The 54,707-nt window shown below is 69.9% G+C and carries 60 protein-coding genes, 1 rRNA gene and 1 pseudogene (1 of these 62 running past the window's edge); 32 read left to right on the top strand and 30 right to left on the bottom strand.

Annotated elements, in window-relative coordinates:
* The 8 genes from BV907_RS05465 to BV907_RS05430 all read left to right on the top strand — a co-directional run.
* On the top strand, positions 1 to 1,513 hold the 3' portion of the coding sequence (locus BV907_RS05465; protein ID WP_139346619.1) for an HNH endonuclease signature motif containing protein. It extends 77 nt beyond the left edge of the window; the window shows 1,513 of its 1,590 coding nt (coding positions 78-1,590); its start codon lies beyond the left edge, outside the window; the stop codon is at positions 1,511 to 1,513.
* Positions 1,514 to 1,681: 168 nt separating this feature from the next.
* Positions 1,682 to 2,686 carry a biotin synthase BioB gene (gene bioB / locus BV907_RS05460; protein WP_077488724.1) on the top strand — a complete coding sequence of 335 codons (1,005 nt, stop codon included), beginning with the start codon at positions 1,682 to 1,684 and terminating at the stop codon, positions 2,684 to 2,686.
* Entirely contained in the window at positions 2,686 to 2,943 is a 258-nt protein-coding gene (gene bsaP / locus BV907_RS05455) for a biotin synthase auxiliary protein BsaP (protein ID WP_077488723.1), read from the top strand. The genes bioB and bsaP overlap by 1 nt, the downstream gene beginning before the upstream one ends.
* The gene (locus BV907_RS05450; protein WP_077488722.1) at positions 2,940 to 4,277 is read left to right on the top strand and encodes an adenosylmethionine--8-amino-7-oxononanoate transaminase; all 1,338 of its coding nucleotides are present in this window, start codon (positions 2,940 to 2,942) and stop codon (positions 4,275 to 4,277) included. The genes bsaP and BV907_RS05450 overlap by 4 nt, the downstream gene beginning before the upstream one ends.
* Complete coding sequence (locus BV907_RS05445) at positions 4,274 to 5,473, top strand: 8-amino-7-oxononanoate synthase (RefSeq protein ID WP_342745516.1); 1,200 nt, start codon at positions 4,274 to 4,276, stop codon at positions 5,471 to 5,473. Before BV907_RS05450 ends, BV907_RS05445 begins: the two co-directional genes overlap by 4 nt.
* The gene (gene bioD / locus BV907_RS05440; protein ID WP_077488720.1) at positions 5,470 to 6,204 is read left to right on the top strand and encodes a dethiobiotin synthase; all 735 of its coding nucleotides are present in this window, start codon (positions 5,470 to 5,472) and stop codon (positions 6,202 to 6,204) included. The genes BV907_RS05445 and bioD overlap by 4 nt, the downstream gene beginning before the upstream one ends.
* Positions 6,201 to 7,292 (top strand): cytochrome P450 family protein, encoded by a 1,092-nt coding sequence (locus tag BV907_RS05435; protein ID WP_077488719.1) that lies wholly within the window; start codon positions 6,201 to 6,203, stop codon positions 7,290 to 7,292. Before bioD ends, BV907_RS05435 begins: the two co-directional genes overlap by 4 nt.
* Positions 7,293 to 7,355: 63 nt before the next feature.
* Positions 7,356 to 8,039 (top strand): GntR family transcriptional regulator, encoded by a 684-nt coding sequence (locus BV907_RS05430; protein ID WP_077488718.1) that lies wholly within the window; start codon positions 7,356 to 7,358, stop codon positions 8,037 to 8,039.
* Positions 8,040 to 8,047: 8 nt separating this feature from the next.
* Here BV907_RS05430 and BV907_RS05425 read toward each other — a convergent pair.
* From BV907_RS05425 to BV907_RS05360, 14 genes and pseudogenes are all read right to left on the bottom strand, one after another.
* Positions 8,048 to 9,077: pseudogene (locus BV907_RS05425) on the bottom strand (pyridoxal phosphate-dependent aminotransferase).
* Between the two features lie 8 nt (positions 9,078 to 9,085).
* The gene (locus BV907_RS19760) at positions 9,086 to 9,334 is read right to left on the bottom strand and encodes a hypothetical protein (RefSeq protein WP_425441607.1); all 249 of its coding nucleotides are present in this window, start codon (positions 9,332 to 9,334) and stop codon (positions 9,086 to 9,088) included.
* A 22-nt stretch (positions 9,335 to 9,356) separates the two neighbouring features.
* Positions 9,357 to 9,920, bottom strand: a complete 564-nt coding sequence (locus BV907_RS18215; RefSeq protein WP_425441610.1) for a beta-eliminating lyase-related protein — start codon at positions 9,918 to 9,920, stop codon at positions 9,357 to 9,359.
* Positions 9,921 to 9,998: 78 nt separating this feature from the next.
* Entirely contained in the window at positions 9,999 to 10,883 is an 885-nt protein-coding gene (locus BV907_RS05410; RefSeq protein WP_077488715.1) for an aldo/keto reductase, read from the bottom strand.
* Between the two features lie 88 nt (positions 10,884 to 10,971).
* Positions 10,972 to 11,328 carry a cupin domain-containing protein gene (locus BV907_RS05405; RefSeq protein ID WP_077488714.1) on the bottom strand — a complete coding sequence of 119 codons (357 nt, stop codon included), beginning with the start codon at positions 11,326 to 11,328 and terminating at the stop codon, positions 10,972 to 10,974.
* Between the two features lie 78 nt (positions 11,329 to 11,406).
* Positions 11,407 to 11,604 (bottom strand): hypothetical protein, encoded by a 198-nt coding sequence (locus BV907_RS05400; RefSeq protein WP_077488713.1) that lies wholly within the window; start codon positions 11,602 to 11,604, stop codon positions 11,407 to 11,409.
* A gap of 68 nt (positions 11,605 to 11,672) precedes the next feature.
* On the bottom strand, positions 11,673 to 13,160 hold the full coding sequence (aspA, locus tag BV907_RS05395; protein ID WP_077488712.1) for an aspartate ammonia-lyase: 1,488 nt from the start codon (positions 13,158 to 13,160) through the stop codon (positions 11,673 to 11,675).
* 18 nt (positions 13,161 to 13,178) lie between these two features.
* Positions 13,179 to 13,562 (bottom strand): hypothetical protein, encoded by a 384-nt coding sequence (locus tag BV907_RS05390; RefSeq protein ID WP_139346618.1) that lies wholly within the window; start codon positions 13,560 to 13,562, stop codon positions 13,179 to 13,181.
* Positions 13,563 to 13,711: 149 nt separating this feature from the next.
* On the bottom strand, positions 13,712 to 14,842 hold the full coding sequence (gene solA / locus BV907_RS05385; protein WP_077488710.1) for an N-methyl-L-tryptophan oxidase: 1,131 nt from the start codon (positions 14,840 to 14,842) through the stop codon (positions 13,712 to 13,714).
* A 7-nt stretch (positions 14,843 to 14,849) separates the two neighbouring features.
* Positions 14,850 to 15,623: an amino acid ABC transporter ATP-binding protein gene (locus tag BV907_RS05380; protein ID WP_077488709.1), complete on the bottom strand. Its 774-nt coding sequence runs from the start codon at positions 15,621 to 15,623 to the stop codon at positions 14,850 to 14,852.
* Entirely contained in the window at positions 15,620 to 16,507 is an 888-nt protein-coding gene (locus tag BV907_RS05375; RefSeq protein ID WP_077488708.1) for an amino acid ABC transporter permease, read from the bottom strand. Before BV907_RS05375 ends, BV907_RS05380 begins: the two co-directional genes overlap by 4 nt.
* A gap of 58 nt (positions 16,508 to 16,565) precedes the next feature.
* Positions 16,566 to 17,492, bottom strand: a complete 927-nt coding sequence (locus BV907_RS05370) for an ABC transporter substrate-binding protein (protein ID WP_077488707.1) — start codon at positions 17,490 to 17,492, stop codon at positions 16,566 to 16,568.
* A gap of 151 nt (positions 17,493 to 17,643) precedes the next feature.
* On the bottom strand, positions 17,644 to 18,831 hold the full coding sequence (gene solA, locus BV907_RS05365) for an N-methyl-L-tryptophan oxidase (RefSeq protein WP_077488706.1): 1,188 nt from the start codon (positions 18,829 to 18,831) through the stop codon (positions 17,644 to 17,646).
* On the bottom strand, positions 18,832 to 19,782 hold the full coding sequence (locus tag BV907_RS05360) for a succinylglutamate desuccinylase/aspartoacylase family protein (protein WP_077488705.1): 951 nt from the start codon (positions 19,780 to 19,782) through the stop codon (positions 18,832 to 18,834).
* 216 nt (positions 19,783 to 19,998) lie between these two features.
* On the opposite strand from BV907_RS05360, the gene BV907_RS05355 reads away from it, so the two are divergent.
* The 6 genes from BV907_RS05355 (at position 19,999) to BV907_RS05330 (ending at position 25,869) form a co-directional block, all read left to right on the top strand.
* Positions 19,999 to 20,595 carry a GntR family transcriptional regulator gene (locus tag BV907_RS05355; protein ID WP_175637377.1) on the top strand — a complete coding sequence of 199 codons (597 nt, stop codon included), beginning with the start codon at positions 19,999 to 20,001 and terminating at the stop codon, positions 20,593 to 20,595.
* A gap of 234 nt (positions 20,596 to 20,829) precedes the next feature.
* Complete coding sequence (locus tag BV907_RS05350) at positions 20,830 to 21,300, top strand: RidA family protein (RefSeq protein WP_077488703.1); 471 nt, start codon at positions 20,830 to 20,832, stop codon at positions 21,298 to 21,300.
* A gap of 96 nt (positions 21,301 to 21,396) precedes the next feature.
* A complete protein-coding gene (locus BV907_RS05345) occupies positions 21,397 to 22,425 on the top strand; it encodes an alanine racemase (protein WP_245827822.1) in 1,029 nt (342 codons plus the stop codon).
* A gap of 39 nt (positions 22,426 to 22,464) precedes the next feature.
* A complete protein-coding gene (locus BV907_RS05340) occupies positions 22,465 to 23,199 on the top strand; it encodes an SDR family NAD(P)-dependent oxidoreductase (protein ID WP_077488701.1) in 735 nt (244 codons plus the stop codon).
* A 203-nt stretch (positions 23,200 to 23,402) separates the two neighbouring features.
* Positions 23,403 to 24,449, top strand: a complete 1,047-nt coding sequence (locus BV907_RS05335) for a homoserine dehydrogenase (protein WP_077488700.1) — start codon at positions 23,403 to 23,405, stop codon at positions 24,447 to 24,449.
* On the top strand, positions 24,442 to 25,869 hold the full coding sequence (locus BV907_RS05330; protein WP_077488699.1) for an aldehyde dehydrogenase family protein: 1,428 nt from the start codon (positions 24,442 to 24,444) through the stop codon (positions 25,867 to 25,869). The genes BV907_RS05335 and BV907_RS05330 overlap by 8 nt, the downstream gene beginning before the upstream one ends.
* Positions 25,870 to 26,022: 153 nt before the next feature.
* On the opposite strand, the gene BV907_RS05325 is transcribed toward BV907_RS05330, so the two are convergent.
* The 3 genes from BV907_RS05325 to BV907_RS05315 are packed head-to-tail and all read right to left on the bottom strand — an operon-like array spanning position 26,023 to position 28,532.
* Positions 26,023 to 26,556 carry an Lrp/AsnC family transcriptional regulator gene (locus tag BV907_RS05325; protein ID WP_077488698.1) on the bottom strand — a complete coding sequence of 178 codons (534 nt, stop codon included), beginning with the start codon at positions 26,554 to 26,556 and terminating at the stop codon, positions 26,023 to 26,025.
* Between the two features lie 42 nt (positions 26,557 to 26,598).
* On the bottom strand, positions 26,599 to 27,363 hold the full coding sequence (locus BV907_RS05320) for an SDR family NAD(P)-dependent oxidoreductase (RefSeq protein WP_077488697.1): 765 nt from the start codon (positions 27,361 to 27,363) through the stop codon (positions 26,599 to 26,601).
* A complete protein-coding gene (locus BV907_RS05315) occupies positions 27,360 to 28,532 on the bottom strand; it encodes an aminotransferase-like domain-containing protein (protein WP_342745515.1) in 1,173 nt (390 codons plus the stop codon). Before BV907_RS05315 ends, BV907_RS05320 begins: the two co-directional genes overlap by 4 nt.
* A 199-nt stretch (positions 28,533 to 28,731) precedes the next feature.
* Between BV907_RS05315 and BV907_RS05310 the strand changes: the two genes are divergently transcribed.
* On the top strand, positions 28,732 to 29,631 hold the full coding sequence (locus BV907_RS05310) for a LysR family transcriptional regulator (RefSeq protein ID WP_077488695.1): 900 nt from the start codon (positions 28,732 to 28,734) through the stop codon (positions 29,629 to 29,631).
* 99 nt (positions 29,632 to 29,730) lie between these two features.
* Here BV907_RS05310 and BV907_RS05305 read toward each other — a convergent pair whose 3' ends face one another.
* Positions 29,731 to 30,705, bottom strand: coding sequence for an ABC transporter substrate-binding protein (locus tag BV907_RS05305; RefSeq protein ID WP_245827810.1), 975 nt, complete (start codon positions 30,703 to 30,705; stop codon positions 29,731 to 29,733).
* 370 nt (positions 30,706 to 31,075) lie between these two features.
* Between BV907_RS05305 and BV907_RS18210 the strand changes: the two genes are divergently transcribed.
* The 5 genes from BV907_RS18210 (at position 31,076) to BV907_RS18720 (ending at position 32,149) form a co-directional block, all read left to right on the top strand.
* Positions 31,076 to 31,270: a hypothetical protein gene (locus BV907_RS18210; protein ID WP_139346617.1), complete on the top strand. Its 195-nt coding sequence runs from the start codon at positions 31,076 to 31,078 to the stop codon at positions 31,268 to 31,270.
* Positions 31,267 to 31,425, top strand: a complete 159-nt coding sequence (locus BV907_RS18730; RefSeq protein ID WP_175637376.1) for a hypothetical protein — start codon at positions 31,267 to 31,269, stop codon at positions 31,423 to 31,425. Before BV907_RS18210 ends, BV907_RS18730 begins: the two co-directional genes overlap by 4 nt.
* 112 nt (positions 31,426 to 31,537) lie before the next feature.
* Positions 31,538 to 31,747: a hypothetical protein gene (locus BV907_RS18205; RefSeq protein ID WP_139346616.1), complete on the top strand. Its 210-nt coding sequence runs from the start codon at positions 31,538 to 31,540 to the stop codon at positions 31,745 to 31,747.
* 58 nt (positions 31,748 to 31,805) lie between these two features.
* Positions 31,806 to 31,949, top strand: a complete 144-nt coding sequence (locus BV907_RS18725; RefSeq protein WP_175637375.1) for a hypothetical protein — start codon at positions 31,806 to 31,808, stop codon at positions 31,947 to 31,949.
* A 53-nt stretch (positions 31,950 to 32,002) separates the two neighbouring features.
* Positions 32,003 to 32,149, top strand: coding sequence for a hypothetical protein (locus tag BV907_RS18720; protein WP_175637374.1), 147 nt, complete (start codon positions 32,003 to 32,005; stop codon positions 32,147 to 32,149).
* Positions 32,150 to 32,164: 15 nt separating this feature from the next.
* On the opposite strand, the gene BV907_RS05295 is transcribed toward BV907_RS18720, so the two are convergent.
* Positions 32,165 to 32,434: a hypothetical protein gene (locus BV907_RS05295; RefSeq protein WP_077488693.1), complete on the bottom strand. Its 270-nt coding sequence runs from the start codon at positions 32,432 to 32,434 to the stop codon at positions 32,165 to 32,167.
* A gap of 74 nt (positions 32,435 to 32,508) precedes the next feature.
* The gene (locus tag BV907_RS05290; protein WP_077488692.1) at positions 32,509 to 32,874 is read right to left on the bottom strand and encodes a hypothetical protein; all 366 of its coding nucleotides are present in this window, start codon (positions 32,872 to 32,874) and stop codon (positions 32,509 to 32,511) included.
* A gap of 108 nt (positions 32,875 to 32,982) precedes the next feature.
* On the opposite strand from BV907_RS05290, the gene BV907_RS05285 reads away from it, so the two are divergent.
* The 10 genes from BV907_RS05285 (at position 32,983) to BV907_RS05245 (ending at position 44,751) form a co-directional block, all read left to right on the top strand.
* Positions 32,983 to 33,222, top strand: coding sequence for a hypothetical protein (locus tag BV907_RS05285; protein ID WP_077488691.1), 240 nt, complete (start codon positions 32,983 to 32,985; stop codon positions 33,220 to 33,222).
* A gap of 4 nt (positions 33,223 to 33,226) precedes the next feature.
* Positions 33,227 to 33,373 (top strand): hypothetical protein, encoded by a 147-nt coding sequence (locus tag BV907_RS18715; RefSeq protein ID WP_175637373.1) that lies wholly within the window; start codon positions 33,227 to 33,229, stop codon positions 33,371 to 33,373.
* Positions 33,374 to 33,722: 349 nt separating this feature from the next.
* On the top strand, positions 33,723 to 37,295 hold the full coding sequence (locus BV907_RS05280) for a proline dehydrogenase family protein (RefSeq protein ID WP_077488690.1): 3,573 nt from the start codon (positions 33,723 to 33,725) through the stop codon (positions 37,293 to 37,295).
* 197 nt (positions 37,296 to 37,492) lie between these two features.
* Positions 37,493 to 38,131, top strand: coding sequence for a GntR family transcriptional regulator (locus BV907_RS05275; RefSeq protein ID WP_077488689.1), 639 nt, complete (start codon positions 37,493 to 37,495; stop codon positions 38,129 to 38,131).
* A 243-nt stretch (positions 38,132 to 38,374) separates the two neighbouring features.
* Positions 38,375 to 39,037 carry a GntR family transcriptional regulator gene (locus BV907_RS05270; protein WP_077488688.1) on the top strand — a complete coding sequence of 221 codons (663 nt, stop codon included), beginning with the start codon at positions 38,375 to 38,377 and terminating at the stop codon, positions 39,035 to 39,037.
* Between the two features lie 42 nt (positions 39,038 to 39,079).
* Positions 39,080 to 39,796 (top strand): haloacid dehalogenase type II, encoded by a 717-nt coding sequence (locus BV907_RS05265; RefSeq protein ID WP_077488687.1) that lies wholly within the window; start codon positions 39,080 to 39,082, stop codon positions 39,794 to 39,796.
* Between the two features lie 107 nt (positions 39,797 to 39,903).
* Positions 39,904 to 41,193 carry an aspartate aminotransferase family protein gene (locus tag BV907_RS05260; protein WP_077488686.1) on the top strand — a complete coding sequence of 430 codons (1,290 nt, stop codon included), beginning with the start codon at positions 39,904 to 39,906 and terminating at the stop codon, positions 41,191 to 41,193.
* A 4-nt stretch (positions 41,194 to 41,197) separates the two neighbouring features.
* On the top strand, positions 41,198 to 44,116 hold the full coding sequence (locus BV907_RS05255) for an FAD-binding and (Fe-S)-binding domain-containing protein (protein WP_077488890.1): 2,919 nt from the start codon (positions 41,198 to 41,200) through the stop codon (positions 44,114 to 44,116).
* A gap of 120 nt (positions 44,117 to 44,236) precedes the next feature.
* Positions 44,237 to 44,485, top strand: a complete 249-nt coding sequence (locus BV907_RS05250; protein ID WP_077488685.1) for a hypothetical protein — start codon at positions 44,237 to 44,239, stop codon at positions 44,483 to 44,485.
* Positions 44,486 to 44,547: 62 nt separating this feature from the next.
* A complete protein-coding gene (locus tag BV907_RS05245) occupies positions 44,548 to 44,751 on the top strand; it encodes a hypothetical protein (protein ID WP_139346614.1) in 204 nt (67 codons plus the stop codon).
* Positions 44,752 to 44,770: 19 nt separating this feature from the next.
* Here the strand turns inward: BV907_RS05245 and BV907_RS05240 are convergent, their stop codons facing one another.
* From BV907_RS05240 to BV907_RS05210, 7 genes are all read right to left on the bottom strand, one after another.
* Positions 44,771 to 46,153: an NAD(P)(+) transhydrogenase (Re/Si-specific) subunit beta gene (locus tag BV907_RS05240; protein ID WP_077488683.1), complete on the bottom strand. Its 1,383-nt coding sequence runs from the start codon at positions 46,151 to 46,153 to the stop codon at positions 44,771 to 44,773.
* Positions 46,150 to 46,485, bottom strand: coding sequence for an NAD(P) transhydrogenase subunit alpha part 2 (locus BV907_RS05235; RefSeq protein WP_077488682.1), 336 nt, complete (start codon positions 46,483 to 46,485; stop codon positions 46,150 to 46,152). The genes BV907_RS05240 and BV907_RS05235 overlap by 4 nt, the downstream gene beginning before the upstream one ends.
* The gene (locus tag BV907_RS05230; protein WP_077488681.1) at positions 46,485 to 47,723 is read right to left on the bottom strand and encodes a Re/Si-specific NAD(P)(+) transhydrogenase subunit alpha; all 1,239 of its coding nucleotides are present in this window, start codon (positions 47,721 to 47,723) and stop codon (positions 46,485 to 46,487) included. Before BV907_RS05230 ends, BV907_RS05235 begins: the two co-directional genes overlap by 1 nt.
* A 155-nt stretch (positions 47,724 to 47,878) precedes the next feature.
* Positions 47,879 to 48,814, bottom strand: coding sequence for an endonuclease/exonuclease/phosphatase family protein (locus tag BV907_RS05225; RefSeq protein ID WP_245827809.1), 936 nt, complete (start codon positions 48,812 to 48,814; stop codon positions 47,879 to 47,881).
* 161 nt (positions 48,815 to 48,975) lie between these two features.
* On the bottom strand, positions 48,976 to 49,410 hold the full coding sequence (locus tag BV907_RS05220) for a VOC family protein (RefSeq protein WP_077488680.1): 435 nt from the start codon (positions 49,408 to 49,410) through the stop codon (positions 48,976 to 48,978).
* Positions 49,411 to 49,479: 69 nt separating this feature from the next.
* Positions 49,480 to 50,715 (bottom strand): helix-turn-helix domain-containing protein, encoded by a 1,236-nt coding sequence (locus tag BV907_RS05215; protein WP_175637372.1) that lies wholly within the window; start codon positions 50,713 to 50,715, stop codon positions 49,480 to 49,482.
* A 170-nt stretch (positions 50,716 to 50,885) separates the two neighbouring features.
* A complete protein-coding gene (locus BV907_RS05210; RefSeq protein WP_077488678.1) occupies positions 50,886 to 51,080 on the bottom strand; it encodes a YegP family protein in 195 nt (64 codons plus the stop codon).
* Positions 51,081 to 51,363: 283 nt separating this feature from the next.
* Here BV907_RS05210 and BV907_RS05205 point away from each other — a divergent pair, with 283 nt between their 5' ends.
* Positions 51,364 to 51,588: a hypothetical protein gene (locus tag BV907_RS05205; RefSeq protein ID WP_077488677.1), complete on the top strand. Its 225-nt coding sequence runs from the start codon at positions 51,364 to 51,366 to the stop codon at positions 51,586 to 51,588.
* A 174-nt stretch (positions 51,589 to 51,762) separates the two neighbouring features.
* On the opposite strand, the gene BV907_RS05200 is transcribed toward BV907_RS05205, so the two are convergent.
* Both BV907_RS05200 and BV907_RS05195 read right to left on the bottom strand, forming a co-directional pair.
* Entirely contained in the window at positions 51,763 to 52,044 is a 282-nt protein-coding gene (locus BV907_RS05200; protein WP_077488676.1) for a MoaD/ThiS family protein, read from the bottom strand.
* A 2-nt stretch (positions 52,045 to 52,046) separates the two neighbouring features.
* Complete coding sequence (locus tag BV907_RS05195) at positions 52,047 to 53,177, bottom strand: beta propeller repeat protein (RefSeq protein ID WP_077488675.1); 1,131 nt, start codon at positions 53,175 to 53,177, stop codon at positions 52,047 to 52,049.
* Between the two features lie 280 nt (positions 53,178 to 53,457).
* On the opposite strand from BV907_RS05195, the gene BV907_RS05190 reads away from it, so the two are divergent.
* On the top strand, positions 53,458 to 54,372 hold the full coding sequence (locus tag BV907_RS05190; RefSeq protein ID WP_175637371.1) for an aminoglycoside phosphotransferase family protein: 915 nt from the start codon (positions 53,458 to 53,460) through the stop codon (positions 54,370 to 54,372).
* 55 nt (positions 54,373 to 54,427) lie between these two features.
* Here the strand turns inward: BV907_RS05190 and rrf are convergent.
* Positions 54,428 to 54,544 (bottom strand): 5S ribosomal RNA (gene rrf / locus BV907_RS05185).
* Positions 54,545 to 54,707: the final 163 nt, after the last annotated feature.

The raw sequence follows: 54,707 nt of genomic DNA, 5'->3' as shown, positions 1-54,707 counted from the left end.
CCCGGCGCCGTGGGACGAGGACCCCGACGACGCCCGGTACATCGATCCGGACTGGCTCGACCCGGAGTCGCCCGGATACGAGCGGCTCATGGAGGCCTGGGCCGAGGCGGAGCTGGCGGCCCTGGCCCGGGACGTCCCAGACTTCGACCCGGACGCGGCCCTGATGGAGTGCGGCCTGACCAGCCCGGCCCTTGGGGCCATCCCCCGGGCCAGGGTGCTGCACGCCGCGGGGCTGGTCGACTCGATCGCCGGTACCGACGCGACCATGGCGAGGCTGGACGCCGGGCGGGCGTTCGACATCGCCGGGCTCGTGCGCGCCTACGGCGGGGACTCCGAGGACCCCGGGGAGCGGCTCGAGGCCCCGGCCCTGGCCGCGTCCGAGATCGCCGCCCGGCTGCGGATCTCCCAGCGCAGCGCCCGGGCCATGGTCGAGGAATCCCTCGCCCTCACCGCACCCGCCTTCGCCCCGGTCTTCGAGGCCATGCAGGCCGGCCGGCTCACCCGACGCCGCGCCGCCGTCGTGCTGGACGCCGCGATCCCCATCCCGGCCTCCCGGCTGGCCGACTTCGTCGCCGCCGCCGCCCAGATCGCCGCCCCGCAGGACCCCGACCGGGTCCCCACCGTCCCAGCCCTGGGGCGGCGGCTGCGGCGCCTGGCCGAGGACTACGCCGACGAGCCCCTCGCCGCTCGCAAGGCCAAGGCCGCCGCCGACCGACGGGTCGACCTCGCCCCCGCCGGGGACGGCATGTGCCACCTCACCGCCTACCTGCCGCTGGAGACCGGCGCGCTCATCGACACCCGCCTCAACGCGATCACCCGCGGACTGCAAGCCCCGGAGGAGGCGCGCACGGTCAACCAGCTCCGCGCCGACGCCCTCGCCGACCTGCTCCTCGGCACGGGCTCGCCCGTGGCTCCGGCCGGGGGCGTACGGACCGAGCTCGTGGTCACCGTCCCGGCCGCGACGCTGGCCGGGACCTCGGATACGCCGGGGGAGATCCTCGGCTATGGCCCGATCGACCCCGAGGCCGCCCGCCGCCTCGCCGCGCAGACCCAGTTCTGGACCCGGCTCCTGGTTGCACCCGTCACCGGGGCGCCGCTGGCGATCGGCCGCGTCCGCTACGCCCCGACCGCCGCCATGCGCCGCTTCCTGGCCCTGCGCGATGCGACCTGCCGCTTCCCCGGCTGCGACAAGCCCGCCGCCATGACCGAGGCCGACCACACCCACGAGTGGTCCCAGGGCGGGGAGACCGACGTCGGAAACCTCGCCCTCCTCTGCCCGGAGCACCACCGCCTCAAGAGCCTCGGCCTCTGGACCGTCCGCCACATCGGTGATGAAGGCGCAGACAGCCCAAAGGCCGAGACCGGGGCAGCCTCGACCGGGTCGGACGAGACGAACGACCAAGCGGCCGGAGTTGATCCGCTAGGCGCCCCACCCGGAACCCTCGAATGGACCGGCCCCTCAGGCAAGCGCTACATCACCTACCCCCACGCCGACCCGCCACCACCGTTCTAAGGCATCCGCTAATTCGCCTCTGAGCGCGGCGGCTCCCCTGCGGCCAAAACCAAGCCGCTCCTGTTGTAGACCCCCCACAAAATCGCCCTCCCCCCGCGCGGCTACCTTCGCTTGTGACCGGCAGCACGATCGGCCGCCGGCGGACGCGACGGACCTGGAGGACCAACGATGACCAGCGGCTACGCCATTCTCGAGACGGCCCGGAAGCAGGTCCTGCACGAGGGCCGGGGGCTCAGAGAGGCGCAGATCCTCGAGGTTCTCAACCTCCCCGACGAGGCCATCCCCGCCGCCCTCCAGCTCGCCCACGAGGTGCGGATCCAGCATTGCGGCGAGGACGTCGAGGTCGAGGGCATCATCTCCATCAAGACCGGCGGCTGCCCCGAGGACTGCCACTTCTGCAGCCAGTCCGGCCTCTTCGACTCCCCCGTGCGCGGCGTCTGGCTCGACATCCCCGAGCTCGTCAAGGCCGCCAAGGAGACCGCCGCCACGGGCGCCACCGAGTTCTGCATCGTCGCCGCCGTCCGCGGCCCCGACATCAAGCTCATGAACCAGATCAAGTTCGCCATCGACCGGATCAACGCCGAGGTGGACATCAACATCGCCTGCTCGCTCGGCATGCTCACCCAGCGCCAGGTCGACCAGCTCGCGGAATGGGGCGTGCACCGCTACAACCACAACCTCGAGACGGCGCGCAGTTACTTCCCCGAGGTCGTCACGACGCACACCTACGAGGAGCGCCTCGAGACGTGCCGCATGGTCAAGGACGCGGGCATGGAGCTGTGCTGCGGCGCGCTCATCGGCATGGGTGAGACGGTCGAACAGCGCGCCGAACTCGCGGCCCAGCTCGCCGCCCTCGAGCCCCACGAGGTTCCACTCAACTTCCTCAACCCCCGCCCCGGTACCCCGCTCGAGGACCAGCCGATCATGGACGGCAAGGACGCCCTCCGCGCGATCGCCGCCTTCCGACTCGCCATGCCCCGCACCGTGCTCCGCTACGCCGGCGGCCGCGAGCTCACCCTCGGCGACCTCGGCACCCGCGAGGGCCTGCTCGGCGGCATCAACGCCGTGATCGTCGGCAACTACCTCACGACCCTGGGCCGCCCCGCCGACGCCGACCTCGACCTCCTCGTCGAGCTCAACATGCCCATCCGGGAACTCCAGAAGTCGCTCTGATGCAGGAGGTCTCCACCCAGCTGTATTGCGGGCACTGCGGCGAGCGCCTCGGGGAGCGCACGACGCCGGGCGCGCACCCGCCGTCGTCCGCCGACCCGCCGTCTCCTGGCCACGAGCGCTGCGAGCAGCGCCTCGCGATGGAGCCGCCGCGCTACTGCGCGTCCTGCCGGCGCCGGATGAAGGTCCAGGTCACGCCGATGGGCTGGGCGGCGGAGTGCTCGCGGCACGGGACGCTCGCGGCAGGAGCGGCCTCGTGAGCGGTGGGCTCAACAACCCAGGCCTCATCGCCCGCGACCGCGCCGCCCTCTGGCACCCCTACGCTCCGGCCTCGCCGACGCTCCCGCTGTGGGAGGTCGAGGACGCCGAGGGCGTGAGGCTGCGGCTGAGGGACGACGGCGGGGCGCGCCACGAGGCGGTCGACGCGATGTCCTCGTGGTGGTCGGTCATCCACGGCTACCGCAACCCACTCCTGGACGCGGCGGCCAAGCGCCAGCTCTCGCGCTTCAGCCACGTCATGTTCGGCGGCCTGACCCACGATCCGGCGGTCGAGCTCGCCGAGCGGCTCGTCGCGATGGCGCCCGCGGACCCGGGCCGGCCCGCGCTCGGGCGCGTGTTCCTCGCCGACTCGGGCTCGGTGTCCGTAGAGGTCGCGCTCAAGCTCGCCGTCCAGTACCAGGCCGCGGCGGGCCGCCCCAACAGGCAGAAGTTCCTCGCCCTGCGGGGCGGCTACCACGGCGACACGGTCGGCGCGATGTCCGTGTGCGATCCCGTCGACGGCATGCACGCGGCCTTCGGCGGCCTCGTGCCCGCGAACGTCTTCGCGCCCCGCCCGCCCGCCTCGGCCACTGCGACGCCGGAGGACCTCGCTGCCTGGCGCGACGCCGTCGAGCGCCTCGCCGCAGCCCACGCGGACGGGCTCGCGGCGATCGTCGCCGAGCCCGCGCTGCAGGGCGCCGGCGGCATGCACGCCTACCCGCCGGAGTGCGTGCGGATCCTGCGCGAGGTCGGGGACCGGCACGGCCTCCTGCTCATCCTCGACGAGATCGCGACGGGCTTCGGCCGCACGGGCGAGCTCTTCGCCGCGGGCCACGCTGGCGTCGTGCCGGACATCCTCTGCGTCGGCAAGGCGCTCACGGGCGGCTACCTCACGCTCGCCGCGATGCTCTGCACGGGCGAGGTCGCCGCCGCCGTCTCCTCGGCCGGCCGACTCCTCCACGGCCCCACATTCATGGCCAACCCGCTCGCGTGCGCCGTCGCGAACGCGAGCCTCGGCATCCTCGAGGGCGGCGCGTGGCGCGAGGACGTCCGCCGGATCGAATCCGGTCTCGCCCGCGGTTTAGCTCCCGCGGCGGCGCTCGACGCCGTCGCCGACGTCCGCACGATCGGCGCCGTGGGCGTCGTCGAGCTCGCGCACGACGTCGACGTCCCCGCCGTCACGCGCGCGGCCCTCCGCCGCGGCGTGTGGGTCCGCCCGTTCCGGAACCTCGTCTACACCATGCCGCCGTACGTCAGCTCCGCGGAGGACGTCGAGGCGATCACCGCCGGGATCGTCGGCGCCGTCGCCGAGGTTCATGCAGGGGTGCCCGCATGAGCCGCTCGATGACCCGCTGGCTGGAGCAGCAGGCCCACGTCCGCGAGCGCCGCGGGCTCGTCCGCGGCCCTGTGGCCCGGCGGGCCGGCGAGCGCGTGATCGACCTCGCGAGCAACGACTACCTCGGCCTCGCCCGGGACCCGCGCCTCGCGGAGGCCGCCGCCGAGGCCGCCCGCACGTGGGGCGCCGGCTCGACGGCCTCCCGGCTTGTCGCCGGCACCACCGAGCTGCACCTAGCGCTCGAGACCGGGCTCGCCGAGACCACGGGCATGGAGGCCGGGCTCGTCTACTCGTCGGGGTACCTGGCGAACATCGGCGTCGTGACGGCGCTCGGCGGCCCCGGGACTCTCATCCTCGCCGATGAGCACTGCCACGCCTCGCTCGTGGACGGCTGCCGGCTCAGCCGCTCGCGGGTGGTGACGTTCGCGCACCGCAGCGCGGACGACGTCAGTGCGGCAGACGTCGCGCGCCTCCTCGCCGAGCGCGGCGAACCGCGCGCTCTCATCGCCGTCGAGTCCATCTACAGCGTCGGCGGCGACGCGGCGCCCCTCGAGCGGCTGCTCGCGGTGGCCGAGGAGCACGACGCGATGCTTCTCGTCGACGAGGCGCACAGCCTCGGCGTGGCCGGCACGGGGACGTTCCGCGGCCGGGGCGCAGTGGCCGGGACGCGGCTGGCCGGCAGCCCGCACGTCATCGTGACCGCGACGCTCTCCAAGGCCCTCGGCAGCCAGGGCGGCGCCGTCCTCGGCCCCGCGCTCGTGCGCGAGCACCTCGTCAACCGCTCGCGCAGCTTCATCTTCGACACCGCGCTCGCCCCCGCCTCGGCCGCCGCCGCGCTGGCCGCCCTCGGGATCGTCCGCGACGAGCCGTGGCGGGCCGAGCGCGTCCGCGCGAACGCGGGCCTCATCGCCGCGGGCCTCATCGCCACCGGCCTCGCGGGGCTTGGGCCGCTGTCGGCGGGGGCCGGCGCCGTCCAGTCCCTCGCGATGCCCTCGGCAGAGGCCGCGGCCGCCGCGGCCCGCGCCGCCGCCGACGCCGGCGTCCGCGTGGGCTGCTTCCGCCCACCGTCGGTCCCGGACGGCGTCTCCCGGCTCCGCCTCACGGCGCACGCCGCACTGACCCCCGAAGACATCGATGAGGCCTGCTCGGTGCTGAAGGCTGCGGTCGACCGAGAGACAGAAGGGACACCGGCATGACCCTCCCCCGCATCCTGTTCGTCACCGGGACGGACACCGGCGTCGGCAAGACGATCACGACGGCGGCCCTCGCCGCCGCGCTCACGGCCCGCGGCCGCGCCGTGGCCGTCTACAAGCCGTGCCAGACCGGCGCGCGCCACGGCGACTCGGACGTCGCCGAGGTGCTCCGCCTCTCCGGGATCGCGACGGCGGAGGCCGGGGCCGTGCTCGGCGAGCCCCTCGCCCCGCGCCCCGCCGCGGTGCTCGACGCCGCGCGGCTGCCCACCGCCGTCGACCACGCCGCCCGCATCGCCGGGCTCGCCGCCACCCACGACCACGTCCTCGTCGAAGGCGCGGGCGGGCTCCTCGTCGAGCTCGACGACGACGGCGCGACGCTCGCGGACCTCCCCCTCGCGCTGGGGGACAACGTGGCCACCCAGGGCTTCGTCCTCGTCACCCGCGCGGCCCTCGGCACGCTCAACCACACGGCCCTCACGCTCGAGGCGCTCGACCGGCGAGGCCTCCCCGTCGTCGGGCTGGTCGTGGGTTCCCGGCCGGGCGAGCCCGGCTTGGCCGAGCGGGGGAACCTCGCGACGCTCTCCAGCGGAATCGTCCCCCTGCTCGGGGCGATCCCGGAGCGGGCCTCGGAGCTCGAGCCCGATCGCTTCCGGGCCGAGGCGTCCACGTGGCTCGGGGGGCTGGTGGATGAGCTGGCCGGGGGGCCGCTAATCGCTGAAGACGTGCCGGCATGAGCGCCACGGCGGGCTTCGTCGTCGTCCGCGAGCCGCTTCTGGTGCGCGAAGTCCTGCACCGACCCGAGGACTTCAGCCCGGCCAACGCCCTCGTCGCGGTCACGCCGCTCACGGGGCCGTCGCTGCGGGTCCTGCAGGGGGCGCGGTTCGCGCTGCCGCCGATCCTCGCGAGCAACGACTCGCCCACGCACGCGGGCATCCGGAAGGTCGTGGCGGGGTTCTTCACGCCCGCGACCGTCGCCGGGATCGAGCCGCGGATCCGCGAGCTCGCCCGGGAGTCAGCGAGCGCGGCCGCGGCGCGGCTCGCGGCGCAGGGACACGTGGACCTCGTTGAGGCCGTCGCGGCGCTCCCGCCCGCGCAGGTCATGCTTGAGCTGCTCGGGCTGCGGGTCCCCGACGACGAGCTCGCTGCGCTCAAGGCGTGGAGCCGGGACTCGCTCGAGCTGTTCTGGGGCTGGCCCGACGACGCGCGGCAGCTCGAGCTCGCCCGCGGCGCTGCGGACTTCTACCGCTGGCTCCGGGACCTCGTGAGGGCGTCCGTGGCCTCCCCGGAGCGGAACCTGTTCGCGGCGCTGGACCGGCACGGGCTCTCGACCCCCGAGATCTGCTCGCTCGGCTACTTCCTGCTCATCGCGGGGCAGGAGACGACGACGCAGCTCATCAGCACCGTGCTGTTCCGCCTGGCCGAGGGGTCGTGCCCGGTCACGTGGGCCGAGTCGGGAGAGCCCGACGGGGCGCGGCGGGCCGTCCGGCACGTCCTGGCCGGCGAGTCCTCGGTCCCGACATGGCGCCGCGTCGCCGCGCACGAGACCACGATCGGCGGCCAGACGGTTCCGGCCGGGGCCGAGATCCTCCTCGAGCTGACGGGGAACCATTCTGCCAGCGGCGCGCGGGCCACCGACTACGCCCTCGCGTTCGGCTCCGGCGTCCATCGCTGCCTCGGCGCGAAGCTCGCGGAACTCGAGGCCGCCGTCGTCGTCCAGGAGACCGCCGCGGCCCTGCCCGCCGTCCAGCTCGCGGATCCCGAGCCGGAGTGGGTGCGCCTGCTGTCCTTCCAGGCGCCGCGGACGGTGCTCGTAGCCCGATGAGCTGCCAGTGTCCCGTCTCCTATGATTGTTGACAAGGTTGTATCTCGTTGAGGTCAGGGGAACATGACAGCGCAGCAGGCCTTCCAGCCGATCAAACAAGAGTCCACGCCGACCCTCATCGCCAACCAGTTGAGGAAGTTCATCGCCAACGGGACGCTGGCTCCCGGATCTCAGCTCGTGGAGATGGACATTGCGGGTGAACTCGGCGTGAGCCGGGGGCCCGTCCGTGAGGCGATCCAGCGTCTTGCCCAAGAGGGCCTCGTCGAGAGCATCCGCAACAAGGGGGTCTTCGTCCGCGAATTCGGCCCCGACGATCTGCGGGACATCTATCAGGTTCGGACCTCCTTGGAGAAGGGCGCCTCGGAGATCCTCCTCGCCGGTGACCACGCGGCCGCGGGTGAAGAGCTCCTCGTCTGCGTCGAGCGCATGGACGAGGCCAGGAAAGCAGACGACCTCGAGGCCATCTCCGAGGCGGACCTCGCCTTCCATGAGCGGCTCGTGGCCCTGGCCGCTAGCCCGAGGCTCTCGAGGATGCACGCGACCCTGCTCACGGAGACACGCATCTGCCTCAATCGGCTCGAGGGCAGCTACGAGGACGAGTCGGCTCGCGTGGCCGAGCATCGAGGCATCGCCGAGGCCATCCGGGACGGCGAGCAGGCTCTCGCGATGAAGCGGCTGGACGCCCACAAGGACGACGCCCTCGTGAGGCTCGTCCCTGCGGAGCACCCGACCGGACAGGCCTTCTGAGCGCTCGCTCAGTTTCCCTCGTACCGGGACAGGAAGTCAGCCATTCGGCGGATGGCCTCCTCGATGTCCGCCACAGCGGGCAGCGTGACCATCCGGAAGTGATCCGGGGCGTGCCAGTTGAAGGCCCGCCCGTGGGAGACGAGGATCTTCTGCTCACGCAGCAGGTCCAGGACGAACTTCTCATCGTCCTGGATCGGATACACCTCCGGGTCGAGCCGCGGGAAGAGGTAGAGCGCGCCCTTGGCCTGGCGCGTCGAGACGCCGGGGATCGCGTTGAGCATGGTGTAGGCCTTGTTGCGCTGCTCGAGCAGCCGCCCGCCGGGCAGGATGAGGTCGTTGATGCTCTGGTACCCGCCGAGGGCGGTCTGGATCGCGTGCTGCGCAGGCACGTTCGCGCAGAGGCGCATGTTGGCCAGGAGGGTGATCCCCTCGAGGTAGTCGGCCGCGGCCTGCTTGGGTCCCGAGATGGCCATCCACCCGGCCCGGTAGCCGCAGACCCGGGAGGCCTTGGACAGGCCCGAGAAGGTCAGGCAGAGCACGTCCTCGCCCGTGAAGGCGGCCATGTTGGTGTGCGTGGCCCCGTCGTAGAGGATCTTCTCGTAGATCTCGTCGGCGAAGACGATGAGCCCGTGCCTCTCGGCGAGCTCGACGATCCGGCGCAGCGTCGAGTCGGAGTAGAGCGCCCCAGTCGGGTTGTTCGGGTTGATCACGACGATGCCCTTGGTCCGGGGCGTGATCTTCGACTCGAGGTCGTCCAGGTCCGGCTCCCAGTCGAGCTCTTCGTCGCACAGGTAGTGCACCGCGTGGCCGCCCGCGAGCGAGACCGACGCCGTCCACAGCGGGAAGTCCGGCATGGGGATGAGGATCTCGTCCCCCGGCTCGAGCAGCGCCATGAGGGACATCGAAGCCGAACGGCGCCGGGTTGCCGATGTTCAGCTTGAGGATCCGGTGGCCCTCGGCCTCCATCTGCTGGGCAGCCTCCAGGATCGGTCCGCGAATGTCGTAGAGGACGTTGTGGAGCTTGGAAGACTGCTTCATGCGTTCTCTCAATGCCGCCCGAGTTCCTCGCGCAGCCTGCACATCAAGCCTCGCGGCTTGCGCTCGAGTTCCTCTCGCAGCGCGGTGACAAGCGCGTCGACATCCTCCTCTGTCGTGTCGAACGAGCACATCCAGCGCACCTCGCGCTCCGCCGAGTGCCAGTCGTAGAAGCGGAAGCGCTCGCGCAGGCGGTCCGCCACGCCCTCGGGGAGGGTGGCGAAGACGCCGTTGGACTCGGTCGGCTGGGTGGGCTTCACGCCGTCCATCCCCTCGATGGCGTCACGCAGCCGGGTGGCCATCGCGTTGGCGTGGGCGGCGGAGCGCAGCCAGAGGCCGTCCTCCAAAAGGGCGAGGAACTGGGCCGAGACGAAACGCATCTTCGAGGCCAGCTGCATGTTCATCTTTCGCAGATTGGTCAGGCCGCGCGCGGCGTCGGGGTTGAGGACGACGACGCACTCGCCGAAGAGCATGCCGTTCTTCGTCCCGCCAAAGGTCACCACGTCGACGCCGGCGTCCCGGGTGAACTCGCGCACGGGCACGCTGGAGGGACAGGACGTTCGCCCCGGTTCCGTTGAAGACGGGGAAGGTCTCGACCCCGTCCCCGAAGAGTCCGCGCATAGCCTCCTGGAGCCGGGCGGTGTACTGGTCATGGCCATAGGACGCCTGGTAGCCGCCGTTCGCGGCCGCGAGGGCGGCGAGGACCTCGGGGTGGGCGCCTGAAATGTTGTCCGAGGCGAAGCCGCGCGCGGACACGTCGTGCAGCGGCCACCCCTCAGGAGCGTGAGTGCTAGTAGTAACCGTGTGCCTGGGCGCGTGGGTGGAGGAGTCAGAACGGGACACCATCACGGTCATGAAACTTTCTCCTTGGTCGTTGTGAGGCAGTGCAGACTACGTGCGGGAGGTCGAATCGTGTGCCGCCAGCTAGGCCTCGGCGATCACCCGAGCGAAGTTGGCCACCCGAGCCACGTCGGGGTCCGGTCCATGGCGGAGTCCCCGGTCGAGGGCGTCGATGCGGGCGAGCTCGTCCGCGGTGAGTTCGAAGTCGAAGACGTCGAAGTTCTCCGCGATGCGGCCCGGGGTGCTCGACTTCGGGATGGCCGAGCGGCCCTGCTGCAGGTGCCAGCGCAGCATGACCTGAGCGGGGCTCTTCCCGTGGGCCTCCGCCACGGCCACGATCGACGGGTCTTCCATCACGTTCCGCATGAGCTTCTCGCCGAAGCCGGGGTAGAAGGTGATGCCACCGATCGGCGACCACGCCTGGGTGAGGATGCGATTCTCCGCGTTCGCGGCCTGCACCTGCGGCTGCGCGAAGAACGGGTGCAGCTCGATCTGATTCACCGCCGGGACGACATCCACGTTCGCAAGCAGGTGCTCAAGGTGATGCGGCATGAAGTTGCTGACCCCGATCGCCCGCACCCGTCCGTCGCCGAGCAGGGTCTCGAGTGCCTTATAGGAAGCGATGGTCTTCTCGAAGCGGTCGGGCGCGGGCTGGTGCAGGATGAACAGGTCCAGATAGTCCACGCCGAGTTTGCGGGCTGACTTCTCCCAGGCGTGCAGGGTCTCGTCGTAGCCGTAGTCGCTGACCCACACCTTCGTCTCGATGAACACCTCGGATCGGTCGAGGCCAGACCTCCGCACCCCGTCCCCGACCTCCCGCTCATTGTCGTAGGCTGCCGCGGTGTCAATATGCCGGTAGCCGGCGGACAGCGCTGCCTCGACAGCCGCCGTCGTCTGCTCCGGAGGACTCTGGAAGACGCCCAGCCCGAGGGCCGGCATCGTCACGCCGTTGTTGAGAGTGATCTCCATTGCCTGACCTTTTCTGGTGATCTCGGTGGAGAAGGGAGGCGGGCCTCACGGGCCCGCCTCCCTTCGCCTTCAGGAAGCTAGGCTCGCGCTAGTCGGCCTTGATGTCCGCGACAACCCACATCTTCCGCAGCGTCTCGTGGACCGTCCACGTGCCCTCCCAGCCAGCAGGCGTCACAAAGAGGGACCCGGGGCCGATCTCGAAGGTGCTGCCGTCGGCCTCCGAGATCGTGGCCGTGCCGCTGATGATCTGGCAGATCTCGTCGTAGCCGTCTCGGGTGCTCGAGAAGGTCCCAGGAGTGACCTCCCAGATCCCCGTCCTGATCCCCTGACCTTCCCAAGCACGGAGGGAGACCTCCGTCTGGCCCGGCGTCACCGAGGTTGCCTTCGTGACATGCTCCCCCGGGTAAACGGTCGTCGCGTCGCTGATCACAGTTGCCTTGACCAAAGGTTCTCCATTCCGGGACTGTTCCCTGGTAGCGCGAGCGGCTTCTTCCCTACCGCCCGCATTGTTCTATTTGGTTCGTCACATGACGTTTCTGGTGCCGAGACCTGCGTGCCTGCGCCAGACCTGGCGCTCATGGGTCACTCCAAAAGGAACCTCGGGATGGAGCTCGACCGTAAAGTCCCGCGGCGAATGCCGGGTGACGAGGATTCCCATCTCGCGACGAAGCAGCGCATGCCCGACGAGCAGGTTGACGGTGCGGTCAAGCTCCTCGTCCATATGCGCACGGTCCTTCGCCGTGAAGGTGAGGCGGGATGTCTGCCCCGATAGGTGTTCTTTTCGTTCTCTCAACTCAGCGTCCTCCCGTCGCTGCGGACCGCCTGCACAACGCTGCCGTGGGGGTCTACCAGGCGCCCGGGGCTGAGGACCTCCTCGAGCTCGCTCGCGGTCAGGAGTCCACGTTCAAGCACCAGGGACGTCACGCTGCGGCCGGCGGCCAAGGCTTCTCGTGCGATTGCGGATGCACGGTCATAGCCGATCAGGGGATTGAGGATCGTGACGACGCCGATGCTCTCCTCCACGAGAGAACGAAGGCGATCCCTGTTGGCTGTGATCCCGCTGATGCAGTGCTCGGCCAAGGTCGTGCAGGCCGACGTCAGATGGGCCAGGCTGGCGAACAGCGAGTGCGCGATGATGGGCTCAAAGGCATTGAGCTGAAGCTGTCCGGCCTCCGCCGCCATCGTGATGGTCAGGTCGTTGCCGATGACCTCGAAGGCCACTTGGTTGACGGCTTCGGGAATGACGGGGTTGACCTTTCCAGGCATGATGCTCGATCCGGCCTGCCGGGGAGGAAGGTTGATCTCGGCCAGCCCTGCTCGGGGTCCGGAGGAAAGGAGACGAAGGTCGCTGCAGATTTTCGAGAGCTTGACTGCAGTTCGCTTGAGCACACCGGAGAAGAGCACGAAGGCACCGCAATCCTGGGTCGCCTCCACGAGATTGCTCGCAGTTTCGAGGGGCAGCCCGGTAATTCGCTGCAGGTGGGCGCGAACCAACGATGCGTATTCCGGATGCGTGTTGATGCCGGTGCCAATCGCGGTGCCGCCGAGATTGACCTCGTGGAGGTGGACGAGTCCCTCACGAAGACGGCGCTCGTCCTCATCGACCATCACCGCGTACGTACTGAACTCCTGGCCCAACGTCATGGGCACAGCATCCTGAAGCTGGGTCCGGCCGATCTTGACGACGTCCTTGAACTCCAGGGCCTTGTGCTCCAGATGTTCGCGGAGATACGTCATGGCCGACAGAAGCTCACCAGTGCTGTGGATCGCGGCGATCTTGATCGCGGTCGGGTAGACATCGTTGGTCGACTGGCCCATATTTACATCCCCATTGGGATGGATCACTGAATAGGAACCACGATCGTGGCCCAGGAGTTCGAGGGCGCGATTGGCAATCACCTCGTTGACGTTCATGTTCGTGGACGTCCCGGCGCCGCCCTGGATCACATCGACAACGAAGTGGTCAAGGAGTCCGCCCTGCTCGACCTCCAGGCATGCCTGCGCGATGGCGTCCTTCTTTTCCCCAGCGATCAGCCCGAGGTCGAAATTCGCCAGTACGGCTGCCCGCTTGATCTGGGCGAGCGCCCTCATCAGCGCTGGATACGAGGAGATGTGAATGCCGGTGACGGGGAAGTTCTCAAGTGCGCGCAGGGTGTGAATTCCCCAATACACATCTGCAGGGATCTCCCGAGCTCCGATGAAATCCTTCTCGATCCTGCTCCTGCCCGAGGCCTGAGCCCCAGCGATTCCCTTGAGCGATGAATTCTTAAGTGCCATATCCTTCTCAATTCATGGTCACGTGCTCGGCGGCCTCGGGGCGGCGATCTTCTCCCCAACGGGCTCGCCGTTGGCCGGGGGCTTGGAGAGGACGACCGTCGTTCGCGTCACGTCTAACGACACGACAGCCGATTGCCTGCACAACCCACTGGCGATCGCCTCGATGCGGGCAGGCTCTGTCGCCTGAATCCTCAGCAAGAGGGAGCCGTCCTCGTCAAGGACCTCGGCGGTGACGATTTCTGGGATGTAGTCCAGAGTGCGCAGGAGGTCGGCACCAGTGCGTGCTCGGTCTTGAACGACTCTGATCACCGCCGTTACCGGGCGGAGTGCGGCAATCTCCTCCGGAACGAGCCAGTGGCTACCCACGGATGATGGACGTTCGGCAGCAGCGGGTTGTGACATCTCGCTCCAGTGTTGGCCGCGCTCCGACGATTCTTCGTCAGAACTGGTTTCAGTTTCTGAGATCTGGCGTCAGCCCAGGCCGGGCTGCGAGGGGATCAAGCAGCGGCGGCCTCGAGGGGCCGCCGCTGCTCATGGGGGTGAGTAGGAGGCTAGGCGGTGAACCTCTGCGGGCGCAGGAAGTCGACGTCCTCGAACGTCTCCTTGCCCAGGGCCTCGAGGGCGGCGATCTCGCCGTAACCGGTGGCCGTCTTGAAGCCGCCGCCGGAGAACCCGGTCGCGGTGTAGATCCTGCTCCCGGCGCCCAGCCGGCCGAGCAGCGGGTTCCGGTCGGTCGTGAAGAGGTCCGGGAACGCGTCCGAGCGTACGATGTTCGGGTACAGGCCCGGGAAGAACTCGCTCACCGTCTCGGTCGTCTCGGCGATCTCCTCGGCGGTGAGCTCCCTCGGAACAGCATCGGCGCGCTCGGTCGGCTTGGGGCGGAAGTTCAGGGTTGCCTTGACCGTGACCCCGTCGACCGCGGGCGCTCCGTACATGGAGCGCTCTCCGGAGAGCCGGACGAAGATGGGGAACCGTTCCGGGGAGAAGAGCACGGGGTCCTTCGCGACGAACCAGGTGAGGAAGACCCTGTTCGGCTGGGTGTGCGCCTGCAGGGCCTCCGGGAGGAGCTTCCGTGACCATCCCCCCGAGGCGACGATGACGTTCTCGAAGGTCCAGGACCGGTCCCCGGAGGTCACAACGACGCCGTCGGCGGTTTCGCGGATGTCGTCCACCGGAGTGTTTGTGAGTACGGTGGCGCCGTTGGCCTGGGCCGCGGCGACCGCGGCCGTGACCGCACGGTCGGTACGCAGCGCACCCCCGGCAGGGTCGAACACCGCGACGTCGTCCTCCCGCAGGTTGTGCTGCGGGTACCGCTCGGCCATCTCCCCGCGGGAAAGGAACTCGTGGACAACACCGGTCGCTTGTGCCGACTCGCGAAGCTGCGAGATGTACGGCCCTTTGTCGGTGCCGATGTACAGCCCGCCGCAGCGCAGGAGGATGTCCTGGCCCGACTCCTGCTCGAGCTCTGCCCACAGGCGCTGGGAGCGCTTCAGGAGCGGGTCGAAGGCCGGGTTGAGGTGGAGCATTCGGAAGAGGCGGGTGTCGCCGCCCACGGCGCTGCGGCCGTGGGCGGGGACCTTCGCTTCGAAGCCGACGACCGAGTCGGTCAGGCGCGAGGCCTGCCACAGGGCCATGCTGCCGATGCTGCCGAGGCCGATGACGGCCAGCTTTCCATCAGACATTTTTTCTTCAGAGCACTTTCTCGAGGAAGGACTGGGTACGGGGTTCTTGGGGGTTGCCGAGGACTTCTCGGGCGTCGCCGCGTTCGACGATGTAGCCCTCGTCCATGAACACGACGGTGTCGCCGACCTCGCGGGCGAAGCCCATCTCGTGGGTGACCACGACCATGGTCATGCCCTTGCTCGCCAGGCTCTTCATGACCGCCAGGACCTCGCCGACCTTCTCAGGGTCCAGCGCGGACGTGGGCTCGTCGAAGAGGATGATCTCCGGGTTCATGGCCAGGGCCCGGGCGATCGCGACGCGCTGCTGCTGCCCGCCGGAGAGCTGGGCCGGGTAGTGGTGCCCGAACTGGCCGAGCCCGACGTCGGTGAGCAGCTCCTGGGCGCGCTTGGCCGCGGCCTTCCTGTCCCCGCGCTTGACCAGCACCGGGCCGGCCATGACGTTCTCCGCGGCGGTCATGTTCGGGAACAGGTTGAACTGCTGGAACACCATCCCGACCCGGGTCCGCTGCTCGGCGAGGCGCTTGCGGCTCAGGGCGTGGTAGGCGTGCTCGGTCTCCTGGTAGCCGAAGTCCTCGCCGTTGACCTTCAGCACGCCGGAGTCGACGGTCTCCAGGCCATTGAGGCAGCGCAGCAGGGTCGACTTGCCCGAGCCGGACGGGCCGATGATGCAGGCGACCTCGCCGCTGGCGATGTCGAGGTTGATGTCCTTCAGGACCGTCTTGGGGCCGAACGACTTACGCAGGTTCCGGACGTGGATCGTGCCGTCGGGGGTCGTCGTCATCGTGCCGCTCCTTCCGGGTCGGTGAGCTGGACGGCCTTGGCCTTGCGGGGCAGGTTGGAGGACGCCCGGTTGTACTTCTGCTCGAGCTTGGACTGGGGGTAGCTCAGCAGCAGGGTCATCACGAGGTACCAGAGGCTGGCCACGATCAGCAGCGGGATCGTCTCGAAGGTGCGGGCGTAGATCAGCTGCGCGCTCTGCAGCAGCTCGGCCACGCCCAGGACGGACACGAGCGAGGTTCCCTTGAACATGCCGATGACCTGGTTGCCGGTGGCCGGGATGATCGAGGGCATGGCCTGGGGGATGATGACCTTGCGCATCCGCGTCCCGGCGCTCATGCCGAGCGAGTCGGCGGCCTCGATCTGGCCCTTGCCCACCGCGGAGAACCCGCCGCGGATGATCTCGGCCATGTACGCGGCCTCGTTCAGCGTCAGGCCCACCAGGGCCGCCGTGATCGGGCCCATCAGCGTGTTGACATCGATGGCCATCCCGATGTCGGTGAACGGGATCCCGATCATGAGGTTCGGGTACAGGGCGGCGATGTTGAACCAGAAGATCAGCTGCACCAGCACCGGGGTGCCGCGGAACAGCGTGATGTAGAGGCTCGCGGCGATCGAGACCGGCTTCACGTGCGAGGAGCGCATGACCGCCAGGGCCAGGCCCAGCAGCGTGCCCAGGGCCATGCTCGCGACCGTGAGGAAGATCGTGAGCATGAGCCCGCGCAGGATCGACTCCGCGAAGAAGTACTTCCCGACGATCTCCCACCGGAAGTTGGGGTTGGTCAGGACCGAAGAGAGAATCCCGATGGCGACGAAGATGCTGAGGACCCATCCCGCGTACTCGGAGGGCGTCCGCAGCCGCAGCCGGGGCTTGAGGGCGGCATTCATGCTTCCCGCCGACTCTTTGCTTCCTTTATAGATAGCCGTGATCATGAAGGCGCCCCCGCTAGTTCAGCTTGGCGTCGTCGATGGCGCCGAACTCGAGGCCCCAGGTCTTGAGGGCCTCCTTGTACTCCGGGGTCCCCAGGATGGACTGGATCGCCGCCTGCATGGCCGGGGTCAGCGGCGAGCCCTTCTTCAGCGCCACAGCTGTGATGCCGGTGCCACCGACGTTGAGCGGCGGGGTGAGCATCTGGAACGAGCCCGGCTGCTGCGTCTGGGCCCATGCGAGTGCGGTCGTGTCGTAGAGGATGGCGTCGATCCGCTTCGCGTGCAGCTGGACCAGGGCCTCCTGGATGTTCGGCAGGGTCACAGCGTTGATCGCGGGCTTGCCCTGGGAGGTGCAGGTCTTCTCATTCAGGGCCGGGAGGCGCAGTAGCTGGCCGGTGGAACCCTGCGTCACGGCGACATTCTTGCCGCACAGGGTCTCGTTGGTCAGGTTCTGGGGGTTCCCGGCGTTCACGCCAATGGAGCTGCCAGCCTTGAAGTAGTCGATCATGTCCACGACCTTGAGCCGCTCATCAGTCTTGGCCATGGTCGAGACGGTGAAGTCGAAGCGGCCACCGTCGAGGCCCGGGATGATCGTGTCGAACTTCGTGTCCACGAACTTCACCTTCACGCCGAGCTTCTTCGCGATGAGGCGGGTGATGTCCGGGTTGAGGCCGACCGGCGTCTGGTTGTCAGAGGCGAGGAAGACCGTCGGAGGGTAGTGCAGGTCAGCGGCGACGGTGAGCTCGCCCTTGTCCTTGTACTCCTGCGGCAGAAGGCTCACAGCCTTGGGGTCGGGCTGGACGCCCTCGGAGATGTCCCGCAGCCCGATCTCGGTGGGGCTGGGGTTTGCAGAATCGCCGCTGGCAGCGTTGGCGCAGGCGTTCAGGGTCAGGAGGAGGGCAAGGGCCGCAGCAGCGGCATGGACCTTCTTGATTGTCTTCACGGTGCTTTCCTTGGAATCATGTCGGCAGGGTGTCGCAGTTGCAGGTGAGGCAGTTCAGTGCTGCCAAGTGCTTTCGGCAGAACGTCCCCTACGCGGTCTTCTTTGACTCTGCGTGGTCTTCGTTGACGTTGGGGGACTACCAGGGAATCAGTCATTCGCCGGGAACGGGACGTGTATCACCTCCCCGCTTCGCCGCCGAGGACTGGGTTGCCAAGAAGCGATCGGGGTTCAGGAGCGCGAGGGTGTTGTCGCTCGAACTGGCCAGGGCGTAGTCCGCGGCGATCTCGCCGAGCGCGGGCGCCAGCTTGAATCCGTGGCCGGAGAGGCCCGTGACCACAGTGAGACGCTCCTCGCCGCCAAGGCGCCCGACGATTCCGTGCCCGTCCCGGGTGTAGCCATCCATGTAGGCGGCGACCCGGATCGGGTCCGGGTAGAGGCCTGGGAAGGAATCCGTGACCAGCTCTCTGAAGGCCTGCACCTCATCGAGCGGCACTGTCCGCTCGAGGGCGTCGGGGTCGGCAACAGGCCGATTGACCGCGCCGGACAGGCCGAGCTTCAGCCCGTTCCCCGCCATCGCCGGCAGCCCGTAGAACTCCCGAGGAGTCGCGCGGATGAAGCACGGGAAGCGGGCCGGGTCGAAGGCCCCGGCTTCCTTCCCGACGAACCACGCCGACACTGCCTTGCGCACTTCAACGAGCGCCGCAAATTCAGGGAAGAGCTTGCCGGCCCAGGGGCCGGTCGTCACGACGGCATGATCATAACGCTCGCTATGACCACCGGCCGTGACCCAGACGCCGTCGTTCCTGACCTCGATCCCCTCGACGGGAGTGTAAGTCCGCAGCTGGGCGCCGAGCGTCTCGGCTCGGCGGGCGGCGTTGAGGACGGCCAGCTCCGGGCGGAGATAGCCTCCTTCGCGATCGAGCACGACGACGTCGTCCTCCCGGAAGGGATGCTGCGGCCAGCGCTTGCGCGCCTCCTCGAGAGGGATCACCGAGGCGTCGACCCCAAACTGGTCGATGGAGGCGCTGACGTTCGCCATCTCGGTCGAAGCCTCCCCGAGCATGAGGTGGCCAGCGAGGGTGAGGAGCTCGCTGCCCGTCTCCGCCTCGAGTTGACGCCACAGGGCCTTGGCGGTGCGGAGCAGTGGTGCGTACTCCTGATCTTCGAAGTAGGCGGTACGGAAGATGCGAGACTCGCCGGCATGGGCGCTGCGGTCGTGGCCCGTCCCGAATTGCTCGTAGCCGACGACGTCCGCGCCCCGTGAGGCCAGGCGCCAGGCAGCCATGCTGCCAGCGGTTCCCAGGCCTATGACGGCGACGCGCTTCCTGGTAGTGCTCATTCAAACCTCCTGGGTCAGAGCCATAAGGAGCCCCTCCGCGGCAACCGCGGGGCTCGTGGTGATGATCATGGGGGTTCCGGCTTCGAGTGCCTTCACCTCGTGGATGACGTCACCGAACAGGTTGCTGACGCGTCCAAGGACCTCGCCTTCGTCGACCCGCTTGCCGAGCTCGGCGAGCGGTTGCCACCAGCCCCCAACGGGGCTGTAGATCCAGCTCCACCCCCGATCGTGCTCGATCTGGCGGGAAGGCCGCTCTACGTCATACGGGAGCATCCCCAAGGTCGCGACGACGTTCCGCAGCCCCCGGAGATGCGTGGCGACGGCTTGGGCACTCACGACGCCGTTGCCTCCCGCCTCGGCAGTAATAGCAGGGACGCCGGCGTCCGCAGCAGCGGCACTGGTCGTGCCAGTGGTGACCCGCGCCGAGGCCGGTTGCCTGATCACGTGCTCCGTCCCGTAGGCCAGGGCGATCTGCCGAGCAGCTTCACCGACCGCTGATTCGTCATAGACGACAAGGGGCTCGATGACCTCGGGGAGGTCCCCGGAATGCACGTCGATGACGTAATCCGCTCCACGGATGAACCGCTCGAAGACATGGTGGGCGAGCACGTCGGCGTACGTGCCGCTGGGGTCACCCGGAAAGCACCTGTTCAGATTCTTCCCATCGGCTGGAACCACGAAGGGTGTCCGGCTCGTGTACGCCGGGAGGTTGACCACCGGGACCGCCGTGATGGTCCCGATGAGTGCCGCGGTGTCGATCTCACCAAGGAACTCGCGCAGGGCAGCCATGCCCGAGTACTCGCAACCGTGCACGCCGGACAGCAACGTCAGTCGAGGCCCTGCTGCCCGGCCTTGGAACTGGAGATAGGGCAGCTCCAAGTCCCCGTCAGGAAGCCCCGGAATCCGCAAGTAGCCGCGAATCACGGCTTCTTGGCTGGTCCGGCCGTCCATGGTGTGTCCCTCCTATGATTGTCGGACAGTAGTGTCTGACGTCACTGTTTGATACTATCGTCAGGTGATCATGTGTCAAGGCCCACTCCCGACCGGGGGTGGCGCCATGAGCCACCTAGGGGTGTGAGGCAAATGGAGAAAAGGCCCTTCTCTGAGCCAGCTGGGGCAACTCTTGCGAGGACGCTTGCGCCCCGAGCCGCGCAGCGGACAACCCTCGTGGATCAGGTGGAGCACCGCATACGGAGAGAGATCATCCTCGGAACCCTCGACCCGGGTCGGCATCTGGTGGAGACAAGGCTCGCCGAGGATCTCTCGGTGAGCCGCGGCACCATCCGCGAGGCCCTGACCCGACTCGCCTCAACCGGCCTGGTGGAGTTCTCGCCCGGCTCCGGCAACCGGGTCCGCTACTTCAGCGACAGCGACATTGCCGAGATCGGGGAAGTCTTCGCAGCACTCGAAGGACGAGCGGCCCGGCACGCGGCGCTTCCCCCGTCCGAGAGCGCGGAGAAGGAGCTGAGGGATATCGCGGAACGCATGCGGGGGCTGCGGCTGCCGGATGACGTCGACGAGCTCATGAGGCTGGACCGGGAGTTCCACGGAACGTTGATGAGCCAGCAGCCCAGGGCAAAGCTGTTCGAGGCCTGGCAAAGCCTGGAGTCCCTTCTCGCCGTCATGATGGTGCCGATCATGCGGCGCGGAGTCGGCAGCGGCGACACGCAGGCCACTCGGCACCTGCTGCTCTTGGACGCCGCCATGACCGGCGACAGCGAGGTGCTGATCAAGGCTCTCGAAGAGCACTACTACCAAACGTAGGACCGCGTCCCCGTAAGGACATCTGCCGCGGCCCCTTCGAGGAGATCGCGGACGCCGCGCTCTTTATCGTCCCTTCGAGTCCCCTACAACACTCCTGATCAGCGGCGGCGACACCGCCCTCTAACACGCACTCACCACATTTCACATACGCAGAAGAGGACGCCGGCCGGACCGACCGATCCGTCCCCGTGGCCTGCCACGCCCTGCGGCTTTCAAGAGAGGACCTGAACTCACATGAGTGTTACCAAGACCGGCTCGGCAACAGACCGCCTCCGAGCCCTCGGCCGGGAGCTCCCGGTCCTCGCGGAGAATCCGTACTACATCCACCACAATGCGGTGGGCGAGAGCATCCACATCTCGGGCCAGCTGCCGTTCAAGGACGGCGTGCTGCTGGGCCAGGGCACTGTGGGGCAGGACGTTGACCTGGAGGCGGCGCAGGAGCTCGCGCGCCATGCCGCGCTCAACTGCCTCGCCGCCGCCGTGCAGGCGATCGGAGACCTGGAGCGGGTCCGGATCGTCCAGATGCTCGTCTTCGTGGCCAGCCCACCGGACTTCGGCCTGCAGTCCCAGGTCGCCAACGCGGCCAGCGAGCTTCTCATCGAGGTCCTCGGTGAGAACGGACGGCATTCCCGCACCGCGATCGGCGTCGCCGGGCTCCCGCGTACGAGCCCGGTCGAGATCCAGATGATCGTCACCGCCGTGTAGCGGCACTCCACCAAACCCCGAAACCATGAGGAGAAGGCGCTCGACGCGCTCGTCGAGCGCATCGACACCCCGGCCCCGATCATCCTGGCCGACGTGATGCAGGACAACATCGAGCGCATGCAGGCCTTCGCCGACCAGCGGGGCCTCCAGGTCCGGCCGCACGTCAAGACGCACAAGTGCGTCGAGATCGGCCGCCGCCAGGTCAACGCGGGTGCCGTAGGCATCACCGCGGGCAACGTAGGCGAGGCCGAGGTCTTCGCCGCGGCCGGCTTCGGCGACATCTTCATCGCCTACCCCGTCTGGGCCGCGGGGACCAAGGGCCCGAGGATCCGCAAGCTGGCCGAGACGACCCGCCTGCGGGTCGGCGTCGACAACCTCGCCGCCATCGACGTCCTCGCCGAGGCGATGGGGGACGACGCCGGGCGGCTGGAGATCGTGGTCGAGGTCGACTGCGGCGCCCGCCGCTCCGGCGTATCCCCTGAGGCGGCAGGCGAGCTGGCCGCCTCCGCGCGCAGCCGCGGCCTTGTCCCGGCGGGGGTGTTCACCTACCCGGGCCACGGCAGCGCCGGCCCCGACGCCCGCGAGCGTGCGGCACAGGACCAGGAGGCCGCCCTCACTGCCGCGGTGCGCAGCCTCAAGGCCGTGGGCATCACCCCGGAGGTGGTCAGCGCCGGCTCCACGCCCACCGTGGAGTTCGCCACCAACAGCGTGATCACCGAGATCCGCCCCGGCGAGTACGTGTTCAACGACCTCAACAACGCAAGGCTCGGCGCCTGCACCCAGGACCAGATCGCGCTGTTCGTCGCCGGCACCGTGGTCAGCGACCAGGTCCCCGGCCAGGTCATCCTCGACATCGGCACCAAGGCCATCGGCCGCGAGGGCAGCCCCGAGATCGGCTACAGCGGCATCGCGGGCACCACGGCCGTGCTGTCCAAGCTCAACGAGTACCACGGATTCCTCCCGCTCCCCGACGGGGACTTCCGCCCGAGCGTGGGCACCGTGCTCCCCGTCGTGCCCAACCACGTCTGCCCGGTCGTGGTGAACTTCGAGGAGTACATCGTCACCGACAGCACCGGCACCTCGCTCGAGCGCTGGCCCGTCGACGCCCGCGGATTCCTCGGCTGAGACGGCACCCCACTATCTATCATCAAGGAAGGGTCTGCCATGAGACTCGATAAAGTCACCGCCCTGGTCACGGGCGCCAACAGCGGCATCGGCCAGGCCGTGTGCTCCCACTTCCGCCGCGAAGGCGCCCGGCTGCTGCTCACCGGACGCAAGGAGCAGATCGACAGCGCCCAGCCCGAGGACGTCTACGTCCCCGGAGACCTCAACGACGAGGCCTTCGTCGAGCGTCTGGCCCGCGAGGCCGCCGAGACCTTCGGCACGATCGACACGGTCGTGCTCAACCACGGCCTCCAGGTTGTCAGCCCGCTGACCGAGATGTCCTACGAGGACGCGAAGAACACGCTGCACAGCAACCTGCTCAGCTCGGTCCTCGTGTTGAAGCACTTCGCGCCCCTCATGCCCGCCACGGGCGGCTCCTTCGTCCTCGTCAGCTCCCGCCTCGGCATGGTCGGCATGGCGGACCAGGTCCTGTACTCCGCCGCCAAGGGCGGGCTCATCATGCTCGCCAAGGGCGCGGCGATCGAGTGGGCCTCCCGGAACATCCGGGTCAACGTCGTCGCCCCCGGCCTGACCGCGACCCCGATCATCGAAGCCTCCATCCAGCGGCGACCCGATCCCGAGGCCTACCGCCGGCAGCGCGAGGGGCAGATCCCCCTCCAGCGCCTGGCCACCCCGGAGGAGGTCGCCGACGCCGTGCTCTTCCTCGCCTCGTCCGAGTCCTCCTACATCACCGGGGCAACCCTCCCCGTCGACGGCGGCTACACCGCCGCATGATGACCAGCTCTGAGCCCTCGGTCTGCAGTCGCAGACCGAGGGCTCAGTCATGAGTCCGGCGCCTCGCCTTCTCATGTGCGCGCCCTGACTGCCCTCCTTTGGTCAGTTCGCGAGGGGCAACGAGCAGATTGCGCATAGGACACTGACCCTCTTCCGACCGACGCTTGAGGGAGCAGCATCAACCCACTACCAACGGAGGATCCGTGGCCACGTACAGTCTTGCCCTCATCGGCTTTGGAGGCGTCAACCGCGCCCTGGCCGAGCTCATCCGCGACGAGCCCGAGCGTTTCGTCGCCCTTGGCTTCGAGCTGAAGGTCGTCGCCATCACCGACCTGGGCTTCGGCTCTCTCGTCCAGGCAGACGGCATCGACCTCGGAGCCGTTCTGGCCATGCCGCGTGGCGCGTCCTTCGCCGGCCTTCCTGGGGGAAGCGCCGAACCCCGCAACGAGGACGTCATCAAGAACAGCCCCGCGGACATCGTCGTCGAGGCGACGTTCACGAGCCCGATCGACGGCGAACCGGCTGTCTCGCATGTCCGCTGGGCCGTCGAAGCCGGCAAGCACGTCGTGACGACGAACAAGGGGCCGGTCGCACTGCACGGCGCCGAACTGTCGCGCCTGGCGGAGCAGAACTCGGTCCGGTTCGAATTCGAAGGCTCGGTCATGAGCGGGACGCCAGTCCTCCGCCTTGCACACACCATGCTCGCCGGCCTCCAGGTCAAGGGTGTCCAGGGAATCCTGAACGGGACGAGCAACTACGTCCTGGGCCAGATGGAGACGGGCCTCTCCCTCGATGAGGCCGTCTCAGAGGCGCAGGCCCTCGGCTATGCCGAGGCCGACCCCACTGCTGACATCGGCGGCTCCGACGTGCGCCTCAAGGTCGCCATCCTCGCCAACGAGCTGCTCGGCGCCAACCTCACTCCCGGCGACGTCGCTACGAAGGGCATCGAAGACATCACGCCCGATGACGTAGCTCGCGCCCTCGCGGAAGGCAACCGCTGGAAGCTCATCGGGCAGGCGGTCCGTCAGGAGGACGGCACCGTGACGGCCTCGGTGTGCACGCTCGCCCTGCCGGCGAGCCACCCGCTCGCCGGCATTTCCGGGGCGACCAACGCCGTGTCCTTCGACACGGATCTCCTCGGCCACGTCACGGTCTCTGGCCCGGGCGCCGGCCGCACTGAGACGGCGTACGCGCTGATCTCGGACATCATCGCCATCAACACAACCCTCAAGGGAGAGGTCCATGCCTGAGCCGACTCTGGAAGCAACGACGCCGGGGGCAACCCTGACCACGGTGGCAGCTGAACTGCAGGTCCGGGACAAGTACAACGGATCCCTCCTGGCCACGCTTCCGCAGTGCACCCCGGCCGGGGTGCTTGCCGACATCGAGCGAGCGACGGCGGCCGCAAAGACGGCAGCGGCCCTGCCGCGTCACGAGCGGGGACGCATCCTCGACACCGCCGCCGAGAACCTCAAGAAGTGCGCCGACGAGATCGCCGACCTCATCGTCGCGGAGGCTGGCAAGACCATCCAGCAGGCACGCAAGGAAGTGACCCGGGCCGTCAACACGCTCCGGCTCTCCGCAGACGAAGCCCGCCGGAGCGCTGGCGAGGTCATTCCGTTCGACGCGTTCGCGGGGTCTGAGAACCGGCAGGGCTGGTTCACGCGCGAGCCCCTCGGCCTCATCGCTGCGATCACCCCCTACAACGATGCGCTCAACCTCGTCGCCCACAAGCTGGGGCCTGCGATCGCGGGCGGCAACTCGGTGATCCTCAAGCCGTCGCAGCTCACTCCGCTGACGGCGATGCGGCTCGTCGAGCTGCTCGTCGAGGCAGGCCTGCCAACGGACGTCATCACGGTCGTCCTGGGGGACCGAGAGGTCGCGCAGACTATCGTCTCCTCCCGGCAGGTGCGCATGGTCTCCTTTACCGGAGGATTCGCCACGGGACGCGCCATCGCAGCCACCGCAGGCATCAAGCGGCTGTCGATGGAGCTCGGCGGCAACGCTCCGGTCATCGTCTTCGACGACGCGGACTTGGGCAAGGCGGTGGAATCCTGCGTCTCGGGCGCCTTCTGGGCGGCGGGGCAGAACTGCATCGGCGCGCAGAGGATCCTGGTCCAGCGCCCGGTCTACGAGGAGTTCCTCGGCGCCTTCGTCTCGGCCACGAAGGCCCTCGTCGCCGGGAACCCCGCAGACGAGCGCACCGACGTCGGGCCCATGATCAGCGTGGAAGCGGCCGCGACCGCGAAGGGCAAGATCGACGAGGCCGTGGCCCACGGCGCCCGCCTGCTTGCCGGCGGCACGCTCCACGGCTCGGTCCTGACGCCGGCTGTCCTCACCGATGTCCCGCACACGTGTGCGGCCTGGGCCGAGGAGGCCTTCGCTCCCCTCATGCTCGTGGAGCCCTTCGACACCACCGAGGAAGCGATCAGTCTCGCCAACGACTCTGACTACGCTCTCCAGGCGGGCCTCTTCACCAAGGACCTGGACCGCGCCCTCCGCACTGCGAAGGCCATCGAAGCAGGCGGCGTGATGATCAACGACTCCTCCGACTACCGGTTCGATGCCATGCCCTTCGGAGGCGCAAAGTACGGGAGCATGGGCCGCGAAGGAGTCAGGTTCGCCTATGAGGAGATGACCCAGCCCAAGGTGGTCGCGATCGCCTCTTAGACCCCCCAGATCCTCATTGCGGGTAGCACGCCTGGCCTCTGGGGCCTGGCACTGACTCCAGAACCAGGCCACCGCGATGAGCCCGCCGGAAATACCGGCAGGGTGCTGGGGCCCGACTCCTTGCCCGGGCCTCAGCACCCCCTATTTCTTGTCTCAACCCAAACGCTTGTCACCGCCCACGCGGCGGTCGATCACCGTGGAGAGGGAGAAGGCAGTGGTCATGTCCTTCACCCCGGGCAGCTCCGAGACCAGCCTCCAGATCTCCCGGATCCGATCGGCATCACGGGCCTCAACCCGCACGACGAGATCAAGCTCTCCACTCACGACGTCGCAGGTCACCACCTCCGGCAGCGCCCGGAGGCCGGCGATGACGTCGCTGCCCCGCATCCGATCGGAACGGTGCACGAGAAGGATGGCGCTGACGGGCCGCTCGCCGTCGAGAACCGCTTCCTTGATGGTGTAGCCGCGAATATATCCTTCACGTTCCAGCCGCTCGATCCGCGCCCGGACGGCATTTCGGGAGAGCAGCACCTTCTCCCCCAGTTGAGCGTGACTGATCCTGGCATTGGCACGCAGAGCAGCCAGAATACTGGCGTCGATCTCGTCCGGCGGATTCTTCGACACGTGAATTTCTCTCCCATGAGATGGCTGCAGCACCACCTGCTGGGATGGCTGGACATCAAGCATATCGGTGGCACCTTCACCGGGCGCCCTCGCCTCGCTCAGCGACTACTGGGCGAGATATCCGCCGTCGACGGGAATCGAGACCCCGGTGACGTAGGACGCGTCCGGGCTGGCCAGATAGGCGACCGCGGCGGCGACGTCGCCCGGGTCCGCGATGCGCTTGAGCGGAATGGCGTCGGCCACGCGGCGCATGGTCCCCTCGGGGTCATCCTGGTTCGACACCCACTCGGCATAGAGGGGGGTGTTGGTCATTCCCGGGGCGACCGCGTTGACCCGGATGTTGTGCGGTGCGAGTTCCACGGCAGCAGCCCTCGTGAGGGCGAGAAGGGCCCCCTTGCTGGCGCTGTAGATCGACATCGTGGGCACTCCGATGCTCGCGAGGCGCGAGGTGATGTTGATGATCGCCCCACCGTCGCCCGTGTCCCTCATGGCACGGCCTGCTGCCTGGAGGCAGGAGATGGCACCGAACGTGTTCGTCTCGAAGGTCTGCACGATCTCGCTGGCGGGGACGTCCAGCAGGGGCCCGATATGGTCGATCGCAGCGTTATTGACGAGGACGTCCAGACGGCCGGCAAGCATCAGGGTCTCCTCGATCAGGGTGTCTGCGGCATCCGGTTGTGCGAGGTCGGCCCGAAGGAAGTGCCCGTTCGGCCCGAGTTCTCGGGCGACGCTTGTGCCGCGCTCCGTGGAACGGCCGCTGATGACGACGGTGAGCCCGTCGGCTGCCAGTCTCTTCGCGATCGCGATCCCGATGCCCGACGTGGCGCCGGTCACGAGTGCGGTCCGCGTAGAGTGGGCTGTCGCGGTCACCGGGGGGCCTCCGCCGCGGCGACAAGCAACTCCTCATCGAGGGCCGCGCCCAGGCGCTCGACGCCCTCCCTGATCCGCTCAGGGGTCGAGGTCGCAAAGCACACCCGGAGGGCGTTGCGGAAACCGCCCGAAGCCGCGAACGCGGGCCCCGGAATATACGCGACGCCGTGGGCCAGGGCCCTGGGGAAGAGCTTCTCTGTGTCAATGCCCCCGTATCGGCCGTCAAGGGTGAGCCAGAGGAAGAAGCCGCCTTCGGGATGGGTGGCGACGACCTCGCTGCCGAACCGCTGGCCCAGAGACCGCAGGAGCGCTTCCTTCCGGTCCCGGTAGACGGCGCGCAGATGCGAGAGGTGGGCGTCCAAGGCCCCTTCGGCCAGGAAGGCCGCCACGACGTGCTGCAGAGGCACGTTCGTGCAGGTGTCCATGGCCTGCTTGGCGTTGACCGCGAGCTGTCGCAGCGCGGGGTCCAGGTCCATCCAGCCGATCCTCAGGCCGGGAGCGAGAATCTTCGAGAACGTGCGGACCTGCACGAGGCGCGGATTGCCGGGACTCAGTTCCGCGAAGCCGGGAACCTCCGTGCCGTCGAAGCGCAGGGCGCCATACGGGTCGTCATCGATGATGACGGCGTCCCATTCCTTGGCGAGTTCGAGCAGGAGCCGACGGCGGGGCTCGGAGAGTGTGGCCCCCGAGGGATTCTGGAAGTTGGGGATGGTGTAGATGACACGGGGGGTCTTGCCCGCGCGGGCCACGAAGTCTGGGAGCGCCTCGACGATCATCCCGTCGTCGTCGATCGGCACCTCCAGGAGGCTGGCCTCGTAGCTCAGCGCGGTGCTGATGCCATTCGTGTAGGTCGGCGCCTCGACCACCACGAGGTCGCCCGGATCAACCAGCAGCTTGAAGGCGACGTCGAGACCCTGCATGCCGCCGGTTGTGATGAGGAGACGGTCTGCATCAGCCTCGAGGCCCTGGCGCCGCAGGTAGGACTGCAACTGGGCACGGAGCTCGGGCTCCCCCTCGGTCGCCCCGTAGTCGAAACTGCCGGCGGGAGCGGCCGCGAAGAGACGCGCGAATTCTGCCTCGGGGACGAGCTCCGCGTTGGGGGCGCCCATCGCAAAGCGCACGATGTCGTGCGTCTGGCTCGCGAGCAGCGACGTGGAGGAATCGATCACGGAGCCCCCGAGCAGGCTGGCCCGAGAGGCAAGGCGGAGTGTTGGCGTGGACGTGGTCAAGGTGCCTCCTAAGACCGAAGTGATTCTTCACCCACGCTACGAACAGCGATCCGTAAGAGGAATGGGCATCGTCTTGCCCATATCCTTAAGCCAGAATTCACAATGACGGGATGCCCAGGGCTCACGAGGAGGACAGTTCATGCTGGAGGTTCGGCGGCTGGTGCTGCTGCGGGAACTGGGAGCACGCGGGAGCATCGCAGCCGTTTCCCGCTCCGTAGGCATCAGCTCCTCAGCCATCTCCCAACAGCTTGCCAAGCTCGAAGACGAGGTCGGCCTGCGCCTGCTCGAACAGGTCGGCCGGCACGTGCATCTCACCCAGGCCGGACGTCAGCTCGTCCGTACCGCCGATCAGGTAGTGGCAGTCCTCGAGGATGCTGAGGCTGAGCTCGAAAGGCGGCGGAGCCGCGTGCAGGGCGTAGTGCGGCTTGCTGCATTCAGCACCTTCGCACTGCGATATCTGCCAGACGTGGTGCGTCGCTTGGCCGAGACGCACCCCGATGTCGTCCTGGAGTTCGACCAGCTGGAACCGGCTGCGGCCCTCGACGTTGTGACCGGGAGGCGCGCGGACATCGCGGTGATCGACGAGTACCCGCACTCCCCGCGTCGTGTTGATTCAGAAGTGAGGCGCTTCCACCTTCTGCGAGACGGCTTCACCGTCTTCGTCCCCCACGAGGTGGGCTCGATCCACGAGCTGGCCCGGCTGCCTTGGGTGTTCGAGCCCGCCGAGAGCGATGCGGCCCACTGGGCGAGGCGTTTGTGCCGGGAGGCCGGATTCGAGCCCATTGTCCGATTCGAATCACCCGATTTGCGCCTCCACCACGGTCTCGCGGTGGCAGGGGTGGCCGCAGCGCTGCTTCCCGACATGCTGTTCGGCGGCTCGAGCGTCCCACTCCAGGAACCGACGTACCGCTTCGACTGGCCGCAGAGCTCCGTCACGGAACTCCACCGAGACGTCTATGCAGTCATTCGCCCGGGAGCCCAGAACCGACCAGCCGTGGCCGCGGTGCTCGGGCATCTGCAGGCTCCTTCCGCCCCGTGAGGGCGCGCGCCGGAAGGGTGAGGGAGACGGAAGGGTGAGGGAGACGGGCATCCCCGCCCACGGCGCTGCGGCCGTGGGCGGGGACGGGTGATGTGCGCGCTAGTTGAGCTTGGCGTCGGCGATGGCCCCGAACTCAAGACCCCAGGTCTCGAGGGCCTCCTTGTACTCCGGGGTTCCCAGGATCGACTGGATCGCCGCCTGCATGGCCGGGGTCAGCGGCGAGCCCTTCTTCAGGCCCACTGCCGTGATACCGGTGCCACCGACGTTGAGCGGAGGGGTGAGCATCTGGAACGAGCCCGGCTGTTGCGTCTGAGCCCATGCGAGCGCAGTCGTGTCGTAGAGGATCGCGTCGATCCGCTTGGCATGGAGCTGGACCAGGGCCTCCTGGACGTTCGGCAGGGTCACCGGGTTGATGGCCGGCTTGCCCTGGGAGACGCAGGTCTTCTCGCTCAGGGCGGGGAGCCGCAGGAGCTGCCCGGTGGAGCCCTGGGTGACGGCGACGTCCTTGCCGCACAGGGTCTCGTTGGTGAAGTTCTGCGGGTTGCCCGCGTTCACTCCGATGGAGGTGCCGCCCTTGAAGTAGTCGATCATGTCCAGGACCTTGAGCCGCTCCTCGGTCTTCGCCATGCTCGACACGGTGAAGTCGAAGCGGCCACCGTCGAGGCCCGGGATGATCGAGTCGAACTTCGTGTCCACGAACTTGAGCCTGAGGTCGAGCTTCTTGGCGATGAGCCGGGCGATGTCCGGATTGAGACCGATCGGGGTCTGGTTGTCCTCCGCGAGGAAGTCCGTCGGCGGATCGTGCAGGTCCGTCGAAACCGTGAGCTCGCCCTTGTCCTTGATGGACTGCGGGACCAGGCCTACAGCCTTCGGGTCCGGCTGGACGCCCTCGGAGATGTCCCTCACGCCTCGTTCAGTGGAGCTCGGGTTCGCAGCCGTGGCGCCGGCGGCGTTGCCGCAGGCACTCAGGGCCAGGAGGAGGGCCAAGGCCACGGCAGCGACGCGGACTGTGTGTCGTCGCTGGATGGAGCCGTGCGATGCGGGGCGAGATGGTGGCGTGGTGAGCGTCGTCAAGGTGCCTCCTGAAGCCGAAGTGACGTGCGTCACCCACGCTAGGAACTCCTACCTGCAAGAGGAACGGGAATCGTCTTGGCCATACCGTTAAGTCCAGCTTCACATACACCCACCCAGGGCGCACCCTCGCGGCCGCGGCTCCCTAGATCCCTTGACACAGGATTGTCCAGCGGTACTATCGAACAGTGATGTAGGACACAATTGTCCGACAGAATTGCCACAGAGCCAGACCAAGGAGTTGGGAGCCATGGTGGATGTCGATGACGTCGTCCATGTATGGAGCCGTTCCGGCAACCGGACGCCCAGTGACCGCTTGGGCCTCTTTGCCCGAGCATTGACTGCGGATCGTCCCCTGGGCCCCTATCGGGCCTTGGACGATGAACAGGAGGACAGGGCGATCCTCGCCCTGTGGCGCGTGGACCGTCCCCACGCCACCATCGCGGACCTGCACCAGGCGCCGCCTCTGTCCCTCTCCTGCTACCGCCAGCTGCTGCACGACCTCGCCCGAGGCGGGCTGGGTCCCCTGTTCTCCCGCCGGGGCTCCCTCGTAGGGAGCCTGCTGTGAAGCGGCGCACCCCCCGGAGCTCTGGCTTCCCGGCGCCCGTCTCCCCTCGGCCCGGCGCCGCGACCCCGCTCCCAGGCCAGGCCCAAGACGTCGATTCCCACGAGCGGCTGATCCGCAAGCTCGACATCGCAGTCCTCCTCGAAGAACTGCTCTGACCCCCTCCATCCCGCGGCACGTGGACTCCTTCTCAGTGTGATCTAGCCAACAGTAAATTGTTGACAATCAACTGTTGGCGCGGGATACTTGAGGAAACAAAGGAGCGGCATCATGAAATCGCGATCCCTCTGCGCACAACGGAAGATGGCCCAGCGGCTCCCGCTGGAACACAGCCACGGCATCTACACTCCCGCCTCCCGCATCTCCGGGAAGGACTGGATGTTCCTCAACAACGAGGGCTTCGTGGCCGTCGACCACGGCGCGGACAGGGACGTGACCATGCTCGCCCTCGGACCGGGCGACGCTCCGTCCTTCGGCTGAAAGCCCGCTCCCCCCTCCCCCCAACGGCTCGCCCCACCCCTCACGAGAGGCTGATGCAATGAAGCAGTCAGATACCTCCACCATCTCGCTTCCGACGGGCCAGCAGCGCGCGGTCTCGGCACAGTGGAACGCGACCTCCCGGGGTACGTTCCACTGCGAGGACGTCTCGTGCGTGTACTGCTCCGGACCTGAGACGGACTAGCCGCGCAGAGCAGCACGAAGAACTCGGCCGGACATCCCATGTTCCACGCCTACATGACCGCAATGGTCCTGATCCTGGCAGCGGGAGTGGCCTGCACGCTGCTGTCCGAGACCCACCTCGCCCTCGCCGGCGGGCTCGGCCTCATGACGCTCGGCGGCGGGGGCCTCTCTGCGGGCTGGATGACCCGGCCCCGCCGATAACAGGCGGCACGCGGCTCAGCGGAAGGCCCCCGGGAACTGGGCGATGAGGCCGTCACTCAGGTCGTCCGCGAGCATGAGCATGTGCGTCTCGGCCTCGTCGTAGACGTCGATGCCGTGGGCGTAGTTGCCCGTCAGCTCGTCAGTCGCGTACACGATCGTCTGGTCAATGTGGCCCTTCATCATGTCCCGCATCTCCGCCTGCGGCCAGTTCTTCGGGTTGGCCGAGGACAGGAAGTCCGCGATCGCGTCCGCATTGGCGTAGACGGCCGACGTCGCGGCCTCCACCCCGGTGTTGTCGCCGGCCCTGGCGGCCTGCAGGAGGGAGACAAAGCCCGCGATGTGCTCCTGCAGGAGCGCGGTCAGGCGGTTCGCCGCGCGGAGTCGCCGTAGAACGGCGCGATCGCGGCCCCGATGTCGGCCTGATTCTCGAGCAGCCGGTCCGCGCTGGCCCCGAACCCCGGCGAGCCCGCGGCGAAGTCCGTGATGGCCATGCGCGTCCACTCCATGTGCTGGTTCCACAGCAGCCGCATGTCCATGCGGAGCCGCATCTGCGCCGCCGGCACGGAGGCGACGCTGACCTGCCCCACCGCCGCGGCGACCGCGTGCTGCCCGTGGTGACCCGTCGCCGTCGTCTGCGATGCGCAGCCGGCGAGCCCGCCGCCGAGGGCGAGCGACGCGATGAGCACGGCGGCGGCCAGCCGCCCGCCCGAAGCCCGGTGTTCCATGATGGCCTCCTTTGTCCTTGCGGGCTCTCGCCCGTGCCTCCTTGTGGCACGCACGGCCGAGGTCTTACCGGGGGGTAAGAACCGCGCCGCGGAGGACACTCACGGGGTATGAGCATCCAGTGGGACGCGGAAGCGCGCAGCGGGGCCGAGGCGCCCCGCGACGAAGGGGAACGGATCGTGGCGTGGCGCGCCCGCCTGCTCCGCGACGCCGGGTTCCCTGCTACTCTCGCGGCACGGATGGCGGCCTCGCGGGGCGTGGACATCCACGAGCTCCTCAACCTCGTGGACCGCGGCTGCCCGCCGGAACTCGCGGTCCGCATCGCCGGGCCGCTCGAGCCCGGGAGGTGAGGGCGTGGACGGCATGGGCTCCCCCAGCGTCTCCCCGAGCGCGGGGACCTCGCCCGCGCACGCGGCGCACGACGGCGGCGACTGGGTCGCGCTGCTCAGCTCGCCCGGGCCGGGCACGCCGAGGCGCTGGCCCGCCTGCACGAGCTCCTGACGAAGGCCTGCCGCCACCAGATCTCCCTCATGCTCGTGCTGCTCGCCGCGGCCGACGCCGGGCAGGATCCCCAGGCGGCGCTGACGCGCCTCGCCTAGCCAGTGGCTCGCCGCCCGGCCCCTCAATACATCGTCAAACCCGAAGAATATCGTCCGGGAATCATCGCTTTTCGTTAATCGCATGTTTCCCCATACTGGGATCAGAAGGGCCGACCCGGAGGCGCATCCGGGTATCCACTCGCCGCTCGGCGGCCCCTCGGGGAGCGGCTTTCACGTGCCAGCCAGACGGCGACCCAGCACCCGTGCATGGGTCAGTCGTCTCTGCGCTGTGCCTGTTTCGAGGAGTACCCATGACGATCACCAGTGCCCCGGGCGGCAGCCGACTCGTGCGGCCGCAGGACCTCGCGGACGATGCCGTCGCCCTGGTCCGCCGTTGGCTCGCCGAGGGCGCGAAGGTCCCCGTCGACGCCTCCGCCGCACAGCTTGCCGGCGTGCTGCAGGACGCGAACGGGCTCGACTTCACCGTCGGGTTCGTCGACGGCGTCGTCCGCCCCGAGGACCTGTCCGTCGCCGCGCGGAACCTCAAGGCGCTCGCGCCCAAGGTCCCGGCCTTCCTGCCCTGGTACATGAAGTCCGCCGTCGCCCTCGGCGGGACGCTCGCGCCGGTGATCCCCGGCGTCGTCATCCCCGTCGCCCGCCGAGTGCTGCGGGACATGGTCGGCCACCTCATCGTCGACGCGACGGACGCCAAGCTCGGCCGCTCGATCGCCAAGATCACGAAGGACGGCATCCGGCTCAACGTCAACCTCCTCGGCGAGGCGATCCTCGGCGAGGGCGAGGCCTCCCGCCGGCTCGAGGGCACCCGGCGCCTGCTCGCGCGCGACGACGTCGACTACGTCTCGATCAAGGTCTCCTCGACCGTGGCCCCGCACAACCACTGGGCCTTCCACGAGGCCGTAGAGCACATCATCGAGAAGCTGGCACCGCTCTACCGGCTCGCCGCGTCCTCCCGCCCGCAGAAGTTCATCAATCTGGACATGGAGGAGTACAAGGACCTCGAGCTGACCATCGCGGTCTTCACGCGCCTCCTGGACCGCCCGGAGTTCCGGGGCCTCGAGGCCGGGATCGTGCTCCAGGCCTACCTCCCGGACGCGCTCGGGGCGATGATCCGCCTGCAGGAGTGGGCCGAGGCCCGCGTCGCCGCCGGCGGCGCGCCGATCAAGGTCCGCGTCGTCAAGGGCGCCAACCTGCCGATGGAGCGGGTCGACGCCGACCTCCACGGCTGGCCGCTGGCCACGTGGGGCACCAAGCAGGACTCCGACACCTCCTACAAGGCCGTGCTCGACTACTCGCTGACCCCCGAGCGGATCGCGAACGTGCGCATCGGCGTCGCCGGCCACAACCTCTTCGACGTCGCCCTCGCCCATCTCCTCGCCCAGGCCCGCGGCATCAGCTCCGGCCTCGACTTCGAGATGCTCCTCGGCATGGCCACGGGCCAGGCCGAGGCCGTCAAGAGGGACGTCGGCTCGCTGCTCCTCTACACGCCGGTGGTCCACCCGGGCGAGTTCGACGTCGCGATCGCCTACCTGATCCGCCGCCTCGAGGAGGGCGCGAGCCAGGAGAACTTCATGTCCGCCGTCTTCGAGCTGGACAAGAACGAGCCCCTCTTCGAGCGCGAGAAGCAGCGCTTCCTCGCCTCCCTCGACGCGCTCACCGGCGAGGTCCCCGGCCCGAACCGGAACCAGGACCGGAGCGCGTTCGACGCCGGGGCCGCCCTCGCGGAGGAGACCCGCCGCGCGGAGCTGACCCGGCAGGCCGGCGTGAACGCCTATGGCGGCCCGACGGCGAGCTTCGCCAACACCCCGGACACCGACCCCGACCTCCCGGCCAACCTCGCCTGGGGCCGGGCCATCCTCGCCCGGGTCCCCTCCTCGAGGCTGGGCCAGGCCACCGCCGACTCCCACGAGCTCGGCACCCAGGCCGAGCTCGACGCCGTCCTGGACACCGCCGTCGCCCGCGGCGCCGAGTGGGGCGCCCTGAGCGGCGCCGAGCGCGCGGCCGTGCTGCACCTCGCCGGCGTCCGGCTCGAGGCCCGCCGCGCCGAGCTGCTCGAAGTCATGGCGTCGGAGTGCGGCAAGACCCTCGACCAGGGCGACCCCGAGGTCTCCGAGGCCATCGACTTCGCCCACTACTACGCCGAGCTCGCCAAGGAGCTCGACGCGGTCGACGGCGCCGAGTTCGTCCCGTCGAAGCTCACCGTCGTGACCCCGCCGTGGAACTTCCCGGTCGCGATCCCGGCCGGCTCGGCCCTCGCCGCCCTCGCCGCGGGCTCCGCCGTCGTCATCAAGCCCGCGCGGCAGGCCCGCCGCTCCGGCGCCGTCATGGTCGAGGCCCTCTGGGAGGCCTTCGACGAGGCCGGCGTCGACCGCGGCGTCCTGCAGTACGTGCAGGTCTCGGAGCGGACGCTGGGCGCGCGCCTGGTCTCGCACCCCGCCGTCGACCGCGTCATCCTCACCGGCGGCTACGAGACCGCCGAGCTGTTCCGCTCCTTCCGCAAGGACCTGCCCCTCCTGGCCGAGACGTCCGGCAAGAACGCCATCATCGTCACCCCCAGCGCCGACCTCGACCTCGCCGCGCGGGACGTCGTCCAGTCCGCCTTCGGCCACGCCGGGCAGAAGTGCTCCGCGTCCTCGCTCGTCATCCTCGTCGGCTCGGTCGCGACGTCCCGCCGCTTCAACCAGCAGCTCGTCGACGCGGCCCGCTCGCTCAAGGTCGGCTACCCGGTCGACCCGCAGACGCAGATGGGCCCGATCATCGAGCCCGCGGAGGGCAAGCTCCTGCGCGGCCTCACGACGCTCGGCGCCGAGGAGAACTGGGTCCTCGAGCCCCGCCAGCTCGATGAGAGCGGCACGCTCTGGAGCCCGGGCGTGCGCGCCGGCGTCCGCCGCGGGAGCGAGTACCACAAGACCGAGTACTTCGGCCCGATCCTGGGCATCATGACCGCCTCGACGCTCGAAGAGGCGGTGGCGATCGTCAACGAGATCGACTACGGCCTCACCTCCGGCCTGCACTCCCTCGACCCGGCCGAGCTCGCCTACTGGCTCGAGAACGTCCAGGCCGGCAACCTCTACGTCAACCGCGGCATCACCGGCGCGATCGTGCGCCGCCAGCCCTTCGGCGGGTGGAAGAAGTCCGCGGTCGGCGCGGGCACCAAGGCCGGCGGCCCGAACTACCTCGTCGGGCTCGGCGCCTGGAGGGACGCCCCGGTCCGCGAGGCCCGCCTGGCGTCGCTCACCCCGCAGGCCAGCACGCTCCTCTCGGCCGCCCGCGCGGCCGGCACGACGCCGGCCGACCTCGCCTGGCTCGAGGCCGCCCTCGCCTCCGACGCCGAGGCGTGGCGCGCCGAGTTCGGCGCCGCCCGGGACGTCTCCGGCCTCGAGGCCGAGCGCAACGTGTTCCGCTACGCGCCCGTCCCCGCCGTGATCCGCTACGAGGCCCCGACCAGCGGGCACGGCGTGGCCGAGCTGCTCCGCGTCGCCTCCGCCGCCCTCACGGCGTGGGGCACGGGCGTCCCGCAGGGCGCGGTGGTCAGCACCGCCGCGCCGCTCCCGGCCGACGTCGACCGCGCCCTCCGCGCGGCCGGGCTCGCCCCGGTCGTCGAGGACGCCGCGGCCTGGGCCAAGCGCGCCGGCTGCCTCGCGGCCCAGACAGGCCCCGACTCCGGCGCCCGCATCCGCCTCATCGGCGGCTCGGCGCTCGCCACGGCGGAGGCCGCCAACGGCAAGCCCGACGTCGCGGTCTACGCGAACGACGTCGTCGCCGCCGGCCGCGTCGAGCTCCTCACTTTCCTCCGGGAGCAGGCGGTCTCCATCACGGCCCACCGGTTCGGCACCCCGAACAAGCTCTCGCGGGACGCCATCTGACGCTTCAGGAACCGGCGAGGCCCCGGCACCTGCTGACGCAGGCGTCGGGGCCTCTCGGCGTTCAGCAACCTCCTCGAAAGATTGCCGCAGATCATTGTCAACTATTTACAATGATGATACATTTTTTCTAGTGCCCGTAGTTACTCTCTACGGACTCGAGCTCGCAGCCATCGTACGAGGAAGGGAGAGTGAGCGGAATGAAGGAATTTGGCCTAGTCGCCATGAAGCCCCAATCGACGTCTGTCAAGGTTGCCGATCAATTGCGCGAGCGCATTATCGACGGTTACTTCGCCCCCGGCCAGCAGATCAACGAATCGCTCGTCTCGAGCCAGCTGAACCTCTCCCGCGGCCCCGTCCGCGAGGCGCTGCAGCGACTGAGCCAAGAGGGACTGCTCGTCAGCAAGCCCAACCGCGGCGTGTTCGTCGTCGAACTGACGCCGAAGGATGTGGACGAGATCTATGGCGTCCGCGAGATCCTCGAGCTTGGCGCGGCCCAGATCATCATGGCCCAGCCTGCCGAGCGGCGAGAGGAAGTCGCCGAGGAGCTCAGGAAGGTCGCCGTGCGGCTCACAGAAGCCGCAGGAGAAGACGACTGGGAAAGCGTCTTCAAACTCGATCTTGAATTCCACACGACACTCGTCTCGGAATCCGGAAATTCCCGGCTGCTGCGCGCCTACACCACCCTGGCCGCCGAGACCTTGATGTGCATGCGGAACCTCGAGCAGTCCTACCCTGCGTCGAGCTCCGTGACCACGCACCTCATGATGGCCGAGATGATCGGCGAGGGTTCGATGGACGAGGTCCGCTCCGCCTTCCACCGCCACCTCACCGTCTGACCCTTTCGGGTACGTATCTCGTCGCCAAAAGCGGATTCCGGGTACAGCGACGGGCGCCGCTCGTGTACCCGAAAGCCCATTTCGGCGTCGAGATCCGTACCCGATTGCCCCTGCCCTGCGGGACAGCCTGCGGCCCCGGACGAAAGTCCGGGGCCGCAAATGCGTGGCGGAAGACTCTTGCGGAGGCCCCACCTGTCTACTGTACGATTGTTGACAACCTTGATTGCCGTCAGGAAGGGCAGCATGAACAGTCGCCCCCTCCAGCCCATCGCGCGGGAGTCCACGCCGTGCCTCATCGCGGCCCAGCTCAGGCAGCACATCGCCGAGGGCGCGCTCGCGCCCGGTGAGCAGCTGGTCGAGATGGAGATCGCGCATGAGCTCGGTGTGAGCCGGGGGCCGGTCCGCGAGGCGATCCAGCGCCTGACCCAGGAAGGCCTCGTCGTCAGCATCCGGAACAAGGGGGTCTTCGTCTCGGAGTTCGAGGCGGAAGACCTCCTCGACATCTATGAGGCGCGGACTGCTGTGGAGAAGTCTGCGGCGTTGCTGCTCTGCTCCCGTGATCGCCTTCGCGCTGGCGATGAGCTGCTGCGCTGCGTGGAGCGGATGGCGGAGGCCAGCACGGCGGAAGACCTCGGGGCCATGTCAGAGGCGGACATCGCCTTCCACGAGAAGCTCGTCGAGATGGCGGCCAGCCCGAGGCTCTCGCGCATGCACGCAACCCTGCTCACCGAAACGCGGATGTGCCTCAACCGGCTCGAGGGACGGTACAACGACGAGTCGATCCGTGTCTCCGAACACCGCGGGATCGCCGAGGCGATCCGCGAGGGGAACGAGGATCTCGCGATGCGGCGGCTGGAACTGCACAAGGAGGACGCCTTGGGGCGGCTGCTCCACCTCCACGGGTAACCAGTCCCGTCCGACACGACCGCACAAGCCGAAGGGAAGCACATGTTCGAAGAATTCGATGCCCTCAGCTTCGACTGCTACGGCACGCTCATCGACTGGGAGGCCGGCATCGCAGCCGTCCTGGGCCCGTGGGGCCGCGCCGCACGCCCTGAGCTGACCGACGAGGATCTCCTCCTGGCCTACGCGGACGAAGAGGCCCGCGTGGAGCGGGAGAACCCGGCCGCCCTCTACCCCCAGGTCCTCGCCGAGGCCTTCCGTGCCACGGGCGCCAAGCTCGGCATCCCCGTCTCGGAGGAAGACGCCGCACGGCTGGGCTCGTCGGTCCCCGACTGGCCGGCCTTCCCGGATTCGGCGGAAGCTCTCACGAGGCTCGGCACGCGCTTCGCCCTCATCATCCTCTCCAACATCGACAGGAGGAGCTTCGAGGCCAGCAACGCCCGCCTCGGCGTCGAGTTCGACCGCATCATCACCGCGGAGGAGGTCGGCAGCTACAAGCCGTCCCAGAAGAACTTCGACGCGCTCAAGGAATACGTGGACGGCCAGGGCCTCAAGGTCCTGCACGTGGCGCAGAGCCTGTTCCACGACCACGTCCCCGCCAAGCACGCCGGCCTCAAGGGCGTGTGGATCAACCGCCGCCATGATCGGCCCGGCTGGGGCGCAACGCCCGACCCCGGCGCCGACATCCACGCCGAGTGGACCTTCAATTCGATGGCAGACTTCGCCATCGCCGCGGTCCCGCAGCCAGCCACAGCCGTCTGACCGGACCCCTTCAGCCGCGGCCAGCACCTCCGCCGCCTCCGACCCTCCCTGCCGGAGCGTCTCGAGGTGCTGGCCGCACCCCTCTCTGACACAAAGTAGGTAGAACTATGGCCACTCTGAGCCCCCTCCTCAAGCAGGCGACGCCGGTCGTCGTCGACCACGCCCTCGGCAGCTGGATCTTCGGCACCGACGGCGAGCCCTACCTGGACTTCACGACCGGCATCGGCGTGACCAGCACCGGCCACTGCCACCCCAAGGTCGTCGCCGCCGCCCGCGAGCAGGTCGGCAAGATCATTCACGCCCAGTACACGACGGTGATGCACAAGCCCCTCCTCGAGCTCACGGAGAAGCTCGGCGAGGTCCTCCCGGCCGGCCTCGACTCCGTCTTCTACGCGAACTCCGGCTCCGAGGCCGTCGAGGCGGCCGTCCGGCTCGCCCGCATGGCCACCGGCCGCCCGAACATCGTCGTCTTCCAGGGCGGCTTCCACGGCCGCACGGTCGCCGCCGCGTCCCTCACCACGGCCGGGACCAAGTTCTCCGCGGGCTTCTCCCCGCTCATGGCCGGCGTGCACATGGCCGCGTTCCCGTACGCCTACCGCTACGGCATGGACGAGGCCACCGCCGTCGAGTTCGCTCTCAAGGAGCTCGACTACCTCCTCAAGACCCGCACCGCGCCCGAGGACACGGCCGCCTTCCTCATCGAGCCGGCCCTCGGTGACGGCGGCTACATCCCCACGCCTCCGGCCTTCATGGACGGCCTGCGCGAGCGCGCAGACCGCCACGGCATCAAGCTCATCTTCGACGAGGTCCAGGCCGGTGTGGGACGCACCGGCAAGTTCTGGGGCCACCAGCACTCGAGCTCCTCGCCGGACATCATCATCACGGCCAAGGGCATCGCCTCGGGCTTCCCGATCTCGGCCATCGCAGCGTCCACCGAGACGATGTCGAAGGCGTGGCCCGGCTCGCAGGGCGGCACCTACGGCGGCAACGCCGTCGCCGCGGCCGCCGGCGTGGCGACCCTCCAGGTGATCAAGGAGGAGGGGCTCGTCGAGAACGCCCGCCTCCGCGGCAACCAGCTCCTGGCCGGCCTGGCGGACATCCAGACCCGCTTCCCGGTGATCGGGAACGTCCGCGGCATCGGCCTCATGGCCGGGATCGAATTCACGGCACCGGACGGGTCGGCGGATTCCGCGACGGCGGCCGCGGTGCAGCAGGCCGCCATCTCGGAGGGCCTCCTGACCCTCACCTGCGGGCCGGAGGGCAACGTCGTCCGGCTCATCCCCGCCCTCGTGGTCACCGAGGTGGAGATCGCGTCGGGCCTCGAGCGCTTCGAGGCGGCCGTGGGCGCGGTTGTCGATGCTGCCGCTCAGCCGGTTGCTGCGGGAGTCGGGGCCTGATCCGATGACCGCTGACGTTCTCCCCGCCGTGGATCCGGCGGCCGTGATCCCGGTGCTCGAGGCCGCGGGCGTGCCCGTGGAGGCCTCCGGGCACCGGCTGGCCGCCTACTCGTACGACGCGTCCAACTACCGGGTGCCCCCCGTCGGGGTGGTCTTCCCGCGCAGCGTCGACGACGTCGTCGCCGTCATGCGGGCGTGCCGGGAGACGGGCGTGCCGGTAATCAGCCGCGGCGGGGGAACGTCAATGGCCGGCAACGCCGTCGGCCCGGGCATCGTGCTGGACTTCTCGCGGCACATGGACAGGATCCACGCGATCGACGAGGAGTCCGGGACGGCGGACGTCGACCCCGGCGTCGTGCTCGCCGTGCTCAGCCGCGAGGTCGAGCGCGCCACGGGCGGGGCGCTGACCTTCGCCCCGGACCCGTCGTCGAAGAACCGCGCGACGGTGGGCGGCGCCGTCGGCAACGACGCCTGTGGGAACCACTCCGTGCGCTACGGCCGCACGTCGGACCACGTGGCCGAGCTCGACATCGTCACGCTCGACGGCGCGCGGCTCACCGCGTACGACGGCGGTCTGCGCGCCACCGATCCCGGGGACGCCTACTCGGTCTCGCGGGCCTTCGACCTGGCGGAGGAGCTCAGGGGGCTGGCCCAGCGGAACCTGGGCCCGTTCCGCACCGAGCTCGGTCGCATCCAGCGGCAGGTGTCCGGCTACCACCTCGCGCACCTGCTGCCCGAGGGCGGGTTCAACGCCGCGCGGGCGCTCGTCGGCTCCGAGGGCACGTGCGCGATCGTCGTGCGGGCCCGGATGAGGCTCGCGCCGAAGTCACCCAGCGCGCTCCTCGTGTGCCTGGGCTACGCGGACGTCGTCGACGCCGCGCGCGACATCACGACGATCCTCGAGTTCAGCCCGGCGGCCGTCGAGGGAATCGACGAGGCCATCGTGGACACGATGCGGCTGCGCCGCGGCGACGACTCCGTCCTGGGCCTGCCCCGGGGCAAGGCCTTCCTCTACGTCGACCTCGACGGGGACCGGCCGGAGGACGTCGCGGCCGACGCCGACCGGCTGATCGAGCGGCTCCGCGCCAACGGCAGGATGGTCGACGGGCGCGCGGTGCCCGACCCGCTCGAGCGGGCCACGCTCTGGCGAGTCCGCGAGGACGGCGCGGGCCTGTCCTCGCGCCCGGCCAGCGGCGGCGAGTCCCTCGCGGGGTGGGAGGACTCCGCCGTCGCCCCCGCGGACCTCGCCGACTACCTCGCCGACTTCCGGCTCCTGCTCGCCGAGCACGGCCTGACCGGCATCATGTACGGCCACTTCGGCGCCGGCTGCATGCACATCCGCATCACCTACGACCTCCGCAGCGACGAGGGCCGGAGAATCTACCGGAAGTTCACCGCCGCGGCCGCCGAGCTCGTCGTCCGCCACGGCGGCTCACTCTCCGGCGAGCACGGCGACGGCCGGTCCCGCTCGGAGTTCCTCCCCGCCATGTACTCCCCGACGCTCATCGCCGCGTTCGAGGAGTACCGCCGGATCTGGGACCCCACGGGCCTGCTCAACCCCGGCTCGCTCACCGACCCCGACCCGATCGACGCGAACCTCGCCCTCGAGGGCGTGCCCGACCGCGAGTGGCGCACGCACTTCGAGCTCCGGCCCGCCGAGGCCGAGCGCGCCGGGGCCGACCCGTGGGTGCACGCCGTCCAGGCCTGCATCGGCGTCGGCCGCTGCCGCTCCGACGCCGGCGGCGTCATGTGCCCGAGCTACCGCGCGACCGGCGACGAGAAGGACTCCACCCGAGGCCGCTCCCGCGTCCTGCAGGACATGGTCCGCGGAGCCCGCAGCATCGACGAGGGCTGGAAGTCCCAGGACGTCCGCGAGGCCCTGGACCTGTGCCTGGCCTGCAAGGCCTGCTCGAACGACTGCCCCGCCGGCGTGGACATGGCCACCTACAAGTCCGAGTTCTTCTCGCACTATTACGAGGGGCGCGTGCGGCCCATGTCGCACTACTCCCTCGGCTGGCTGCCGTTCTGGCTCAAGATCACCGTGCACGTGAGCCCGCTCGTCAACGCCGTCCTCGCCACGCCCCTGGGCAAGGTCGTCGCCAAGCTCGGCGGCCTCACCACCGAGCGCGCACTGCCCAAGTTCGCCTCCCGGCGCGCGCTCCGAAGGGAGCTCGCCGGAGTCGAGCAGACGACGGCGCGCGGGCGGACGACGGCGGGCGGGGCCGACGTCGTGCTGTTCGTCGACTCCTTCACGAAGGGCTTCCGGCCCGAGGTCGCCGGAGCCGCCGCCCGCGTCGTCGCCGACACCGGCCGCACCGTCGCGTGCGAGGCCGACGCCTGCTGCGGCCTCACGTGGATCTCCACCGGCCAGCTCGACACCGCCAAGGCCTCACTCGCCAAGGCCGTGGCGAAGCTCGACGACGGCAGCGATGCGCCGATCGTCGTCATCGAGCCCAGCTGTGCCGCGGCCCTGAAGAAGGAGGCACCCGAGCTCCTCGGCACCGAGGCCGCCGAGCGGGTCTCCCACCGGATCCGCAGCTTCGCCGAGGCCGTCACCGACTGGGCCGCCGCCGGCTGGAAGCCCCGGCAGGTGCCCGAGTCCGTGACCGTGCAGACGCACTGCCACGAGTACTCGACCTTCGGCGCCACCGTCCAGCGCAAGGCCCTCGCCTCCCTGGGCGTCGCGGACGTCTCCGAGGCCACCGGCTGCTGCGGCGTCGCCGGAAACTTCGGCTTCGAGGCCGAGCACTACGACGTCTCGATGAAGGTCGCCCAGCAGGCCCTCGCCCCGGCCCTCGCCAGGACCGACGCCGACACCCCTGTTCTGGCCGACGGGTTCAGCTGCTCGATGCAGGTGAAGCAGCTCGACCCCGAGCGTGAGAGCAAGCACCTCGCCGAGCTCCTCGATCCGCAAAGTAGTTGATTGCAGATTGTTGACAATAGGGAAATAGCGGGAGCACACTGAGAGAGCGCCGTGAGAACGGCGCTCTCTGAACCTCCTTCGCCGGTGCAACGTCGCATCGGCCTGACCCCCGGGAGAAGCATGTCCCTCCTCCTGCGCCCCGCGCCTACCCATCCCATTCCCTCCCTGCCCGTCGTCCTCCGGCGGGAGGACCGGGTCGCCGTCACCGGCGGACACTGCCCGACCAGCGGAGCATGGGCGCCGGAGTCCCAGTTCTCGGCGCCCGTCATACTCCGGCGAGGCGAGCTCATGCCGCCGCACGATGGGCTGGCCGTCGAATGGCACTACACGGCCTTGGCGGCCCCGGACTCGGCCCAGCCCGGCCACTAGAAGGAGATACGACAGTGAATTCCGGTTGCACGCTCGGCCCCACCCGAACCGCCGTCCAACCCGTGGGCGAACCCTTGCCGCCGGCCGAGTGGGCTTCCCTGACGAGGAACGAGCGGATCACGCTCCAGCGAGGCGCAGCCCGCGTAGCCGGCGGGACAGTCGATCTGGTCGCCGACGACGGGTCCATCTTCTGGGTTCACCTGGACAACGGCGTGGGACGGGTGGCGATCCATGTCGACGACGACGCCACGGTCTGGCGGGCGTAGGCTCCAGTAGCCGCGCCCTCTACAGCCCCTTGACCGCCGCGAGCACCTTCGTCAGCGACTCCTTCGCGTCGCCGAACAGGAGCGTGGTCTGCGGCTCGTAGAGCAGCTCGTTCTCGATCCCCGCGAACCCGGGCCGCATCGAGCGCTTGAGGAACACGACCTGCCGCGCGTCGGAGACCTCGAGGATCGGCATCCCGTAGATCGGCGAGCCGGGCGTGGTCTTCGCGGCGGGGTTCACGACGTCGTTCGCGCCCACCACGAGCGCGACGTCGGCGTGCCGGAAGTCGCCGTTGATCTCGCTCATCTCCTTGAGCGCCTCGTACGGCACGTCCGCCTCGGCCAGCAGGACGTTCATGTGCCCCGGCATGCGCCCGGCGACGGGGTGGATCGCGAAGTCGACGGCGATGCCGCGTTCCTCGAGCGCCTGCGCGAGCTCGGCCGCGGTGTGCTGGCCCTGGGCGACGGCGAGCCCGTACCCGGGCACGATGATGACCCGCTGCGCGTACCCGAGCAGCACGGCGACGTCCTCGGGGCTGCCCGAGCGGACGGGCCGCTCGCTCATGGCGGTGGAGCCCGCCGTCGAGCCTCCCCGGAACGCGCCGAACATGATGCCGCCCACGCTGCGGCCCATCGCGGCCGCCATCGCCCGGGTCAGGATCGTTCCGGAGGCGCCGACGAGCGTGCCCGCGACGACGAGCAGGACGTTCCCGAGCACGAGCCCGCTCGCCGCGACGGCGAGGCCCGTGAACGCGTTGAGCAGCGAGATGACGATCGGCACGTCCGCCCCTCCGACGGGCAGGACGAGCAGGACGCCGGCCACGAGACCCAGCCCGAGCAGCGCGAGCGCCAGCGGGTAGGAGCCCAGGAGCACGACGGCGGCCGCGCACCCGAGCGCGGCCAGCAGCACCGCGCCCATCACCGCCGCGAGGCCAGGGAACACGACCGGCCGGGTGGTCATGAGCTCCTGGAGCTTCGCGAACGTCACGCCCGAGCCGGCGAAGGACACGGCGCCGACGAGCAGCGTGAAGACGATCGCGAGCCGCATCCACGCGTCGTCTTGCCCGGCGGCGTGCGGGAGCTCGAGCAGCGCCACGAGCGCTGCCGCGCCGCCGCCGACGCCGTTGAACAGCGCCACGAGCTGCGGCATCTGGGTCATCCGCACCCGCCGCGCGACGGGGGCCGCGACCGCCGTGCCGAGCGCGATCGAGCCGAGGATCCACGGGATGTTGTCGAGTCGGGCCGAGAGGAACACGGCGACGACGGCGACGACCGCCCCGGCCGCGCCGACGAGGTTGCCCCGGCGTGCGTGCCGCGGCGACGAGAGCCCCTTGAGGGCCAGGATGAAGCACACTGCCGCGAGGAGGTACAGCAGCGCCGTCCAGAGGGGGTCGAGGAGGATCACTCGCGGACCTCCTTCGCGGCGTCCCCCGGAACGGCTGCCCCGGCTCCCGGGCCGGGCCGGCGCCCGCGGAACATCTCGAGCATCCGGTCCGTCACGACGAAGCCGCCGACGAGGTTCGCCGTCGCGAGCACGACGGCAAGCAGCGCGACCGCGAGCACGATCGGGTCCGCGGCCTGTCCGGCCACGATGATCGCCCCGACGAGGATGATGCCGTGGATCGCGTTGGCCCCGGACATCAGCGGGGTGTGCAGGGTGCTGGACACTTTCGAGACCACCTCGAAGCCGACGAACACGGCCAGCACCGTGATCGTCAGCAGCTCCACGCCGCCCATCAGCCCGCTCCCTCCTCGACCTGCTCGTCCGGTCTCACACCGCCCCCGCCCGCAGGCTCCCCGAGGGCGAGCTCCTCGCCACTGGCGACGAGGGCCTCGATCGCCTCGGCCGTCGGCGGGTGCCGCACCTCGCCGTCGTGCGTGAGGCACGCGCCGGCGACGACGTCGTCGTCGAAGTCGAGCGCGAGCTGCCCCTCGCGCACGATGAGCGCGACGAGGTTCGCGACGTTCTTCGCGTACAGCCGCGACGCGTCGGCGGGGAGCGCCGACGCGGGATCCTTGAGCCCCACGAGCGTCACGTGGCCGCGGCCGTCCGTGGTCGGCACCTCGATGTCCTCCCCCGCGACCGTGCCCTCGACGTTCCCGCCCTGCTCGGCTGCGAGGTCGACGACGACCGAGCCGGGCCGCATCGCCGCGACCATGTCCCGGGTCACGAGCAGCGGGGCGTGCCGGCCGGGGATGGCCGCCGTCGTGATGAGCACGTCGGACTCGGCGACGTGCGGCGCGAGCAGCTGTCGTTGGAGGGCGCCGCGGTCCGCGGTGAGCTCGCGCGCGTAGCCTCCCGCTCCTTCTGTCTTCTCTGCGGCCTCGACGTCGAGCCTGATGAACGTCCCGCCCATCGAGGCGACCTCGTCGGCGGAGGCGGGGCGGATGTCGTTGGCGGAGACGCGCGCGCCGAGCCGCTTCGCGGTGCCGATCGCCTGCAGCCCGGCAACCCCGGCGCCGAGCACGAGCACCCTGGCCGGCGGGACCGTCCCGGCCGCCGTCATGTACAGCGGGAAGAAGCGCGGCAGGCGCATCGCGGCCTCGAGCACGCTGCGGTACCCGGCGACGAGGGCCTGCGAGGTGAGCGCGTCCATCGACTGCGCGCGGGAGATGCGCGGGACGAGCTCGAGCGCGAACGAGGTGACGCCCCCGTCCGCGAGCGCGCGCACGGTGGGCAGCTCGGACGACGGCGAGGCGAGGCCCACGCTCGCGGCGCCCCGCGGGAGCGCGGCGGCGACGGCGGGATCGAGGGGGCGGACGTGGGCGAGGAGGCCGAGGGTCGCGTGGTCGAGGCGCGGGACGACGTGCGCGCCGGCCTCCCGGTAGGCGGCGTCGGGGTGGCCCGAGGCGTCCCCCGCGCCGCTCTCGATGACGACGTCGAGTCCCAGGCCGGCCAGCTGCCGCACGGTGTCGGGGGTGGCGGCCACCCGCCGCTCCCCCTCGCGCCGTTCCCTCGCGATGCCGATTCTCACGTGTTTGCCCCTTATGCTCCGGCGGCCTCCCTGCCGCCCGTGAGGCCGAGTCTATGTGCCCTGCCACGCGCTGGGCAGGGGGCTCCACCGAGGGATTCGGGACGCGCCGGGGGCGTCACCGTGGACTGGACCGCGGCCGCAGAGTACGCGGTGCCCTACGGGATCCGGACCAGGGCCTGGACGGGCAGGTGGTCGCTCGGGTACCGGTCCTCGAGGGTGAACGGGTTGATCGCGGCCTGGTGCACCGTCATCCCCGAGGTGGCCAGGACCCAGTCGATCCGGCTCGCGCCCTCGACCGGGTCCTTGTAGTTCGCGAACGTGCCCCAGGCCGGAGTGAGCCGCCGCTCGGCGGCCGTCCACGTGTCGCGGAGGAGCCCGCTGCCCACGAGCGCCTCGTACGCGCCGGGGGTCTCGGCCGGCGCGTTGAAGTCGCCGGTCACGACGGTCGGGAGCGTGAACCCGGCCAGGAGGTCCGCGATCGCCTGGGCGCTCAGGATCCGCGCGTTCTCGGACTCGTGGTCGAAGTGCGTGTTGACGGCGAGCAGCTCGCGGCCCGTCGAGAGGTCCCGGAAGCGCGCCCACACGGCGACGCGGGTCACGGTGTTGCCCCACGTCGCCGAGCCGATCGTGGCGGGAGTGTCCGAGAGCCAGAACTGGTCCCACTCGAGCACGTCCAGCCGCCGGGAATCGTAGAAGATCGCCGAGTGCTCGCCCGCGCTGCCTCCATCGCGGCCGTAGCCGACGCTGCGGAAGTGCTGCGGGAGGGCCTCCTCAACCGTGGCGAGCTGATGGTAGAGGGCCTCCTGCACGCCGAGGATCGTGGGACGCTCGAGCCCGAGGACGGCTTGGAGCGCGCGGATGCGCTCGGGCCAGTGGTCCGCCTGGCCCGGAAGCGTGCCCGAGAGGTCGAGGCGGATGTTGAAGCTCATGACGTGCAGGTCCATCTGGCCCGCGGCGCCGATCAGCGCCTCGCCCGCCGAGGCCTGGGCCGGACTGGCCAGTGCCGGGCCTGCGGCCCCAGCGGCGCCAGCGATCGAGAGGGCGGCGGCCGTGCCGAGGGCAGTGCGGCGGGAGACGGGCGTGCTGGTCACGGGGCTCCTCCTGACGGTGGGGACGGACTCCCTCCCCACCGTGCGTCAGGCAGGTTGCGCCGCGGGGGCCCGGGGGTGAATTCCCCCGGGCCCCCGCGTGAAGCACCCGTGAACCGGCGGCGGAGCCCCAGTGGCCCGCCGACCGTGACACGAAGCCGCGGTCAGGCCTGCGGCGCCGCGCCCTCCTGCTTGCCCGCGATGTTCACGAGCCACCCGACGCCGAAGCGGTCCGTGAGCATGCCGAACGTGTCGCCCCACGGCGCCGGCTCGAGCGGGGCCGCGATGGTGGCGCCCTCGGAGAGCTTCTCCCAGTAGCCGCGCAGCTCGCCGTCGTCCTCCCCGCTGAGCGAGATCGCGAAGTTCGTGCCGGGGTTGAACTGCATGTACGACGGCGTGTCCGCACCCATGAGGGTGAGCCCGCCCGGCGTCGTGAGCTGGGCATGCATGATCTTGTCGGCGTCCTCCGGGGCGTCCGTCGCGTGGAATTCCGCGAAGGTGCTGACGTTCAGCTCGCCGCCGAGCACCGACTGGTAGAACGTCATGGCCTCGCGGGCGTTGTCCTTGAAGTTCAGGTACGGGTTCAGGATCGTGGGCACGTCTCGCTCCTCGTTCGTGGTTGGCTGACCGTCGCGAGCCTACGCTCGGCCACCGACAGTGTGAAGCCCCTACCCCGCGAGGCGCTCGAGGTGCGCGACGACGGCGGCGCGCCTCGGCGAGCGCGGCGGGAGGAGGCGCAGCGCGGTGCGCCAGGCCTCGGCGTCGTCCGCGGCCTCCGGCAGGCGCAGGTAGTGGAGGAGGACGTCCACGGCGGCGCTCCCGACGACGGCCTCGCGCAGTGTCGCGGAGAGCTCGTCGCGCAGCTCGGCGATCGCGGGGGCCTCGGACCGCGGGAGGAGCTGCCCGCCATACGTGCCAAGCGCCTGCCGGTGTGAGCCGCGCTCGAGGAGCGCGAGGGCGTTCATCGAGTCCACCTCGAGCCCCTCAACGCGGTAGGGCCGGGAGAGGAGCGTGACCCCGGCGCCGAACCCGTCGAGGGCCTTGCGCAGCCGCACGAGCTCGGCCCGCAGCGTCACCGGCGGCACGGACTGGGTGTAGAGGCGCTCGGCGAGCTCCTCGGCCGTGAGCCCACGTGGGTGCCCGGCCAGGAGCACGAGGATCTCGGAGTGCCGCACGCTCAGGCTCAGGGTCCGCTCGCCCGCGCGCACGACGCCCTGGTCGCGTCCGGTCACGGAGAGCACGGCGGGAGCGTCCGACGGCGGCGCCCCGGCCCGCGCGCCCGGAACGCCAGGGCCCGGGCCGCCGCCGTGCGCGTGCTGCGCGAGCCCGCGGAGCCGCTCCTCGGCCGTGGCGACGGCGGCGCGGAGCCACGGCAGGGCATGGCCGGCGGCGGCCTGCTCGCCGCCGGTGATGTCGACGACGCCGAGCGGCGTGCCCGTGCGCGGGTCCCGGACGGGCACAGCGGTGCAGGAGAAGGCCTCTGCGAGGGGGCTGAAGTGCTCGGCGCCGCGGATCTGGACGGCCCCGCCGGTCGCGAGCGCCGTGCCCGGCGCGGACGTCCCGATGCTCGCTTCGGACCAGTCGGCACCCTCGAGGAACGCCATCCGCTCGGCGCGCCGGCGCGTTCCGGCGTCACCGCCGAGCCACAGGAGCCGGCTCTCCGAGTCGCCGACGGCGACGAGGATCCCGGCATCCCGCGCGGGCTGGATGAGGAGCTGTTCGATGATGGACATGACGCGCGCGAGCGGGTGCCCCTCGCGGTAGGCGGCGAGCTCATCGCCGGGGAGGATGCTCGTCACGGCGGCATCCTCGCGGCGCGCGTGGGTCGCGAGCGAGCGGCGCCACGAGTCGGCCACGACGGGACGCGCGGGCGTCCCCGCGGCGTCGGGCTCCTGTGTTCGCACGCCCACCCACTCCTTCATGTGTGCCGTGGCTCACAAGTGTACGCGGGACTCCGGAGGGGCCGCCCGAGGAAGGTTGCACCCTCGTTGCACACGAAAACGCCGCACGCAAAGGGCGCCGCACGGAGTCTCGGTGCGGCGCCCCTGGGTTCTAGGCAGTCCTCGTCTGAGTTCTAGGCAGTCCTCGTCAGGTCGACGACGAGTCCCAGCGCGGCACACTCGCGCAGGCGCGCGATCCCCGCCTTGACCTCGTCGATGCTCGGAAAGGGCCCGAGGTCGGCGAGAAGCGTCCCATCGTCCCCGCGGAGCTGGACCCTGTACTGCCGGCTGCCTTCGCCTTCGCGGCGCACTTCGAACTTCGCTCCCATACTGCGGCCCCTTCGACTGTCCCCTCGCATGCGTCCACCAGCCCCCTTTGGCGGTGTGATCCGCATGACATCCCAGCCTGACGGTACCCGGCGGACCCCCCATTTGGGCACTACCCCCGGGTAGATGACAGGACTTGTAATAATCCAGCCCCCGGGACACCGCTTTTTTCTCCGTGGCCTCCCTCGCAACGTCAGGGAGCGGAAACCGTCTGGCCGCGGGCACCTTACCGCCCGCACACCGTCTGGAAACCGCCCGGCAATACGCCTCCGGCACACTCAGTCCATGACGAGCGAAACCCACCACCGCGTCCGGCGACTCACCGATCTCCACCGTGGCGAGCTCATCGAGGCCCGCAGCGGCCGAACCGTCCTGCGGGGCACGGTGTACGACACGGCGCCGGGCGTCGGCGTCGTGTGGATCAAGCTCGAGGACAGCCGCCAGCGCCGGGCCATCCAGGCCGAGGACTTCGCCCTGTGGCACGTCGCGTCCGGGCGGCTCGCCGGCTAGCCGCCCCCTCAATCCGGGGTCACCTCCCTACGATGAGGGGTCGCCTCCCTCCCGATGCGGGGTCACGTCCCTACGATGAGGGGGCACGTCCCTAGGACCCGGGGTCACTGTCAGGACATTGACTAACGGTCCTTGAGAGGTGACCCCGCGTGTGGCGGTACGGGTGGGGCGGGGTTAGCCCCCGGCGACGGACTGGATGACGAGGACCTCCTGGCCCGGCCGTACCGCCGTGTCGAGCCCCTCGAGCCGGCGTACGTCCTGGCCGCCCACGTACACGTTCACGTGCCTGCGCAGCGCGCCGCGCTCGTCCCGCAGCCGGCGGCCGAGCACGGGGAACTCGGCCGCGAGGGCCTCGAGGACGCCGCGCACGCTGCCCGAGGCGTCGGGGACCTCGAACTCGGTCTGCCCGCGCGCCGCCGGGGCAAGCACCGAGGGGATGACGACGGAGACGGGCACGGCTAAGCTCCCGGACCGCCGTCGTCCGCGCCGCTGCTGCCGACCCCTTCGGGGAGCGCCGCGGCGCGCACGCAGAGCACATCCGGGAGCCGCGCCGCGACTTCCTGGAAGGACTCGCCCTCATCCGCGCTCGCGTAGACCGACCCGCCGCGGGTGCCGAAGTAGACGCCGACCGGCTCGGCCGAGTCGACCGAGGCGGCGTCGCGCAGCACGGTGTTGTAGTCGACGGCGGGCAGGCCGTGGTCGAGCGCGCGCCAGGTCGAACCGGCGTCGTCCGTGCGGTGGACGGCGAGGTGCCCGCCGGGCGCGATGCGCTCCCAGTCCGAGACGAGCGGGACCACCCACGCCGTCCCGCCGCGGCGCGGGTGGGTGAGCATGACGAAGCCGAAGTCCGCGGGCAGGCCCTCCGCGATCGAGACCCAGGTGTCGCCCGAGTCGTCGCTGCGGTAGACGCCGCGGTGGTTCTGCGCGTAGAGCCGGCCGTCCGTGTCCGCGGCGATCTTGTGCACGCACTGGCCGACCTCGGGGTTCGGGTCGGGGAGGAAGTAGGCCGAGATGCCGTGGTTGCGGGCCGTCCAGCTCGCCCCCGCGTCGGTGCTGCGGTAGACGCCGCCGGTGCTCATGGCGACATGGACGAGGCTGTCGTCCGTCGCGTCCGGGACGATCGTGTGGGCGGCGGCTCCGCCCGCGCCCGCACCCCACTGGTCCTTGTCCGCGTGGTCCCACAGGGCGCGGTTGAGCGCGAAGGTGCGGCCGCCGTCGGTGGACTTCCACACCGAGATCGGCTCGGCGCCAGCCCAGACGACGCCGCTGCGCCGCTCCGTGTCGGGCCGGATCTGCCAGATGCGCTCGAGGGCCGCGTCGGTGCCCTCGGGGAAGACGACCGAGCCCTCCTCGGGCTCGGACCAGCTCGCCCCGAGGTCGTCCGAGTGCACCACGGTGGGGCCGAAGTGCTCCGACCTCACGCCCACGAGGACCCGGGTGCGGCCCCCGCGCGTGTCGATCCCGATCGACGGGATCTCCTGCATGAGGAACTGGGGCTCGCCGAGCGTCCAGGAGCGGCGGTCCGGGCTCGTGGCGAGCCACAGCCCCTTCTTCGTGCCGATGGCAAGGAGGTACCGGGAGGATTCCATGGCGCCTATTCGAGCACCGCGCACGACGGAGGGGCAAGGGTCCGCGTGCGCCCTCGCCGGGCGCGCGGCGGCGCCGCGGGCGGCGCCGCGACACGCGCCGGCACGGTGGCGGATGCTGGCCGCCGCGCGCTGGCGGACGGTAGGGTGGCGGATGTGCCACAGCGGGCTCGGTTCGCCGGGGTGGCGCCCCTTGACCGCCCCGGAGCGCGTATTCCCCCAATCGTGCGCTCCGGGGCTTCCAACTCCCTGCCGTCCTTGCATGGGTGAGTACCGTGGGAGCGTGCCCCTTCCCCTGACCACGCGCCAGCGCGTGCTGCTCGACCGCTGGTTCGGCGACTGGACGGTCGAGGAGGACATGTCCTGGGGGGTTCAGGGGATCACGGTGCTGCGGGTCGGCACGCCGGCGGGGCCCGCCGTCGTCAAGGCCTCCGAGACGTCGCACCACATCCAGCGCGAGGCGCGCGCCCACCGGCAGATGACGGCGCCCCTGCTCGCCCTCACGCCGCCGAGGACGCCGCGGCTCCTGCACGCCGACACCGGCGCGGGCATCCTCGCCTGCACGTGGCTGCCGGGGCGGCTCGTCGAGGGCGGCCCCCACGAGCGGCGCCCCGAGGTCTTCCGCCAGGCGGGCGAGCTGCTCGCCCGCCTGCACACCCCGCGCGGGGAGAACCGCGGCTACGACCCGGCAGTCCTGAACGAGATCGGCGATTTCCTCGAGCGCGCCCGGGGCCTCGCGCCTGCGGGCCAGTTACGCGTGGTCGCGGGGCTCGCCAGAGCGCACCGGCCGGAGCCGCGGCTCCTCGTCGCGACGCACGGCGACTACCAGCCGCGGAACTGGATCGAGGACGGCGGCTGGGAGGAGGGCACCGGGCTCCTGCACGTCATCGACTGGGGCCGCGCCGGCTACCGGCCGTGGGTCACGGACCTCGTGCGGCTCGAGCAGCGTTGGTTCGCCGAGCCGCCCACAGTGGGCCACGGCGTCGGGTTCCGGGGGCGCGCGCACGACGGCGCTGCCCTGCGGGCGGCGTTCTACGCTGGCTACGGCCGAGGGCCGGGGGAGGATCCCGGGGGCTGGCGCCTCGACAACCTGCTCCAGTCCCTCGGCACTATCGTGTGGGCCCATGACGTAGGCGACGCAGCCTTCGAGGAGGAGGGCCGGCGGATGCTGGCGCGGGTCGTGGAGTGGTGGGGCTAGCCGTTAAAGGTGGGAGCCCCCCAACCGTGGGGTTGGGGGGCTCGACCGAGTGGTTGTCCGGCGGTGTCCTACTCTCCCACACCCTGTCGGGTGCAGTACCATCGGCGCTGTGGGTCTTAGCTTCCGGGTTCGGGATGGGACCGGGCGTTTCCCCCACGCTATGACCGCCGTAACCCTGTGTCCCGGCCCGCACGCGCGTGGTGTGGGTGGGAAGTGTTGTGGTCACGGTGTTTCGTGAGCGTTATTCGGTTGTGGTGGTGCCCCTGCGGCTGCCCCCGTTGGTTGGGGGGCGGGGTTTGTTGTCTGGGGACCGTAGAGTGGACGCGTGCAGTTCC

It is taken from the genome of Sinomonas mesophila, assembly GCF_001999765.1.
In the GTDB taxonomy this organism is placed as follows: domain Bacteria; phylum Actinomycetota; class Actinomycetes; order Actinomycetales; family Micrococcaceae; genus Sinomonas; species Sinomonas mesophila.
This window is presented reverse-complemented; position numbering and strand designations above follow the sequence as displayed.

What these genes read in the sequence shown, in the direction of transcription:
- BV907_RS05195 (WP_077488675.1), bottom strand. Translation starts at nt 53,177, where the DNA reads ATGGAATCCTCCCGGTACCTCCTTGCCATCGGCACGAAGAAGGGGCTG.
- BV907_RS05270 (WP_077488688.1), top strand. Translation starts at nt 38,375, where the DNA reads ATGAACAGTCGCCCCCTCCAGCCCATCGCGCGGGAGTCCACGCCGTGC.
- BV907_RS05310 (WP_077488695.1), top strand. Translation starts at nt 28,732, where the DNA reads ATGCTGGAGGTTCGGCGGCTGGTGCTGCTGCGGGAACTGGGAGCACGC.
- BV907_RS05325 (WP_077488698.1), bottom strand. Translation starts at nt 26,556, where the DNA reads ATGCTTGATGTCCAGCCATCCCAGCAGGTGGTGCTGCAGCCATCTCAT.
- BV907_RS05265 (WP_077488687.1), top strand. Translation starts at nt 39,080, where the DNA reads ATGTTCGAAGAATTCGATGCCCTCAGCTTCGACTGCTACGGCACGCTC.
- solA (WP_077488706.1), bottom strand. Translation starts at nt 18,831, where the DNA reads ATGAGCACTACCAGGAAGCGCGTCGCCGTCATAGGCCTGGGAACCGCT.
- BV907_RS18205 (WP_139346616.1), top strand. Translation starts at nt 31,538, where the DNA reads ATGAAATCGCGATCCCTCTGCGCACAACGGAAGATGGCCCAGCGGCTC.
- BV907_RS05280 (WP_077488690.1), top strand. Translation starts at nt 33,723, where the DNA reads ATGACGATCACCAGTGCCCCGGGCGGCAGCCGACTCGTGCGGCCGCAG.
- BV907_RS05210 (WP_077488678.1), bottom strand. Translation starts at nt 51,080, where the DNA reads ATGGGAGCGAAGTTCGAAGTGCGCCGCGAAGGCGAAGGCAGCCGGCAG.
- BV907_RS05260 (WP_077488686.1), top strand. Translation starts at nt 39,904, where the DNA reads ATGGCCACTCTGAGCCCCCTCCTCAAGCAGGCGACGCCGGTCGTCGTC.
- BV907_RS05255 (WP_077488890.1), top strand. Translation starts at nt 41,198, where the DNA reads ATGACCGCTGACGTTCTCCCCGCCGTGGATCCGGCGGCCGTGATCCCG.
- BV907_RS05400 (WP_077488713.1), bottom strand. Translation starts at nt 11,604, where the DNA reads ATGGACGAGGAGCTTGACCGCACCGTCAACCTGCTCGTCGGGCATGCG.
- bioB (WP_077488724.1), top strand. Translation starts at nt 1,682, where the DNA reads ATGACCAGCGGCTACGCCATTCTCGAGACGGCCCGGAAGCAGGTCCTG.
- BV907_RS18720 (WP_175637374.1), top strand. Translation starts at nt 32,003, where the DNA reads ATGACCGCAATGGTCCTGATCCTGGCAGCGGGAGTGGCCTGCACGCTG.
- BV907_RS05345 (WP_245827822.1), top strand. Translation starts at nt 21,397, where the DNA reads ATGCAGGACAACATCGAGCGCATGCAGGCCTTCGCCGACCAGCGGGGC.
- bioD (WP_077488720.1), top strand. Translation starts at nt 5,470, where the DNA reads ATGACCCTCCCCCGCATCCTGTTCGTCACCGGGACGGACACCGGCGTC.
- BV907_RS05435 (WP_077488719.1), top strand. Translation starts at nt 6,201, where the DNA reads ATGAGCGCCACGGCGGGCTTCGTCGTCGTCCGCGAGCCGCTTCTGGTG.
- BV907_RS05205 (WP_077488677.1), top strand. Translation starts at nt 51,364, where the DNA reads ATGACGAGCGAAACCCACCACCGCGTCCGGCGACTCACCGATCTCCAC.
- solA (WP_077488710.1), bottom strand. Translation starts at nt 14,842, where the DNA reads ATGTCTGATGGAAAGCTGGCCGTCATCGGCCTCGGCAGCATCGGCAGC.
- BV907_RS05290 (WP_077488692.1), bottom strand. Translation starts at nt 32,874, where the DNA reads ATGGAACACCGGGCTTCGGGCGGGCGGCTGGCCGCCGCCGTGCTCATC.
- BV907_RS05250 (WP_077488685.1), top strand. Translation starts at nt 44,237, where the DNA reads ATGTCCCTCCTCCTGCGCCCCGCGCCTACCCATCCCATTCCCTCCCTG.
- BV907_RS05430 (WP_077488718.1), top strand. Translation starts at nt 7,356, where the DNA reads ATGACAGCGCAGCAGGCCTTCCAGCCGATCAAACAAGAGTCCACGCCG.
- BV907_RS05445 (WP_342745516.1), top strand. Translation starts at nt 4,274, where the DNA reads ATGAGCCGCTCGATGACCCGCTGGCTGGAGCAGCAGGCCCACGTCCGC.
- BV907_RS05350 (WP_077488703.1), top strand. Translation starts at nt 20,830, where the DNA reads ATGAGTGTTACCAAGACCGGCTCGGCAACAGACCGCCTCCGAGCCCTC.
- BV907_RS05235 (WP_077488682.1), bottom strand. Translation starts at nt 46,485, where the DNA reads ATGGGCGGCGTGGAGCTGCTGACGATCACGGTGCTGGCCGTGTTCGTC.
- BV907_RS18215 (WP_425441610.1), bottom strand. Translation starts at nt 9,920, where the DNA reads ATGGTGTCCCGTTCTGACTCCTCCACCCACGCGCCCAGGCACACGGTT.
- BV907_RS05340 (WP_077488701.1), top strand. Translation starts at nt 22,465, where the DNA reads ATGAGACTCGATAAAGTCACCGCCCTGGTCACGGGCGCCAACAGCGGC.
- BV907_RS05330 (WP_077488699.1), top strand. Translation starts at nt 24,442, where the DNA reads ATGCCTGAGCCGACTCTGGAAGCAACGACGCCGGGGGCAACCCTGACC.
- bsaP (WP_077488723.1), top strand. Translation starts at nt 2,686, where the DNA reads ATGCAGGAGGTCTCCACCCAGCTGTATTGCGGGCACTGCGGCGAGCGC.
- BV907_RS05390 (WP_139346618.1), bottom strand. Translation starts at nt 13,562, where the DNA reads ATGTCACAACCCGCTGCTGCCGAACGTCCATCATCCGTGGGTAGCCAC.
- BV907_RS05410 (WP_077488715.1), bottom strand. Translation starts at nt 10,883, where the DNA reads ATGGAGATCACTCTCAACAACGGCGTGACGATGCCGGCCCTCGGGCTG.
- BV907_RS05275 (WP_077488689.1), top strand. Translation starts at nt 37,493, where the DNA reads ATGAAGGAATTTGGCCTAGTCGCCATGAAGCCCCAATCGACGTCTGTC.
- BV907_RS05380 (WP_077488709.1), bottom strand. Translation starts at nt 15,623, where the DNA reads ATGACGACGACCCCCGACGGCACGATCCACGTCCGGAACCTGCGTAAG.
- BV907_RS18725 (WP_175637375.1), top strand. Translation starts at nt 31,806, where the DNA reads ATGAAGCAGTCAGATACCTCCACCATCTCGCTTCCGACGGGCCAGCAG.
- BV907_RS05285 (WP_077488691.1), top strand. Translation starts at nt 32,983, where the DNA reads ATGAGCATCCAGTGGGACGCGGAAGCGCGCAGCGGGGCCGAGGCGCCC.
- BV907_RS05360 (WP_077488705.1), bottom strand. Translation starts at nt 19,782, where the DNA reads ATGGACGGCCGGACCAGCCAAGAAGCCGTGATTCGCGGCTACTTGCGG.
- aspA (WP_077488712.1), bottom strand. Translation starts at nt 13,160, where the DNA reads ATGGCACTTAAGAATTCATCGCTCAAGGGAATCGCTGGGGCTCAGGCC.
- BV907_RS05375 (WP_077488708.1), bottom strand. Translation starts at nt 16,507, where the DNA reads ATGAATGCCGCCCTCAAGCCCCGGCTGCGGCTGCGGACGCCCTCCGAG.